49 protein-coding genes are annotated in these 56,266 nt (G+C 53.0%); 20 read left to right on the plus strand and 29 right to left on the minus strand.

Annotated elements, in window-relative coordinates:
- Positions 1-283: 283 nt before the first annotated feature.
- The 8 genes from I9W95_RS16705 to I9W95_RS16740 form a co-directional block, all read right to left on the minus strand.
- Positions 284-2,326: an NADPH-dependent 2,4-dienoyl-CoA reductase gene (locus tag I9W95_RS16705; RefSeq protein ID WP_225676956.1), complete on the minus strand. Its 2,043-nt coding sequence runs from the start codon at positions 2,324-2,326 to the stop codon at positions 284-286.
- Between the two features lie 167 nt (positions 2,327-2,493).
- Positions 2,494-3,591, minus strand: coding sequence for an iron-sulfur cluster carrier protein ApbC (gene apbC, locus I9W95_RS16710; RefSeq protein ID WP_225676958.1), 1,098 nt, complete (start codon positions 3,589-3,591; stop codon positions 2,494-2,496).
- A gap of 114 nt (positions 3,592-3,705) precedes the next feature.
- Positions 3,706-4,206, minus strand: coding sequence for a methylated-DNA--[protein]-cysteine S-methyltransferase (locus I9W95_RS16715; RefSeq protein WP_225676960.1), 501 nt, complete (start codon positions 4,204-4,206; stop codon positions 3,706-3,708).
- Positions 4,203-5,435 carry a substrate-binding periplasmic protein gene (locus I9W95_RS16720; protein ID WP_225676962.1) on the minus strand — a complete coding sequence of 411 codons (1,233 nt, stop codon included), beginning with the start codon at positions 5,433-5,435 and terminating at the stop codon, positions 4,203-4,205. The genes I9W95_RS16715 and I9W95_RS16720 overlap by 4 nt, the downstream gene beginning before the upstream one ends.
- 14 nt (positions 5,436-5,449) lie before the next feature.
- Entirely contained in the window at positions 5,450-7,048 is a 1,599-nt protein-coding gene (locus I9W95_RS16725; protein ID WP_225676964.1) for an ABC transporter ATP-binding protein, read from the minus strand.
- A gap of 14 nt (positions 7,049-7,062) precedes the next feature.
- Positions 7,063-8,433, minus strand: a complete 1,371-nt coding sequence (locus I9W95_RS16730) for an ABC transporter permease (protein ID WP_225676966.1) — start codon at positions 8,431-8,433, stop codon at positions 7,063-7,065.
- Entirely contained in the window at positions 8,433-9,407 is a 975-nt protein-coding gene (locus I9W95_RS16735) for an ABC transporter permease (RefSeq protein WP_225676968.1), read from the minus strand. Before I9W95_RS16735 ends, I9W95_RS16730 begins: the two co-directional genes overlap by 1 nt.
- Positions 9,404-11,662, minus strand: a complete 2,259-nt coding sequence (locus I9W95_RS16740; protein WP_225676970.1) for an ABC transporter substrate-binding protein — start codon at positions 11,660-11,662, stop codon at positions 9,404-9,406. Before I9W95_RS16740 ends, I9W95_RS16735 begins: the two co-directional genes overlap by 4 nt.
- A 348-nt stretch (positions 11,663-12,010) precedes the next feature.
- On the opposite strand from I9W95_RS16740, the gene rsxA reads away from it, so the two are divergent.
- From rsxA to I9W95_RS16770, 6 genes are read left to right on the plus strand one after another with little or no spacing between them, the layout of a single operon-like run.
- Positions 12,011-12,592 (plus strand): electron transport complex subunit RsxA, encoded by a 582-nt coding sequence (gene rsxA, locus I9W95_RS16745; protein WP_225676972.1) that lies wholly within the window; start codon positions 12,011-12,013, stop codon positions 12,590-12,592.
- A gap of 8 nt (positions 12,593-12,600) precedes the next feature.
- Positions 12,601-13,209 carry an electron transport complex subunit RsxB gene (rsxB, locus tag I9W95_RS16750; protein WP_225676974.1) on the plus strand — a complete coding sequence of 203 codons (609 nt, stop codon included), beginning with the start codon at positions 12,601-12,603 and terminating at the stop codon, positions 13,207-13,209.
- Positions 13,206-15,425 (plus strand): electron transport complex subunit RsxC, encoded by a 2,220-nt coding sequence (gene rsxC / locus I9W95_RS16755; protein ID WP_225676976.1) that lies wholly within the window; start codon positions 13,206-13,208, stop codon positions 15,423-15,425. Before rsxB ends, rsxC begins: the two co-directional genes overlap by 4 nt.
- Positions 15,426-15,427: 2 nt before the next feature.
- Positions 15,428-16,477 (plus strand): electron transport complex subunit RsxD, encoded by a 1,050-nt coding sequence (rsxD, locus tag I9W95_RS16760; RefSeq protein WP_225676978.1) that lies wholly within the window; start codon positions 15,428-15,430, stop codon positions 16,475-16,477.
- A gap of 9 nt (positions 16,478-16,486) precedes the next feature.
- Complete coding sequence (gene rsxG, locus I9W95_RS16765; protein ID WP_225676980.1) at positions 16,487-17,155, plus strand: electron transport complex subunit RsxG; 669 nt, start codon at positions 16,487-16,489, stop codon at positions 17,153-17,155.
- Positions 17,155-17,868, plus strand: a complete 714-nt coding sequence (locus I9W95_RS16770; protein WP_225676982.1) for an electron transport complex subunit E — start codon at positions 17,155-17,157, stop codon at positions 17,866-17,868. Before rsxG ends, I9W95_RS16770 begins: the two co-directional genes overlap by 1 nt.
- Here the strand turns inward: I9W95_RS16770 and I9W95_RS16775 are convergent.
- Complete coding sequence (locus I9W95_RS16775) at positions 17,861-18,241, minus strand: cupin domain-containing protein (protein ID WP_225676984.1); 381 nt, start codon at positions 18,239-18,241, stop codon at positions 17,861-17,863. The two genes, I9W95_RS16770 and I9W95_RS16775, sit on opposite strands and share 8 nt — an antisense overlap.
- A gap of 136 nt (positions 18,242-18,377) precedes the next feature.
- Between I9W95_RS16775 and trhO the strand changes: the two genes are divergently transcribed.
- Together trhO and I9W95_RS16785 are read left to right on the plus strand one after the other, a co-directional pair.
- Positions 18,378-19,379, plus strand: coding sequence for an oxygen-dependent tRNA uridine(34) hydroxylase TrhO (gene trhO, locus I9W95_RS16780; protein ID WP_225676986.1), 1,002 nt, complete (start codon positions 18,378-18,380; stop codon positions 19,377-19,379).
- A 205-nt stretch (positions 19,380-19,584) separates the two neighbouring features.
- Complete coding sequence (locus I9W95_RS16785; protein WP_225676988.1) at positions 19,585-20,715, plus strand: aminotransferase class V-fold PLP-dependent enzyme; 1,131 nt, start codon at positions 19,585-19,587, stop codon at positions 20,713-20,715.
- Between the two features lie 72 nt (positions 20,716-20,787).
- Here the strand turns inward: I9W95_RS16785 and I9W95_RS16790 are convergent, their stop codons facing one another.
- Positions 20,788-21,465 carry a hypothetical protein gene (locus I9W95_RS16790; protein WP_225676990.1) on the minus strand — a complete coding sequence of 226 codons (678 nt, stop codon included), beginning with the start codon at positions 21,463-21,465 and terminating at the stop codon, positions 20,788-20,790.
- Between the two features lie 463 nt (positions 21,466-21,928).
- On the opposite strand from I9W95_RS16790, the gene I9W95_RS16795 reads away from it, so the two are divergent.
- The 3 genes from I9W95_RS16795 (at position 21,929) to I9W95_RS16805 (ending at position 25,647) form a co-directional block, all read left to right on the plus strand.
- Positions 21,929-22,924, plus strand: coding sequence for a transposase (locus I9W95_RS16795; protein WP_225676992.1), 996 nt, complete (start codon positions 21,929-21,931; stop codon positions 22,922-22,924).
- 693 nt (positions 22,925-23,617) lie between these two features.
- The gene (locus tag I9W95_RS16800; RefSeq protein WP_225676994.1) at positions 23,618-24,841 is read left to right on the plus strand and encodes a hypothetical protein; all 1,224 of its coding nucleotides are present in this window, start codon (positions 23,618-23,620) and stop codon (positions 24,839-24,841) included.
- 2 nt (positions 24,842-24,843) lie between these two features.
- Complete coding sequence (locus tag I9W95_RS16805; protein WP_225676996.1) at positions 24,844-25,647, plus strand: hypothetical protein; 804 nt, start codon at positions 24,844-24,846, stop codon at positions 25,645-25,647.
- 339 nt (positions 25,648-25,986) lie between these two features.
- Here the strand turns inward: I9W95_RS16805 and I9W95_RS16810 are convergent, their stop codons facing one another.
- Positions 25,987-26,943, minus strand: a complete 957-nt coding sequence (locus I9W95_RS16810) for a glutathione S-transferase family protein (protein WP_225676998.1) — start codon at positions 26,941-26,943, stop codon at positions 25,987-25,989.
- Positions 26,944-27,003: 60 nt separating this feature from the next.
- A complete protein-coding gene (locus I9W95_RS16815; RefSeq protein WP_225677000.1) occupies positions 27,004-27,462 on the minus strand; it encodes a DoxX family protein in 459 nt (152 codons plus the stop codon).
- A 160-nt stretch (positions 27,463-27,622) separates the two neighbouring features.
- Between I9W95_RS16815 and I9W95_RS16820 the strand changes: the two genes are divergently transcribed.
- On the plus strand, positions 27,623-28,531 hold the full coding sequence (locus tag I9W95_RS16820) for a LysR family transcriptional regulator (RefSeq protein ID WP_225677002.1): 909 nt from the start codon (positions 27,623-27,625) through the stop codon (positions 28,529-28,531).
- Here the strand turns inward: I9W95_RS16820 and I9W95_RS16825 are convergent.
- From I9W95_RS16825 to I9W95_RS16875, 12 genes are all read right to left on the minus strand, one after another.
- On the minus strand, positions 28,516-30,126 hold the full coding sequence (locus tag I9W95_RS16825) for a VCBS repeat-containing protein (RefSeq protein WP_225677004.1): 1,611 nt from the start codon (positions 30,124-30,126) through the stop codon (positions 28,516-28,518). The genes I9W95_RS16820 and I9W95_RS16825 overlap by 16 nt on opposite strands.
- Positions 30,127-30,284: 158 nt before the next feature.
- Entirely contained in the window at positions 30,285-30,671 is a 387-nt protein-coding gene (locus I9W95_RS18430; RefSeq protein WP_263866250.1) for an EAL domain-containing protein, read from the minus strand.
- An 8-nt stretch (positions 30,672-30,679) separates the two neighbouring features.
- The gene (locus tag I9W95_RS18435) at positions 30,680-31,063 is read right to left on the minus strand and encodes an EAL domain-containing protein (protein ID WP_318653630.1); all 384 of its coding nucleotides are present in this window, start codon (positions 31,061-31,063) and stop codon (positions 30,680-30,682) included.
- A 45-nt stretch (positions 31,064-31,108) separates the two neighbouring features.
- Complete coding sequence (locus I9W95_RS16835) at positions 31,109-32,068, minus strand: MBL fold metallo-hydrolase (protein ID WP_225677006.1); 960 nt, start codon at positions 32,066-32,068, stop codon at positions 31,109-31,111.
- Between the two features lie 93 nt (positions 32,069-32,161).
- Positions 32,162-32,440 carry a hypothetical protein gene (locus tag I9W95_RS16840; protein WP_225677008.1) on the minus strand — a complete coding sequence of 93 codons (279 nt, stop codon included), beginning with the start codon at positions 32,438-32,440 and terminating at the stop codon, positions 32,162-32,164.
- 22 nt (positions 32,441-32,462) lie between these two features.
- Positions 32,463-33,197 carry a TSUP family transporter gene (locus I9W95_RS16845; protein ID WP_225677009.1) on the minus strand — a complete coding sequence of 245 codons (735 nt, stop codon included), beginning with the start codon at positions 33,195-33,197 and terminating at the stop codon, positions 32,463-32,465.
- A gap of 58 nt (positions 33,198-33,255) precedes the next feature.
- The gene (locus I9W95_RS16850) at positions 33,256-33,771 is read right to left on the minus strand and encodes a P-loop NTPase family protein (protein ID WP_225677010.1); all 516 of its coding nucleotides are present in this window, start codon (positions 33,769-33,771) and stop codon (positions 33,256-33,258) included.
- A gap of 286 nt (positions 33,772-34,057) precedes the next feature.
- Positions 34,058-35,635, minus strand: a complete 1,578-nt coding sequence (guaA, locus tag I9W95_RS16855) for a glutamine-hydrolyzing GMP synthase (protein WP_225677012.1) — start codon at positions 35,633-35,635, stop codon at positions 34,058-34,060.
- Between the two features lie 67 nt (positions 35,636-35,702).
- On the minus strand, positions 35,703-37,187 hold the full coding sequence (gene guaB, locus I9W95_RS16860; protein ID WP_225677014.1) for an IMP dehydrogenase: 1,485 nt from the start codon (positions 37,185-37,187) through the stop codon (positions 35,703-35,705).
- Positions 37,188-37,239: 52 nt separating this feature from the next.
- Positions 37,240-38,091 carry an alpha/beta hydrolase gene (locus I9W95_RS16865; protein ID WP_225677016.1) on the minus strand — a complete coding sequence of 284 codons (852 nt, stop codon included), beginning with the start codon at positions 38,089-38,091 and terminating at the stop codon, positions 37,240-37,242.
- A 2-nt stretch (positions 38,092-38,093) separates the two neighbouring features.
- Entirely contained in the window at positions 38,094-39,968 is a 1,875-nt protein-coding gene (locus I9W95_RS16870; RefSeq protein WP_225677018.1) for an Lnb N-terminal periplasmic domain-containing protein, read from the minus strand.
- 63 nt (positions 39,969-40,031) lie between these two features.
- A complete protein-coding gene (locus I9W95_RS16875) occupies positions 40,032-40,505 on the minus strand; it encodes a DUF3015 family protein (protein ID WP_225677020.1) in 474 nt (157 codons plus the stop codon).
- Positions 40,506-40,731: 226 nt separating this feature from the next.
- Between I9W95_RS16875 and xseA the strand changes: the two genes are divergently transcribed.
- Genes xseA through I9W95_RS18440 form a run of 4 tightly spaced genes read left to right on the plus strand, consistent with a single transcriptional unit; the run spans position 40,732 to position 44,423 of the window.
- Complete coding sequence (gene xseA, locus I9W95_RS16880; RefSeq protein ID WP_225677022.1) at positions 40,732-42,108, plus strand: exodeoxyribonuclease VII large subunit; 1,377 nt, start codon at positions 40,732-40,734, stop codon at positions 42,106-42,108.
- Positions 42,109-42,112: 4 nt separating this feature from the next.
- Complete coding sequence (locus tag I9W95_RS16885) at positions 42,113-42,988, plus strand: peptidoglycan DD-metalloendopeptidase family protein (protein WP_225677024.1); 876 nt, start codon at positions 42,113-42,115, stop codon at positions 42,986-42,988.
- Positions 42,981-43,169 carry a hypothetical protein gene (locus I9W95_RS16890; RefSeq protein ID WP_225677026.1) on the plus strand — a complete coding sequence of 63 codons (189 nt, stop codon included), beginning with the start codon at positions 42,981-42,983 and terminating at the stop codon, positions 43,167-43,169. Before I9W95_RS16885 ends, I9W95_RS16890 begins: the two co-directional genes overlap by 8 nt.
- Before the next feature lie 45 nt (positions 43,170-43,214).
- A complete protein-coding gene (locus I9W95_RS18440; RefSeq protein WP_263866251.1) occupies positions 43,215-44,423 on the plus strand; it encodes an HD-GYP domain-containing protein in 1,209 nt (402 codons plus the stop codon).
- A 3-nt stretch (positions 44,424-44,426) separates the two neighbouring features.
- On the opposite strand, the gene I9W95_RS16910 is transcribed toward I9W95_RS18440, so the two are convergent.
- Complete coding sequence (locus tag I9W95_RS16910; protein ID WP_225677028.1) at positions 44,427-44,990, minus strand: acyl-CoA thioesterase; 564 nt, start codon at positions 44,988-44,990, stop codon at positions 44,427-44,429.
- Position 44,991: 1 nt separating this feature from the next.
- Positions 44,992-45,876, minus strand: a complete 885-nt coding sequence (locus tag I9W95_RS16915) for an acyl-CoA thioesterase (protein WP_225677030.1) — start codon at positions 45,874-45,876, stop codon at positions 44,992-44,994.
- Between the two features lie 275 nt (positions 45,877-46,151).
- Between I9W95_RS16915 and trmA the strand changes: the two genes are divergently transcribed.
- Both trmA and dbpA read left to right on the plus strand, forming a co-directional pair.
- Complete coding sequence (gene trmA, locus I9W95_RS16920; RefSeq protein ID WP_225677031.1) at positions 46,152-47,279, plus strand: tRNA (uridine(54)-C5)-methyltransferase TrmA; 1,128 nt, start codon at positions 46,152-46,154, stop codon at positions 47,277-47,279.
- A complete protein-coding gene (gene dbpA, locus I9W95_RS16925) occupies positions 47,276-48,658 on the plus strand; it encodes an ATP-dependent RNA helicase DbpA (protein WP_225677033.1) in 1,383 nt (460 codons plus the stop codon). Before trmA ends, dbpA begins: the two co-directional genes overlap by 4 nt.
- Before the next feature lie 2 nt (positions 48,659-48,660).
- On the opposite strand, the gene I9W95_RS16930 is transcribed toward dbpA, so the two are convergent.
- Positions 48,661-50,535, minus strand: coding sequence for a sensor histidine kinase (locus I9W95_RS16930; RefSeq protein ID WP_225677035.1), 1,875 nt, complete (start codon positions 50,533-50,535; stop codon positions 48,661-48,663).
- The gene (locus tag I9W95_RS16935) at positions 50,532-52,751 is read right to left on the minus strand and encodes an EAL domain-containing protein (RefSeq protein ID WP_225677037.1); all 2,220 of its coding nucleotides are present in this window, start codon (positions 52,749-52,751) and stop codon (positions 50,532-50,534) included. Before I9W95_RS16935 ends, I9W95_RS16930 begins: the two co-directional genes overlap by 4 nt.
- 215 nt (positions 52,752-52,966) lie before the next feature.
- Here I9W95_RS16935 and I9W95_RS16940 point away from each other — a divergent pair, with 215 nt between their 5' ends.
- Both I9W95_RS16940 and I9W95_RS16945 read left to right on the plus strand, forming a co-directional pair.
- Positions 52,967-53,530 (plus strand): hypothetical protein, encoded by a 564-nt coding sequence (locus I9W95_RS16940; protein WP_225677039.1) that lies wholly within the window; start codon positions 52,967-52,969, stop codon positions 53,528-53,530.
- 146 nt (positions 53,531-53,676) lie between these two features.
- Positions 53,677-54,528 carry a hypothetical protein gene (locus I9W95_RS16945; RefSeq protein WP_225677041.1) on the plus strand — a complete coding sequence of 284 codons (852 nt, stop codon included), beginning with the start codon at positions 53,677-53,679 and terminating at the stop codon, positions 54,526-54,528.
- A 41-nt stretch (positions 54,529-54,569) separates the two neighbouring features.
- Here I9W95_RS16945 and I9W95_RS16950 read toward each other — a convergent pair whose 3' ends face one another.
- Positions 54,570-55,964 (minus strand): solute carrier family 23 protein, encoded by a 1,395-nt coding sequence (locus tag I9W95_RS16950; protein ID WP_225677043.1) that lies wholly within the window; start codon positions 55,962-55,964, stop codon positions 54,570-54,572.
- Between the last annotated feature and the right edge of the window lie 302 nt (positions 55,965-56,266).

Raw genomic sequence — 56,266 nt, forward strand, 5'->3', positions numbered from 1 at the left:
AGGGGAGATAGCCCGTCCGGCGAGAGGGGCGGTCCGACGTTTCGGAAGGCCCCTCTATGAGGACAAGGGGCCTGGAATATCTCACAAAAGTTCAAATACAAATTTGTGGGACAGCAGTGCCACAAGGGGCCACTTTATCACGTGCATATTGCTGTACGACAACCACTTAAGCTGCCACTAGCGACTGTAAAAACTGATTCTGAGAACCATACTAACTAAGCGATCATCAATAAAAAAAACGCCGCATAAAGCGGCGTTTTCTCGTTTACCTGAAAGATAATTCTTACAGCCTGGCTGCCAGCTCGCTGGCCAGTTTAATGGCACGCTTAGCGTCCAGTTCACCGGCAAATTCAGCGCCGCCAACCAGGTGCAGGTTAAAGCCTTTGCTCTCATCCGCCTTCAGGGTTTCGTACAGTTCGTTCACTGAAACCTGACCTGTACAGAGTACGATGTTGTCGGCTTCAATGACGCGTTGAGTGCTTTCTTCACCTTTGGTGATGGTGATGTGCAGACCCTGCTCGTCGATCTTGTCGTAAGACACACCGCTGATCTGTTCTACGCCTTTCATCTTCATCATGGCACGGTGAACCCAACCAGTGGTTTTGTTCAGACCTTTACCCTGAGAAGACTGCTTACGCTGCATCATCACCACTTTACGTGGGGATGGGTGAATTTCGGCTTTAGCCAGACCACCGCGATTGGTATTGGTAATATCAACGCCCCATTCTTTCATCCAGGCATCCACATTCAGCGTTGTGGATTCACCTTCGTGAGTCAGGTATTCGCTGATATCGAAACCGATACCACCAGCACCCAGTACGGCAACGTTTTTACCCAGTTGCAGTTCTTTATCCAGCACTTCCTGGTAAGTCAGTACCTTATCGCTGTCAACGCCTGGAATACCCGGTACACGCGGTTCAACACCGGTCGCTACCACCACCTCGTCAAAGCCACCGGCTTTCAGCTCGTCAACGTTGACACGATGACCCAGTTTCAGATCGATGTTGTGCTTTTTGATCATGGCGTTGAAGTAACGGATGGTTTCCTTAAATTCTTCTTTGCCAGGAATTTTAGAGGCGTAGTTAAACTGACCACCAATTTCATTACGGCCTTCGAACAGAGTCACGTTGTGACCACGCTCTGCAGCAACCACTGCACAAGCCAGACCCGCAGGACCTGCGCCAACAACAGCGACTTTCTTCGCAGAAGATACCTTGTTGTATACCAGTGTGGTTTCGTTACAGGCACGTGGGTTCACCAGACAGGAGGCACGCTTGTTTTCGAAGGTGTGATCCAGACACGCCTGGTTACAGGCGATACAGGTGTTAATTTCGTCGGCGCGGTCTTCTTCTACTTTCTTAACCCAATACGGATCAGCCAGCAGAGGACGAGCCATAGAGACCATGTCGGCTTTACCGGTGGACAGAATCTCTTCGGCAGTGTCCGGCATGTTAATACGGTTAGACGCTACAACCGGTACGTTAACGGCGGCTTTAACCTTGGCCGTTACGTCAGCAAAGGCTGCGCGTGGTACCGAAGTCACAATGGTAGGAACACGCGCTTCGTGCCAGCCAATACCGGTGTTAATCAGAGTAACGCCAGCTTTTTCCAGCTCTTTCGCCAGAATCAGCACTTCTTCCATGTCGGAGGCTTCTTCCACCAGGTCCAGCATCGACAGACGGAACATGATGATGAATTTTTCACCAACTGCAGCACGCATTTTACGTACAACTTCCAGCGGGAAGCGGATACGGTTTTCATAAGAACCGCCCCATTCATCTGTACGCTGATTGGTGCGTTTGTTGATCATCTGAGTGATGAAGTAACCCTCGGAGCCCATAACTTCTACACCGTCATAGCCCGCTTTCTGTGCCAGTTTGGCAGCGCGAGTGTACTGATCAATGGTTTTGTAGATGTCGCGCGTGCTCAGCTCTTTTGGCTTGAACGGGTTAATCGGTGCCTGAATTGCAGAAGGCGCTACGTTAAACGGGGTGTAACCGTAACGACCAGCGTGCAGAATCTGTAACAGAATCTTAGAGTCATTTTCGTGTACGGCATTGGTCACTTTCTTGTGAAAAGGCACCTGCCAGCTGCTGATCATTTTCGAGCCGAATGGCAGCAGATCACCGCGACGGTTCGGAGCAAAACCACCGGTTACCAGCAGACCAACACCACCACGGGCGCGCTCAGCAAAATATTCAGCCAGTTCACTGAAGTGCCACGGACGGTCTTCCAGACCGGTGTGCATAGAGCCCATCATTACGCGGTTTTTCAGGGTAGTGAAGCCCAGGTCCAGCGGCTCCAGAATGTGGGAATACTTGCTCATGGTTGCGATCTCACGGGTTGTGTCATCTGTTGTTATAAATATGCCGGGGTAAACAACGCCACCCCGGCATATTGGATAATGATCTCAGTTTACCGTTTGCCAGCATCAGGTAAATGACCAGACATTGCAAATAAGTGATCAAAGATCACAGCACCTGCTCTGATGGATCATTCGTCGCTGATCTGAATCTCAGGTAAGGCGCCGCCGGAAGCCGCCGCCAGGCGCGCCAGCTCTACTGCCAGTCGGCGAGCGGCATGACGGTACATCATGGACACCTCAGAGCAGTCATCAGCAGCCACCACGGGTGTACCTTCGTCAGCCATTTCACGGATGTATTTGGATAACGGCAGCGAACCCAGCACTGTGGTGTTGTAGGTTTCGGCCAGACGCTCGGCGCCGTCTTCACCAAAGATATGTTCAGCATGCCCGCAGTTTGAGCAGATGTGCATGCTCATATTTTCGATCATACCCAGCACCGGGATATTCACTTTACGGAACATCTCGACACCCTTCTTCGCATCCGCCAGCGCGATATCCTGTGGCGTAGTCACAATCACAGCACCGGATACCGGGAATTTCTGACTCAGAGTCAGCTGAATGTCACCGGTGCCCGGTGGCATATCAATCACCAGATAGTCCAGCTCACCCCACTGGGTTTGCGTCATAATCTGCATAAGAGCACCGGCAACCATAGGGCCACGCCACACCATCGGCGTGCTTTCCGTTACCAGATAGGCCATGGACATGCTTTTGATGCCATGCGCTTCAATCGGAACAAACCACTTATCGTCAATGGTTTCAGGACGAGTGCCATCTTCAATGCCCAGCATAATGCCCTGGCTCGGGCCGTAGATATCAGCATCCAGCAGGCCGACTTTGGCGCCGTCTTTGGCCAGCGCCAGCGCCAGGTTTACCGAAGTGGTGGATTTACCCACACCACCTTTGCCCGAGGCAACGGCAATAATGTTTTTAACGCCGGCAATCGCTTCCAGTTCACTGTGATGACGAACCGGCTCAACCGCCCAGCTGATATTCACCTCTGCGCCTTCGCAGCCATCAATATTTTCAATTGCCGTCTGCAGAAGCTGAGCCACGCCGCCCTTAAGAAATTCCGACGGGTAATCCATATGGATGCTGACAGTAACGCGGTTGCCATCCAGCGCAATATCGCGCACACAGCCTGCCGAAAGCAGGTCTTGTTCAAGGTAAGGGTCGCAGTAGCCAGACAACGCGGCTTCTACCTGAGAGCGGGAAATATCAGTCACTTGGAACTCCTTAGCCCCCGTTCATTAGCACGACACGGGACCTGTAATCCGAAAAACGATGGATGAAATCAGGCCGGAATTGTACGCCCCACACGCTGAATTTCCACTGACAGATCAGAGGGCCTTTAACCCGGCTTCGTATCGCAGCAGCCGCTCCTTTAACGCGCTTCCCCAGCGATACTGGCCAACACCGCCGCTGGCGGGAACCACTCGATGACACGGCACCAGCAGTGCCAGCGTATTACGCGCACAGGCACTGGCCACAGCCCGCGCAGCCGTTGGCTGACCCAGCATGGCCGCCAGTTCACTGTAACTGCGCACTTCCCCGGCAGGAATACTGGCAATCGTCGCCCATACCCGCCGCTGAAAGTCCGTGCCCTGCAGGTTGAGGCGGTCGATGGAGCTGGGGGCTCCCTGAAAGAATTCAACGTAAAGCTTAGCAATGGGCTCTGGCAGCGAAGATGGCTGCGCGCCCTGCTCCAGCAGGCCATTGAGCGCCTGCTCACACGACGCCTGATCATCAAACAGATCTACCGTTAACAGATTAAGATCGTTATCCCGGATCAGCAGCGCGTGGCAGATCGGCAGCCCAAGCTGCGCTACATACCTGGTCATTGAGCACCTCTTCTCTGCTCTGGTTGCACTTTTCGCAACGCTTCCTCGACATTAAGTCCGACGACAATCACACCGGCATGCCCCTCTTCCGCAGGCAGCGACCAGGCCACCTGAACCTGAAAACGACGACTGGAAGCATCATAACGAATCGGGCCCATCACCGGCTTTCCGTCTGACGATACTGCGCGCTGATAAAGCGACTCGTCCGCCTGATAATAATCAGACGTAGGTTGTGATGCAGCTACGTTCATGCCGTAACGGTCGGCAAGAAAAATCTCGCCATACAAGGCATCCGATTCATCTTCCAGCTGGCGAAATATATCCGCCAGCGGATGCCCAGTCACCTGCAGAACCAGGCGTGATTGCTGATCATCCTTAACCGCCCTGACCCACTCAGCATCAAGCCGATGAACGTCAGCTTCGCTGTAGTTACGATGACGGTGATTGGCTTTTGCCAGCACACCGCTGAGATCCAGCGTATTCAGTTGCGGCATGATTCTGTCGCGCAGCAGGGTCTCAACCTCACGCTGTTCAATGCCATTTAACGCCATTGATTGCGGCGCACAGACATCCATATGGCCATTAAAGTCGTGGAGAAAGCCCGGACGATGTTGCAAAAACTCACGTGAAAAATAGATACCCAGCGGCATATAACGCGAAAAGCGTTTATCCAGAGCGTCGCCAGCAACACCCATCACTTTCAGCGCTTCGGCTACAACCCGTTCATCCGCAAGAAAACCATCGATCCGCTTGCCCATTAAGAGCCTGATCAGCTGCTCAAGGTCATTCACCACGGCATTTACCGGAATACGGTTTTCAGCCAGCCACGACACCTGATTGCTGGAGCGGATACCACCCACAACCCATTGTGCCGGGTCTTCCGGCAAAGAACGCCCCGGAAGGCTGAACCAGTACCATTTTTCCAGTGCGAAAGGGTCCGACATTTCTGCGGTATGACGCAGTGTCGATGCCGGCATGGCAGTAAAGATACCATCGGTATGCCCCTGCTTGAGATCCTCTACTGCCCTTACCCAGGGCAATAGCGAAAACTCATAGGGTTGCTGCATTTCAGCGAACACGCAGCGCAGAATAGAAACCGATAAACCGGATAGCTCGCCATTGACCATCACCTGGTAAGGTGCTGACAGGGTTGTATCCAGCTTTAACGGTTGTCCGGCCTGAGCAGTGAACATCAGGCCGGAAAAAACAATGGCTAACAGACTACGCATACCGATCCTCCTGATCAGGCCATTGCGGGTACAGCCTCCAGCAAAGCACGGGTGTATTCGTGTTGCGGTTGTTCAATAACCTGCTGAGCCGTTCCCTGCTCCAGAATCTTACCGTTTTTCATAACCGCAATGCGGTGAGCAATATGCGGAATAATCGACAGATCATGGGTAATAAACAGATAAGACAAGCCGAGCTCCTGCTGCAAGTCTTTCAGCAAATTCAGTACCTGCAAGCGAATTGACACATCCAGCGCACTGGTCGGTTCATCGCAGATAATCAGCTCGGGTTTAACCGCAATAGCACGGGCAATGGCCAGGCGCTGACGCTGTCCGCCGGAAAATTCGTGCGGATAGCGATCAAGATGATCAGCCTCCAGACCAACTTTCTGCAGTAAGGCCCGCATTTCAGCTTCAGGGTCAGCAACCTGCACACCGAGCGACACCATGCCCTCCGATAAAATCTCGCGTACGCTCATACGTGGATTCATCGACGAAAACGGGTCCTGAAAAATGACCTGAATGCGCTTACGCAATGGCAGAAATTGTGTGCGGCTCAAGCCATCTATACGCTGACCATCGAACGATACCGAACCACCGGCCAGCGCCTCCAGACCAAGGATCGCTCGTCCGGCAGTGGATTTACCCGAACCACTTTCGCCCACCAGCGCCAGTGTTTCACCACGACCAATGCTCAGTGAAATACCATCCACCGCGCGGGTGTAATCCGCTACCCGCTGCAGAATGCCTTTGCGAATCGGGAACCACACTTTGATATCGGTTAATTCCAGCAGCGCAGCTTGCGTCGGTGACGCCAGAAAGTGACTGCGATCCGGTAATGAATGAATCAGCATACGGCTGTATTCGTGTTTCGGCGCGTGAAAGAAATCCTGTGCCGGAGCTTGCTCAACAATCTTGCCGTGGCGCATCACCGCCACACGGTCGGCCATTTCCGACACCACACCCATGTCATGAGTAATCAGCAGCACCGCCAGCTGACGCTTGTGGCGCAGTTCATTCAGCAGGGTCAGAATCTGTTTCTGGATAGTTACATCCAGCGCGGTGGTCGGCTCATCGGCAATCAGCAATTCCGGTTCACAGGCCAGCGCCATGGCGATCATTACCCGTTGCTTCTGGCCACCGGACAACTGATGCGGATACCAGCCAGCACGTTGCTGCGGGTCAGGAATTCCAACCTCCTGCAGCAGATCAACAACACGCTGCTGCGTTTGCTGAGCCGACAAAGAATGATGCAGATTCAGAACCTCAGCAATCTGTTGCCCGACAGTCTGCACCGGATTAAGGGAGCTTTGCGGCTCCTGAAACACCATTGCCATGCGCTTACCACGCACGCGGTTCATATCATTTTCAGTCAGGGCGAACAGATTGTCGCCGCCCAGCGTGACGGCGCCGGAGGAAATAGCCAGCACCTCGGGCAACAGGCGCATGAGTGCCAGCGAAGTCAGTGACTTGCCCGAGCCACTCTCCCCCACCAGCGCCAGAATTTCACCAGAGTCCAGGGTAAAACTGATGTTATCGACCAGTGTGCGTGGCTGATCGTCATGCCGGCCAGGCAACAACTGCACACTGAGGTTTTCGACGGTTAACAATGCCATAACTAACGACTCCCTCAGCGTGCCCGTGGGTCCAGTGCATCACGCACCCGATCAGAAAACAGATTCGCCGCCAGCACCAGAATAAACATCATGATGAAGGCAGCCCCTACAGACCACCAGACAACCGGATCACGGGACAGCTCGGCCCGCGCTTCGTTAATCATATTGCCCCAGCTCTTCATCGATGGATCAACCCCCACACCGATGTAAGACAAAACCGCCTCAGCCAGCACGAACACGGAAAAGTCCAGCACCAGTGAAATCAGAATAATATGCATCACATTGGGAAGAATATGGCGGAAAATAACGCGCATATGGCTGACCCCGAAGGCATGAGCAGCCTGCACATAATCCAGCTGGCTGACCTTCAGGGTTTCGGCACGCAGTAAACGACATAATCCGGTCCAGCTGGTCATGCCAAGAATGAAGCACAGCGCGAGGAATTTAAAATCGGCGCGATACGCCACCAGGTTAAAATCTTCCGGATGAGTTTCGATATAGACATCGATCAGCAGCACCGATGCGGCGATCAGCAGAATACCGGGAATGGAGCTGAGAGTGGTGTAAATATACTGCACAACATCATCGACCCAGCCTTTGAAATAGCCGGCACTGATACCCAGCACTACCGCCAACGGCAATGTCAGCAAGGTGGCCAGCGTACCAATCAATACACCGGTACGAACCGCTTTGATGCTCTGATACAGAATATCGGCGCCAACTTTATCGGTACCAAACACGTGGTACACCTTGCCCAGCTGCAGCAGCGTTACCGATGCAACCAGTAATAACGAAAAGGTGATGTAAGCACTGAGCCAGGGAACGCGTGGGTAATGACGTCCGGATAAACGGTAGTGCAGCAGACACAGAGCCAGGGCAATCAGAACACTGACAGCAATAGCAGACCCGGCGCGCGCAGCAATATCACCCGCCAGTTCAGATTCACTGCTCAGGTGTGAGCCTGCATTTTTAAGGCGTGGAAAATTACGATACACATTGCCGTCGGCATCCTGCATGTTTTCCTTGGCGAAGGAATAAATCGCAAACGGCTCGGAGTACGTGGTTTCATCCTGAGCTTTAAGATCTGCCAGAATCAAGTCGAGCACACTGCTGACTTCCTGACTGTGATGCACCTCCTGCTGCCCTTCCAGTTGCTCAAGCGGCTCACGGAAATGCAGCGAGTCAGTCAGTGCAATCAACAGATAAAAAACAATCACGACAAAAGATGCCAGCCCGGCACGGCTTTCAAACACTGCCGCCCAGCGTGCAGCTGCTACCGGGTTTTTCTTTAACTGCCAGAAAAACAGAATGATGCTGACCAGCAGCAGATACACCAGTACGTCACTCCAGAGCAGAACCGGTTTTACCATCATCAGTTCACTCATTATGACAACCTCACTCGCGGATCAACCAGGGTATAGGAAATATCGGTGAGGATAAGACCAACGATATAAAGCACCGAACCGAGGAACACCATGCTGCGTACCACAGCAAAATCCTGCGCCTGAATCGCATCCAGCGTATAACTGCCAAGACCCGGAATACCAAAGAACGATTCCATCAGCAGCGACCCCATAAACAGCGATGGAATCACCACCACCACACTGGTCAGAATCGGAATCAGACCATTGGGCAGAATATGACGGAACAGCACAGTTAATTCAGACACCCCTTTGGCCCGGGCAGTACGCACGTAATCCTTGCTGGCTTCTTCCAGAAACAGGCTGCGATACAAACGGGTGCCACCACCAATACCGGACACCACACCAATAACCACCGGCAGTATCAGAAACTTCCAGGCATCCATGCCGGGCAGGTAGCCGGAAATCGGCACCAGATGCCACATTTTGGCAAAGAAAAACTGACCGGCAAAAATATAGAACACGCCGGAAATCGACATCAGGGCAACACAGAACACCATGGCCGCGGTGTCAAACACACTGGCGCGGAACATAATGATAAACAGCGCGAAAATGATGTTGACCGAAATACCGACAATAAAGGTCGGCAGTGCCAGCGCCAGCGACGGCCACATCCGCTGCTGAATATCGGCACCAATGGCACGCCCCTCATCGGACTTACCGAAGTCGAACACGAATAAGCTGAGCGACTTTTCAAAGAAAATGGTATCCGTCAGCGCGCTCTGGCCTTCATTACTGTTAATGAATAACGGCTTATCGTAGCCACGCTGAGCTTTCCACTGCTCTACCGCTTCCTGGGTAACGTGCTTATCACCTAACTGTACACGTGCCATCTGATCCGGCGTATTAACCACAAAGAACAGCGCAAAAGTCAGCAGGTTAACGCCTAGTAAAATCGGAAACGCGTACGCCAGACGCCGTAAAATATAAGCGATCATCCCTGTACTCCCTGATCAGTGATTACGCGACGCTGCTGGCGACGACGGAAGGCAATAACGCCCGGTACAGCGAGCACCAGCAGTAACAGGGCAACCAGCAGCAGCGGCCACAATACCGGCTGATTCCACTGATTCTGTGCCTGCGCGCGGGCCTGCTCGTCGACATCCAGGTATTTCAGAATGCTCTTACTGATACCGTGTGCACGGGCATTCTGCACCCAGTGGTTATTCAGCACATAAGAATGCGGATGCCAGGCGGATGCCCATGGCATATCGCGCTGCACGATTTCCAGCATCCGGCGGATAATTTCCATGCGCTCTGGCGAATTCTCCATCAGCTTCATGGATTCAAACAGACGGTTGTACTCTGCATTGTTGTAATTCGTCGAGTTCACGCCACTGCCGCCACTGACCACCTGTCCATTAGGCCCGTACAGCAGAAACAGAAAATTCTCAGCATCCGGATAATCGGCCAGCCAGCCCCACTGGAACATCTGCGCGTTACCGGTCGACATCTTGTCTTTAAAGCGGTTGTAGTCGGTACCGCGAATATTCAGCTGAATACCAAGCTTTTTGAATTGCTTGATCATCCAGTTCTGAATCGCGCTACCACCGCCACCGGTGGTGGTATCCAGATTCAGCACCAGAGGTTCACCGCTTTCGGCATTACGCCCTTGCGGATAGCCAGCTTCAATCAGCAATTTTTTCGCGTCGTCCAGTGACCGGCGTACGGCTTTGTCCTGCTGCCATTCAAAAACAGACGGGTTAATCCCCTCTTCTCCGGACTGATAACCAAAAATACCCGGTGGAACCGGCCCCATGGCTACTTCACCCCGGCCGTTGTAGAAAATATTAATCGCTTCCTGCTGATCGTAGGCAATGGCAATGGCCTGACGCAGCTTGCGTTTCTTCTCTCGCTCTTCCTCTGTACCGGTATCACCCAGCACCGGATCAAGCATATTGAAGCCAAAGTAATAGGTGCCGAGCACTACTTCTTTTTCCAGTGTCACGCCTTTTTCACGCATTTCGTCGCTCAGACCAATACCGTCTGAACTGATTTTCACCGCCTGATCAAAGCTGTCGCTGGAAATACCCGAGCGGTCGTAATAGCCCTGCAAAAACTTGGTCCACAGCGGAATGGCTTCTTTTTCGAGGCGATACACGGCTTTATCCAGCAGAGGCAGACGCTGACCAGCAGCCTGCAACAGCCCGGCTTCACGATCGCCATCGGCGCCATCCTGCGGATAAAAGTCGTTACGGTAATTCGGGTTACGCTCAAGAATGATCACTTCATTAGGATCATTACGCGTCATCATAAACGGGCCGCTACCAATCGGATGCCAGTCGAGCACGATATTGCGATCAGCAAAGCCTGGCTGATGATAAAACTCGTCGGCCTCCCACGGCATGGGTGCGAAAAAGTGGAATGCCAGCCAGTAGGAAAACTGCGGGTACTTGCCTTTCAGACGAATACTGAAATGGTGATCGTCCTGTACCTCCAGCCCGGCAAACGGCAAGGCACGTAAATCCAGCCATTCACCCGCCTGCAGATTTTTACGTTGTTCGGTCACGGCTGCTGAAAATTCAGACATGCCAACGATGTATTCACTCAGCAAACCACGCACTGGCGATAACAGCGTCGGGTCGGCCAGACGTTTAATCTGATAAACATAATCGGCAGCCACCAGTTCACGACTGCCTGTTTCACTGAAATCATCAAAGCTCTGATAAGCAGCGCTGTCGGTTGCGTTATCAAAACGGTAGCGGTACTCGCCCTGCTCATTAACAGCAAACGCAGGATGAGGCTGATACTGAATACCCGGCTGCAGCTCAAACTGATAAACGCTGAACGCCACATCGGCGTCGCTATCAGACACTTCACGGCCATCGGCGGCGAGATAGCGAATTTCCGGCATTTTTGTCAGGGTATTCGGAATTAATTCATACGGCCGGCGCAGATAGTGATAGGCCAGCGGTGGATCATAAATCTGATCAATAAAACGCCCTTCATCAGAGCTGTAGGAACGTGCAGGGTCGAGGTGTTTTGGCCGCTCAGAGAATGACGAATAAATAATATTCTGTCCCTGCTCAGACTCAGGATGCGGATTATTCCAGGCTTCACCGCATCCGCTCAGCAGCGCACTGGCACCGCTTAACAGAATAACCGGCAACGCTGCATAGCGAATAACCGCTTCCGTACGCTGTGTCAGTTGCCCCAATGATTGCCGGAAAATTGTTGTTGTTTTTTTAACCACTGCGCAGTCCATTTTTAGTTTTCAGTGCCTTGTGTGGCCACTGTGACCTCTGAGTTTGCCAATATTTCCCCACCAGTCAAAGAGATAGACGTAAGTTTCGGTAAAACATTCAAATAGTCGCATCCAGTTATATTCTTGACCGGAATCATCGCCGAATTTCCCCGAACCGCTATTCTTAACCGCCAATAACGCGCCTGATACCACTGACTGATGTAACAATGACTATGCTTATTCCAAACGGTGATTAAAACATTATCAAACCTTCTTGTGAGAAATAACCGGGATTTGGGATAATGCGCGGCCAAATTTCTTATGTAGACCCTGAGTGGCTGTGCTGCGGAGCCATAGATGACTGACTACCTGCTTATTCTGGTAAGCACCATTCTGGTAAACAACTTTGTACTGGTTCAGTTTCTCGGACTGTGCCCGTTTATGGGTGTGTCCAACAAACTGGAGACCGCCATCGGCATGGGGGCAGCAACGACCTTCGTGCTGACTCTGGCGTCGGTGTGCAGTTACCTGGTGTACAACCTTATTCTGATCCCGCTGGATCTCACCTACCTGAAAACCATCAGCTTTATCATGGTGATTGCGGTTGTGGTGGGCTTTACCGAAATGGCCATCCGCAAGACCAGCCCGCTGTTGTACCGCGTTCTGGGTATCTTCCTGCCGCTGATTACCACCAACTGCGCGGTGCTGGGTGTTGCCCTGCTAAACATCAAGCGTGATAACAGCCTGGCCGAGTCCGCGCTGTACGGATTTGGAGCCGCCGTGGGCTTCTCGCTGGTGATGGTGCTGTTTGCCGCAATCCGCGAACGCATTGCCGTGGCCGATGTGCCTAAACCGTTTCAGGGTTCTGCCATTGCCATGCTGACCGCCGGCCTGATGTCGCTGGCGTTCCTCGGTTTCACTGGTCTGGTGAGTATCTAGGAGTCGATATGTCAGCTGCACTCTGGACCATTGTAATTGCCATCTCCGTACTGGCCATCCTCGCCACGCTGTTCGGCGCCCTGCTCGGCTTTGCTGCGGTGCGCTTCAAGGTGGAAGGTAACCCGATTGTTGACCAGATCAACAACCTGCTGCCACAGACCCAGTGCGGTCAGTGTGGCTTCCCCGGCTGTAAGCCATACGCTGAAGCCATCGCTGGCGGCGAGAAAATCAACAAATGCCCGCCGGGCGGGGAAGGCACGATTCAGTCGCTGGCCGACCTGCTTGGCGTAGAGCCTGAACCACTGGATGCCGAACACGGTGCCGAAAAAGACGTACCCCATGTGGCCGTTATTCGGGAAGACGAGTGCATCGGCTGCACCAAGTGCATTCAGGCCTGCCCGGTCGACGCCATCCTCGGCGCGGCCAAGCAGATGCATACCGTTATTGCCGACGAATGCACCGGTTGTGACCTGTGTGTTGAACCATGCCCGGTTGATTGCATCGACATGGTTCCCGTCGCTAAAGACAAAAACACCTGGTACTGGCAGGCACCAACCTCAGGTGTAGAACTGATCGCCACCGACCGTCATCAACCTATGGCCGGAGACGCTGCATGACCAACATGATTCGCCTTCATACCTTTAATGGCGGCATTCATCCGGCAGAAAACAAAGACCAGTCGACCAGCCGCCCGATTGCGTCGGCCGGTATTCCGTCTGAACTGGTTCTGCCCCTGCACCAGCACATTGGTGCCGCTGCACAGCCAGTCGTGGCTGTCGGTGACAAAGTATTAAAAGGCCAGCTGATTGCCGAAGCCGAAGGTTTTGTCAGTGTGCCACTGCACGCGCCAACCTCTGGCACCATTGCCGCCATCGAGCCGCGTGCGGTACCACACGCCTCCGGTCTGGAAGAACTGTGCATCGTGATCCGCAGCGACGGTGCTGACGAATGGATTACGCATCAGGGCCTGTGTCAGACCCTGAATGTCGAGCATCTGCAGGACATCACCCCGCGCCAGCTGGTAGAGCACATCCGCAGCTGCGGTATCGCCGGCATGGGTGGTGCGGGTTTCCCCACCTCGGTAAAGCTGAACATTGGCAAGCAGGACATTCACACCCTGATTCTCAACGGCGCTGAGTGCGAACCCTATATCACCGCCGACGACATGCTGATGCGTGAACGCGCCATCGAAGTGGTCAAAGGTGCTCAGATTCTGCTGCACATTGTCGGTGCCAAACGCTGCCTGATTGGCGTTGAAGACAACAAACCCCAGGCCATCGATGCCCTGAATGCCGCACTGGTGGAAGTGAATGAACAGCATCACATTGATGTGGTCGCCATTCCGACCAAATACCCGTCCGGTGGCGAGAAACAGCTGATCAAAATTCTGACAGGCGAAGAAGTACCATCCGGCGGTATTCCAGCCTCGATTGGCATTGTCTGCCAGAACGTCGGCACCAGCGCCGCTATTTACCGCGCGGTTGAGCTGGGTGAACCACTGATTTCCCGCGTCATCACCGTTACCGGCGATTCCGTCGCCCGTGCTGGCAACTACGACGCCATGATCGGTACGCCAGTCAGCTACCTGCTGCAACTGGCCGGTTACCAGCAGCAGAAGCGTGAACGTGTAATTATGGGCGGACCTATGATGGGCTTCGCTCTGCCGCAACTGGAATTGCCGGTTATTAAAACCAGCAACTGCCTGCTGGCACCGACGGAAAAAGAACTGCCGCTGAACGATGTCGCTATGGCCTGCATCCGTTGTGGTATGTGTTCAGAAGCCTGTCCGGCAGAACTGCTGCCACAGCAGCTGTACTGGTTCAGTAAGAGCCAGGAGTTCGACAAAGCCGAACAGCACAACATCTTCGATTGCATCGAGTGCGGCGCCTGTTCCTATGTGTGCCCAAGCCATATTCCTCTGGTGCAGTACTACCGCTACGCCAAAGGCGCCATCCGCGACGAACGTGCAGCTCAGGCCAAAGCCGAAAAAGCACGCCTGCGTTTTGAAGAGCGTCAGGCACGTAAAGATCGCGAAGAAGCCGAAAAAGAAGCACGTCGTAAAGCCCGTGCCGAAGCGGCTGAAAAAGCACAGCAAGAGAAAAAAGCCGCTGCTGCCAGCGGTGACGTTGCTACGGCTGCACCTGCTGCCAGCGAAGAACTGGAAAAGCTGCAGAAGAAACTGGATGCCGCCCAGACAGCCAAAGCCAAAACCCAGGATAAACTCGACGCCGCCAAAGCCGATGAAAGCATGGCCGATAAAATTCCTGCGTTTGAAGCAGCACTGGTAAAAACCCAGGACAAAATCAAAGAGCTGGCGAAAGAAATTGCCGCCGCGAAAAAAGCTGCGAAAGCCGCTCAGGCTGCGGAACCTGCCGCCACGGCAACCGACAAAGGCGACCCGAACAGCCCGGAACGTCTGAAGCGTAAATGGGAAACCGCACAGGGGCGTCTGGATACTGCACTGAAGCGTCTGGAGCAAGCCAAAGCCGAAGGTCTGGATACCGTCGATGCCCTGCAGGCTGGCATTGATAAGCAGCAGGAGCGCGTCGACGAAGCCAAAGCCGCCTATGAAGCCGCACTCAGCGGTGATGCCCCGGCAGCACCAGCACCGAGCGCAGAAGAACTCGACGCCCTGCGCAAGAAGATTCTGGCGCAGGAAGATCGCGTACAGAAAATGCAGGAGCGCCACGACATGGCCAAAGCCGATGGGCTGGACACCGCCGACGCTCTGGCCATGGGTGTACAGAAGCAGCTGGATAAACTGCAGCAGCTGCAACAGGAATTAACCGCTGCCGAAGCACTGGCAGCAAATGCAAATAACGGGGCTTCCTGAACATGGGTCTGCTGACTTTATCTTCTCCTCACACACACGGTCCGAACAGCACCAGCAAAGTGATGGCCATCGTTGCACTGGCCACCGTGCCGGGCCTGATTGCCATGACCGCTCTGTTTGGCTGGGGAACGCTGATCAATGTGGTGTTAGCCTGCGCTGTGGCACTGGCCAGCGAAGCCGCTATTCTGCTGCTGCGTAAGCGTCCGGTAAGCTTTTTCCTGAAAGACAACTCTGCCCTGCTCACCGGCGTGCTGCTGGGCCTGGCACTGCCACCCTTTGCGCCATTCTGGGTAACCGCAGTCGCCACCTCGTTTGCCATCGTATTTTCCAAGCAGCTGTACGGCGGCATGGGCAACAACCCGTTTAACCCGGCCATGGTTGGTTATGCTCTGGTGCTGGTGTCTTTCCCGGTACAGATGACCACCGCCTGGGCGCTGTCGACGCAAATGACTGGCGCACCAGCCATGGGCTTCGCCGATACCCTGAGCGTAATTTTCGCTGGCAACGCCCATCTGGCGGATGCCTTCAGCGGCGCAACACCACTGGATGCCTACAAGCACCTGATTGCCAAATCCACGTCTGATGACGTGCTGGCTCAAGCCACCTTCAACGGCTGGCTGAACGGCGGCTGGGAATGGGTGAACATCGCCTTCCTCGTTGGTGGCGTATTGCTGATTCTGCGCCGCATCATTACCTGGCATATCCCGGTTGCCATGCTCAGCGCCCTGACCCTGTGCTCGCTGATGTTCGGCTGGGATGAAGACATGTACACCCCGTTGTCGCTGCACCTGCTGAGTGGCGCCACCATGCTCGGTGCGTTCTTTATCGCCACCGACCCGGTAACCGCATCCACCACCCCGCTGGGTAAACTGATCTACGGTGCCGGCATTGGCATTCTGCTGTTTGTTATCCGTACCTGGGGCGCGTACCCGGATGCGGTCGCCTTCGCCGTGCTGCTGATGAACTTTGCCGCGCCGTTTATCGACGCCTACACCCAGCCGCGTACCTATGGCCACAGCAAAGCGCGTCGTGGCCTGCCAGAGAAGAAGTAAGGAGCCGGCATGAACGAATTACTGCTTTCCATTCGTCGCAACGCCGTTGGCTTAGCGTTGTTTGCACTGGTAACCGCCGGTGCCATTGCCGTGGCTCAGGTCACCACCGCCGAGCGCATTGAACACAATATCCGCATGGCCCAGGCGCGTGCGTTAAACGAACTGGTTCCGGCCGGTAGTTACGACAACGATATTCTGCAGGACACCCTCGCGGTGGTTGGCAGTAGCTTGAATCAGCAGCTGCTGGGCCCGCTGGCAGAAAAAGATAAAATTTACCTGGCCCGCACTGAAGGCAAGGTAAACACCGTTATTCTGCCCGTGGTAGCGCCGGATGGTTACACCACCGTAATCAAACTGCTGGTAGGCATTCATGCAGACGGCACCCTGGCCGGTGTGCGCGTTACCGAACACCGTGAAACCCCCGGACTGGGCGATAAAATCGACCTGAAAAAATCCGACTGGGTGCTGTCGTTTGCCGGTAAAAGCCTGAACAATCCGGGCGAAGATGGCTGGGCAGTGAAAAAAGATGGCGGTCAGTTCGACCAGTTTACCGGTGCGACCATCACCCCTCGGGCGGTGGTAAAAGCGGTAAAACTGGCGCAGAAATTCTTCGCTCAGCATAAAGACCAACTGCTCAGTGCGCCGCAGCCGGCCCCTGTTGCAGCAGGAGATAAATAATGGCGACTAAATCCCTTCGCGACATCAGCCTTGATGGCCTGTGGAACAACAACCCGGCACTGGTACAGTTGCTGGGCCTGTGTCCGCTGCTGGCGGTTACCGGCTCGGTGGTTAACGCATTAGGTCTGGGTCTGGCCACCATGATGGTACTGGTCGGTTCTAACTTTTCGGTGTCGCTGATTCGTAATCACGTACCCGATGCCGTGCGTCTGCCAGCCTTCGTTATGATTATTGCCTCGTTCGTAACCGTGGCCGAGCTGGTCATGCAGGCCTTTACCTACGAACTGTACGAAGTGCTGGGTATTTTTATTCCGCTGATCGTAACCAACTGCGTCATCCTTGGCCGTGCAGACTCTTTTGCCTGTAAAAATCCGATCATTCCATCCGTGGTCGACGGCTTTATGATGGCACTGGGTTTTACCGTGATTCTGGTTCTGCTGGGCGCCATGCGTGAAGTGCTGGGTCAGGGTGTGATTTTCTCTAACATGCAGCTGCTGTTCGGCGCGGACGCGGCGCACTGGAAAATCGAACTGGTAAAAGACTACCCGGATTTCCTGTTTGCCATTCTGCCACCGGGCGCGTTTATGGCGATGGGTATTCTGATTGCCCTGAAAAACGTTATCGACGACAAACTGAAGCAACGCGCTCAGGCGCAGCAGGCTCCGGTAGAAGTTGGCAGCCGCCGCGTACGCGTAACCGGCAAAATCAGCTGATCCCGGCTTCCAGATCTTCGTACGCCTCGACCACAAAGCGAGGCGTACAGATCGCCGGAAACTCCAGCATATCCTCGCCGCTATTGGTAATACGCTGACGCACACCCGCCGGAATCACCACCACATCCCCCGCTTTCAGCTCAATATTTTCGTCACCGATATTCGCCGTACCCTGACCGCTGACAATGAGATAGCGCTCGGTAATACCCTGTAACCGATGCCAGCGCGTGGTTTCGCCCACCTGAACTTTTGCTCTGGCAATGGAAACCGCAGCATCCTGCTCTGTATTCAGCAGTTCATTGATAAAACAGCCCTCATCAAAGAAGTATTCCCTGTCTTCACAGTGGCGATTCACCAGTACCGATGTCGTCATAAAAACCTCACAAAATCCATGGCCTTACCCGACTGAATTAGTCAGATAAGATGGGTATACTTGCCGCCCGCCGAACTGCGGCGACGTTTTAACTCAGATGCACCGGATTTACGCTCCGGCCAGCAAGGAAAACATTATGACCGAACAAACCAACGCACAGCCAACCGTGGTGTGCGCCATGTACAAATTTGTCACCCTCGACAACTACCAGGACCTGCAGCAGCCACTGGCCGACGAAATGAAACGTCTGGGCGTGCGCGGCACCCTGCTGCTGGCCGCAGAAGGCATTAACGGCACCGTTGCCGCCACCCGTGAAGGCATCGACGGCCTGCTCGATTACCTGAAACAGGACCCGCGTCTGGCCGACATCAGCTACAAAGAGTCATACGACGAGAAAAACCCGTTTTACCGCACCAAGGTTAAACTGAAAAAAGAAATCGTCACCATGGGTGTGGAAGGCATCGACCCGAAACGCGTGGTCGGTACCTATGTAAAACCGGCCGACTGGAACGCGCTGATTTCCGACCCGGATGTGGTTCTGGTGGATACACGCAACGATTACGAAGTGAATATTGGTACCTTTAAGGGCGCACTCGACCCGAAAACCAAAACCTTCCGCGAGTTTCCACAGTACGTAAAAGAGAATCTGGACCCGGCGAAAAACAAAAAAGTCGCCATGTTCTGTACCGGTGGTATCCGCTGCGAAAAATCCACCGCCTACCTGAAAGAACAGGGTTTTGATGAGGTGTACCACCTGGAAGGCGGCATTCTGAAATATCTGGAAGACGTGCCGGCCGAAGAATCCATGTGGGAAGGCGAATGCTTTGTGTTCGATAACCGCGTAGCGGTAAACCACAGCCTGGAAAAAGGTATTTACGACCAGTGCCACGCCTGTCGCCGCCCGATTACTGAAGACGACAAACAACACGCGCACTACGAACAAGGCGTCAGCTGCCACCAGTGTTTTGACGAATATTCAGACGAACACCGCGAACGCTTCCGTGCCCGCGAAAAACAAATGCAACTGGCCCGTGAGCGCGGCGAAACTCATATCGGTGACGACCTGACCACAGTGATTGAAAAACGCCGAAAAGAAAAGCAGGCGTTTAAAGACGCACAGCGTAAGCGGAAAGAATAAGTCGGACGTCAGACGCTTGAGGCTTGAGGCTTGAGGCTTGAGGCTTGAGGCTTGAGGCTTGAGGCTTGAGGCTTGAGGCTTGAGGCTTGAGGCGTCGGACGTCGGACGTCGGACGTCGGACGTCGGACGCTTGTGGCTTTATTTCTGCCGCGACATCCTGTCTAATCAGTCAACTTCAGTCATTTATTAAAGCAAGGAGCCTTCCATGGCGGGATTATTACCGGATGTTGATCCGGACGGTCTGCTCGAATATTCAGTGGTATTTACCGATCGCTCCTTGAATCATATGTCGGCCCGCTTCCAGCAAGTGATGCGCGATATTTCCAGCACACTGAAAGACGTTTACCACGCAGATCATGTGGTCGTGGTTCCCGGCGGTGGCACCTACGGTATGGAAGCCATCGCCCGTCAGTTTGCGCATCAGCAGAAATGCCTGGTGATTCGTAACGGCTGGTTCAGCTATCGCTGGAGTCAGATCTTTGCTGCCGGCAGTATTCCAGCCAGCGAAACCGTGCTGAAAGCGCGTCGCATCAGTGATGACGAACAGGCACCCTTCGCTCCGGCACCCATCGACGAAGTGGTCAGCACCATTCTCAGCGAAAAACCCGATATGGTGTTTGCCCCCCACGTTGAAACCGCATCCGGCATGATACTGCCCGACGACTACCTGAAAGCCGTGGCCGATGCTGTGCACCAGGTTGGTGGTTTGTTTGTACTCGACTGCGTGGCCTCCGGCACCTTATGGGTGGATATGAAAGCCACCGGCGTTGACGTGCTACTCAGTGCTCCACAGAAAGGCTGGAGCGCCTCGCCTTGTGCTGCACTGGTCATGCTTAATGAAGCTGCCTATGAGCGCATGCAAAGCCGCGAAAGCAGCAGCTTCGCCTGCAACCTCAAGCAGTGGTCAAACATCATGAAAGCCTACGAAAATGGCGGCCATGCCTACCACGCCACCATGCCAACCGATGCTTTAGCAAAATTCCGCGACACCATGCTGGAAACCCGTGATTACGGTTTTGCCAAAGTGCGCGACGAACAGATCGCTCTTGGTCAGGCGGTACGCACCATGCTGGAAGGCCGCGGTATTCGCAGCGTCGCCGCTGATGGCTTTAAAGCCCCCGGCGTGGTGGTCAGCTACACCAGCGACCCGGATATTCAGAACGGCAGCAAATTCGCCCGCCTCGGCCTGCAAGCCGCCGCCGGTGTACCACTGATGTGCGACGAACCGGACAGCTACAAAAGCTTCCGCGTGGGTTTATTCGGACTGGATAAACTGCACGATGTGGAGGGTGCTGTTAGCCGCTTAGCGGCGGTGCTGGATAAGCTTGAGGGATAAGCTGGCAGAATAAATACGCGTCGGACATCCGACGCGTAAGGCTGGTGAAATTAAGATTCCACTACTGCAGACTTATGCAGAAAGCAGCTTGATCAGAGTTACCAGCTCCTCGACCGGCACCATAACCCCGTTAATGTACACCCGACCTTCCACTTTTACCGGCTCTTCCCAGAACGGAATATATTTAGCGGTATTAATGGTAATACGCAGGTTATCGAACTCAAGCATAGTGCCCTGCAGCGCACCGCCCGAATAAATAACCGGCTGATCATCCACCGAATCCAGATTCAGCGAAATCTTCTGCGTCAGTGTACGGTAGGCGAATGAGCCAGATACTGGTCCGCTGACATTAATGGCTTCCGTGTTATCACTGGCCGGAATCAGCGGATAATCGTCGAAATAGAAATTCACCGAAGCACCGATTGGTGCCAGCGTTATATTGCTCAGGCTGACGTCCAGGCCGTCCGCCAGCGTCATGCGATAAACCTCACCCGACGACAGACCGCTTAAATTACCCAGACTGGAGTTAAAGCCCTGACCCAAGGCAACACCGGACAGCTGCGGCACTGCTTGCAGTAATTGCGCAACCAGTTGCAGAGCTTCCTGATTGACCTCATTAGCATCAGGACTCTGAGAGCTGAACGCCGAACTGAATAAATCTGTGCCGGACAAACTGAAGGCAGCACTGGCTGGCGCAGCATTGAATACCAGAGCACTACTGAGAGCAATACAACTCATTAACTTCTTCATCGATATATTCCTTTATTATTGTTTTTCTCATTTTCAGATAACAAGAAGGAATCAGATGCGATTCCAGCAAGCAACTTTAGATGAAGAATTTATTAACACTAGCCAGCACTAACAATATGGCCCGAATAGAACCCTGCGCTATCAGTTTGTTATCCATTCAGTACACACAACAGTCCGATATAAAAAAAAAGTGCGATTAACTTATTTATAAATAATGTCCAAAGAAACCTGATACGAACAACACCACCTAAGACATAAGCATGAAATAAGACCAACTCTTATTTGCTAAGCAAAGTATTTCGGCCAACAGAGACAATTGCAGCGCCGGCATATCTGCTATTCCGGACAACTTCAGAGCATGTAAGTTTCTCCCTGAGACACCCACGCTAACACATTCTTCCGATTGATCAACATCTAACCACTGACTAGGCTAAAAACTGCAGTCAGCATACGGAATATGATTATGCCCAAGCCACGGAAGCAACAGGTGTCCATTGAAGATACGCCCTACTATCACTGCGTTTCACGCTGTGTTCGCCGAGCATTTCTTTGTGGAACCGACTCTGTTACCGGTGAGAGTTATGAGCATCGTCGAGGCTGGCTTGAGAATAAACTCTTAGAACTCCCTCAAATGTTTGCTATTCAGATTGCTGCATATGCCATCATGAGCAATCACTACCATGTTGTTCTTTATGTTGATTCTGATTCCAGTAAGTCCTGGACTGATGAAGAAGTCATTGAGCGCTGGCACTCGCTGTTTAAAGGAAACCTGCTGTCTCAGCGCTTTATGCGCGGCGATGAAATGAATAAAGCCGATCTGGCAAGACTCCAGATATACATTACCGAATGGCGTACTCGGCTCACTGATATCAGCTGGTTTATGCGGGTTCTGAACGAGTCCATTGCTCGTGAGGCCAATCTGGAAGATGATTGCACCGGCAGATTCTGGGAAGGTCGCTTCAAATCACAAGCTCTGCTTGATGAAGCAGCACTCGCTGCCTGTATGGCCTATGTTGATCTCAATCCTGTTCGAGCCTGTATGGCAAAAACTCCGGAAGACTCTGACCATACATCGATTAAGTGCCGAGTAGAAAAAGCAAAAACAGCTCACACCCCTAATCACTTACATCAACAACCTAAAGAGCTACTGTCCTTTGCCGGAAATCCCCGTCAGGCTATGCCTAAAGGCATCGCAATGAAGTTGACCGATTATCTGGAACTGGTGGATGCAACCGGGCGAATTATACGCGAAGACAAACGCGGCTTTATTTCTGACAGTTCTGAGAAAATTCTGGAACGACTTGGATTAGATAAAGATCGCTGGCTAAGCATGACGCAGAACTTCGAGAATACCTTCAGCACCTTTGCTGGCAACGAACAAAAACTACGCTCGACCTGCGAGAGGCTACAGTACCAGCGCCCACCAGGGCTGAATCGTTGCCGAACAGCCTTCGGCTAGAGCACCTTCCCTCATAATTCCATAACAATCAGGCACATCTGAGGGCTTGCTGCGCCTGAAATTCCGCCCCTAACAGCATAACTCATAGCATTGGCTTAGCCACACTATGCAGCCATGCTGCCCAAGGAACATGGATATATCAACACGTAGCATCCAACAACCAAAACTGGATTTTCTTAGAGTGGCTGTCCTTTTTATTGCTCCGTACCAGCGCCCACCAGGGCTGAATCGTTGCCGAACAGCCTTCGGCTAGAGCACCTTCCCTCATAATTCCATAACAATCAGGCACATCTGAGGGCTTGCTGCGCCTGAAATTCCGCCCCTAACAGCATAACTCATAGCATTGGCTTAGCCACACTATGCAGCCATGCTGCCCAAGGAACATGGATATATCAACACGTAGCATCCAACAACCAAAACTGGATTTTCTTAGAGTGGCTGTCCTTTTTATTGCCGGTTATCGAACTCAAGCATAGTGCCCTACAGCGCACCGCCCGAATAAATAACCGGCTGATCTGTAGTGGTCAAACTGTCGAGTAGATAGTATTAGCCAGATAACGTCATAAATAACAGACTCACTCAAATACCCAGACCAGCATCACAATCCCTAACATAACTGTCATGGCCAAACTTAACCTCTACGAGACGCTGTGGTATGGTCCGCCATAACCAGACAACATCAAGGGAAACGATATGGAAGTCTGCATCAAAGGCAATGAAGCCATTTTTCAGGGGCAGCCATGGAAGCAAATCAGCCCGCCCGATCAAGGGATGAAAGTGTTCGTGCCAAAGAGCGAACACTCAAACTACAACCGCCTGAAAAACAAAGCCAAGACGGACTTCCACGCAGGCTACCTGCTATCCCAACTCAACAGTCTGAATAACCGCCATGGATTACTCCGCAGTAGCGTTAGTCGATTCAAGCCAACAGAACATAAGCTTGAAATAGATGGTGGCTATATCTGCTACAGCATGGCCAACGGTTGTGTGTTTGTGCAAGACTATGATCTTGCCCGAAATAAATCCGAAAACAAAACTGCACTCTACTCTGTATCGCACAATAAAGATCGTAGATCGGAGTGGTCGACAATGGAAACCAAGCGAGTTTGGTCAGAGCACATTGCCGTGAATGGTGGTTTTGAAGATCTAAATACCGCAGTCAACACCATGCCCCCCTTCATTGAAAGGGGATACAAACCAGATACAACCCAATCATCTATAGAAAGCTCTGGTTTTACGATCTTCTATAACAATTGTGGCGGTGGTTTAGACTCCAGCTTTAGAGAAGTGTTTGACGCATCTATCGTTAACCCCAAGGGCGGATCGGAAAACGCTAAGAAGCTTGCTCAGATAATCCGCATTGAAGCGAGAGCTGGTAAAGAGCTTAACTGGACCCTGCATGAAAAAGGCCATGCGCTCTTCAAACGTGCACTTCAGATTGCCTTGAAAGAGCTTTCGCCGAAAGAGATCGAAAACCTCGGTAAGCAGAAAGTATTCTATGCTAACCCAACGATGAACCTCTCTGTCATCGACCACTACCGCAAGAAAGCAGGCATGCAACTGGCTCCACAGCGACCATTGATGAACGAGATGAACTTGTCACAAACTTGGGGGACAGGAAACGCCATCAGTGAAATTCATGTTTCAGCACGGCAGATGAAGGAGCAAGGCGAAAACGGCCTACGCAACCTGACACCAGGCCAACTTACCGCCACTGGTTTTAAACGCACTATGATGGCAGCCGTAGGGGCTAGTCCTTACCTGATACCGGAAGCAGCACTATCTGTTCAAGCTGTTTCGTTTGCTACTGGCTGGGCCGCACTGGTTATGTCTAATTTCGGAGCCAACTCAAAAGTAATCGAAAATGGTGGTGATATGATCGACCACACAATCAACCAGCTTCGTCAACGAGCCTAATAATGTCATACCCTTTACTTGGCAGTGTTCGGTTCCCAAAATTAAAAGACGCGAAGCAACGTTCTTTTAAGCTATCGGGTATCGAAGTCTCAGCAGCGCTAAACCCAACAGCCACGAAATGGGGGGTTCAACGTGAGCACTCCCCAAGTTTCAATTTATACGATCATGAAAAGTTCATTACTGATAAAGAATCTGTAGGTTACGAGACCTGCTATTCCAGTATATGGGATATAAAAGGTATCTTTGGACTGGGGATAAAATCTTACATACAGTTCAGACTCTTAGTCGCCAAGTGTAAAGATGGACAAAACCTCTTTCTACCCGGTAAATTGTTAGACGTCGTTAAGTCCGAAACCTCCAGGCAATTCAATGATGAAAGGTATTACTTAGATGTAACGGCTCTACAGAATGTTGAAACCTGGGTAATCAATGATATTGAGTTTACTTATCATATGAATGAGGTGGAGCATTCTACTCACAGTAATTTCATTGAATACATATGGTCCGTTCCCATCACTGAAAATCACTATCTTCAGTTTTTATTCGGTTTCCCGAAAAACGGAAAAACTGCTTCTCACGAAGCAGCAATCAGAAGCTACTGCACCTCTATCATGAAAACAGTCCAGATCGACTCTCCAGAGTGGGTTGGGAGAGAGAGAACTACTACTGCATCATTATCGAAAGATACACATCAAGTCGACGACATAGAGCCTCTGATCTGGAAGCGAGAAGCAGATACAGGTTCATACCTGGATTTCAGAAGAGAAGCGGCCGAGAAGGCGAAACAAACCGAAGAGCAGCAATAGCGCATGGGTTCTACCCCTTCGTGCTTTTCACACAACAGCTTGTTAGTGTGCGTGCGCACTTATCCTGGGCGACTCTTTCGAGAAACCCCACGTAACACATTGACCTGCCTGAGAAATCTTCCATAACTCAAAAATCCCTGCCAGAAATACGTGCACATCTGTCAATTCCAGCTTGCAGCACGTTATTGACTGATTTGAAGTTTACGTTACTACCCTCTGGCTAATCCGGCAAGTGTGAATATACGACCAAAACGAAACAGGGCCGGCGCGATTCATTCGCTGCCGGCCCTGTAATAGATAGGTTTTGTGGAATATGCGTCAGTTACTGCAGAGCCTCGATCAGCCCTCTGGTCCCAGCGGCACAATACCAGACGGATTCAGGCTTTTAATCGAGTAGTAACCTGCTTTGATATGGTCCTGACGCACGGTGGCGGCGATGCCTGGCAGTGCGTGAATGCGCAGCATATAGCCATGTAACGCTTTCATGTCTTTCAGCATATTGCGGTTGCACTTAAACAGGCCGTGGTAGGCGCTATCAAAGCGAATGAGAGTAACGAAGGTGCGGATATCGGTTTCGGTCAGGGTGTCTCCGAACAGATAGCGGCGGCCGTCGCTCAGACGCTGTTCCAGTTCATCCTGGGTGGCGAACACTTTGTGGTAGGCCTCTTCGTAAGCCTGCTGGGTCGTGGCAAAGCCGGCCTGATATACGCCGTTATTCAGGTCGGTGTAGATGTGTTCGTTCAGCGAATCAATTTCTGCTGCCAGCTCTGCCGGATACAGGTTCAGTGTATTGCCGGTTAGGTGGTCAAAGGCGCTGTTGAGCATACGCACGATGTCGGCAGATTCGTTATTCACCAGCCGGTCGGTTTTCTTGTCCCACAGTACCGGTACGGTAGCCCGGCCATTCACCTGCGGGTCGGCGTGGCTATACAGCTCGTGCATATAGCGTTTGTTGTGCAGGGCATCAGCGCTGGCGCCGGGGAAGCTGTGTTCGTCTTCGGCAAACTGCCAGCCCTGTTCGCTCAGTACCGGATTCACAATGCTCACGCTGATCATGTCTTCCAGCCCTTTCAGCGCCCGTACCATCAGCGTGCGTGATGCCCAGGGGCAGATGTAAGCCACATACAGGTGGTACCGGCCCGGTTCGGCTTTAAAGCCGCCCTCGCCCGTTGGCCCGGCGCTGCCGTCGGCGGTAATCCAGTTGCGAAAGGTGGATGTCTGGCGCACAAAACGGCCGTCTTCGTCTTTGTTCTGAACCGGCTGCCAGTCCTGTGTCCATTGACCATTTACCAACATGATTGTGTCCTCCGGTGAATAGCGAAGCCTGCCGTAGCAGCAGGCCAGAGAATGGCTGTATCAGCTCAGTTTGTTGCTGATAACGGCGTCTGCGGAGTAGCGACCTGCGCCGGAGAAGGCCAGTGAAATGGCAACCACCATCAGTACCAGTGCGTACTCGTAACCGTTATTGGCCATAAACAGACCGTTACCGATGTGCACGCTGACCATTGCTACCAGCATGGTGAAGGCAGTTACCGCTGCCGCCGGACGGGTGAGCAGACCAATGGCCAGTGCCAGACCGCCGAAGAATTCTGCACTGCCGGCCAGTAATGCCATCAGGTAGCCCGGCTCCAGACCAATGCTGGCCATCCACTGTCCGGTGCCTTCCAGACCGTAACCGCCAAACCAGGCGAACAGTTTCTGTGCGCCGTGGGCAGCCAGTACCAGACCTACCGGTACACGCAGAATCAGAGCAGCCAGGCTGGCGCTGGCAGAGCTGTCGGATGCGAAAAGTTTTGTGATCAGTGCGTTGTTCATAGCGTATCTCCAGGATTATTTGTTTTGGCGGTGGCTGCGGCGTTGTGCCTGTGCCTCACTGCTTAACAACCACTTTAGCCATCAACGTATCCTTGATAAATATCGCCTTTATTGTTTAATTAACAACAATATATTGATAGTTAGCTATCGGAGAATCAGGATGGATCGCATCAGCGCTATGCAGGCGTTCGTGAATGTGGCGCACGAAGGCTCGTTCGCCCGCGCAGCCGAGCGGCTTCAGCTGTCGCCGCAACTGGTGAGCAAGTATGTATCGCAACTGGAAGACCATCTTGGCGTACGGCTACTGAACCGCACCACACGTAAGGTCAGCCTGACTGAAGCGGGCCAGAGCTATTTTCAGCGGGCCAGCCAGCTACTGATTGATCTGGACGATATGGAAAATGAACTGGGCAGCCTGCAACGTTCGGCACGCGGTACGTTGCGCATTTCTGCGCCGGTGTCGTTTGGCATTCAGCACGCCGCTGCGCTGATTACCGATTTTCAGAAAGCCTACCCCGATGTGCAGGTGGACCTGAACCTGAACGACCGCAAGGTGGATATTATTGAGGAAGGCTTCGATGTGGCGTTGCGTATTGGCCAGCTGAAAACCTCGTCTCTGATTGCCCGCCGGGTGGCGCCGGTACAGCTGGTGATCTGCGCATCGCCGCAGTATCTGGCGGAATACGGCGAGCCCACCAGCGTTGAACAACTGCAGGATCATCGTTACCTGAAGTACAGCTATCAGGAGAGCGACATCGTGCTGCACACCGCCGATGGGCAGCAGGTGCAGCCACAACTGAACGCCAGCCTGTGTGCAAATAACGGTGGTCTGCTGGCGGATGCCGCGATTCAGGGGGCAGGCTTTGTGATTCAGCCGACCTTTATTGTCGGTAAGGCGATTCAGCAAGGGCTGCTGAAACCGCTGCTGCCCGACTACCAGTTAGCGCCACTGGCGCTGTACGCGGTTTACGCCCACCGGCAGTTGCTGTCGAACAAAGTACGCTGTTTTATCGACTTTATTGACGGCTACTATGGTGAACCACCCTACTGGGATCAGGCCGACGCCTGAATCCAGCGGTAGTCCAGTAACGCATTCTGGCTGCTCTGCCAGCGCTCACGACTGTTACGCAGGGCTTCGACCATGGTTTTCAGGCGATCGTATTGCTGCTGTTCCTCGCTCTGTACCATACCCTGTTCACTGGCATAGTCGGACAGCACATTGGCGACCTGCACGGCAGCATAGGATACCGACACACTGACACCGTGGTAGCCCGTTACGCTGTCGTTGCTGATGCTGAAGCCTTCCATGCTGTGTGCAACCCACGAGCGCATTTCCAGGCGGCTGCTGTCAGACACCCGATCGCTGGTCTGAGTGGTTTGCCATTGCGCAGTCACATTCAGCTGCGACCACTGGGCCGAGGCCATCATGCTGGATTCAGGTTGCTGGCGACGAATACGAATGGTTTCCAGGCCGTTCAGGTTGGGCACAAAGCCCAGGCCTACGCGGGTTTCCTCCTCGCGCTGATTGAGCAAGGCATCATCGAACTGGAAAAAATTGAGGGGTGACTCCACCGTCAGCGGTTGCGCCTGCACGGCTTCACCTGAACTGTCTGTAACCAGCGCAGGTCCCTGCTGCAACTGCGTGACTATCTGCTGTGCCTGCGGAACAAAGTTACGCAGATGAACTTCCTGCAATAGCAGACTCTGACCGGATTCGGCCAGCGCCACCCCGTTCTGTCTGATCTTGCCCTGATAGCTGCCATCGGCGGCGTACAGGTCGTAATCGGCGGCAACACTGTTCAGCCATAGCGCGCCAACGCCAGCCTCGCTCAGTGACTGCTGCAGCACAGAGCCATCGTCGGCAAAGGTCATCACCGCCAGCGAGGCGTACAGACTGTCATTTTCATCCAGCCAGCCGTTGCCGTCTTCATCCAGCTGACTCAGCTCAGCAAAACCCTGGCCGCTCTGTGGGCCGAACATCTCGCTGCCGTCGTCTATCTGGCCATTACCATTACGATCAAACACCAGATAGCCGGTACCCGATGCAGCCATCGCAACCTGATCTTTATGGCCGTCGGCATTCAGATCAAACTCGAAGGTCTGATCACTCAGCTCCACCACGCCGCCATTAAGGTTAATCATCAGCGGGTCGATCAGGTTGATATTGCCCTGAAACAGGTTGCTCTGCTCAATTTCCGTGTTGCGCTGCATATCCAGCGCCAGCATAAAATCGATGCTACGCCCGTCTGCCGTTGTCACCTGCCCCACAGCTTCAAAACTCAGCGCCTCACTCTGCTCCAGCTGCAGCACGCTGGTGACCAGCACCTCAGTCGATGCCACGGCACTGCTGCCTTCAGCCGGAATACCGCGTACGGCACGCACCACCACATTCTGATCAATTACGCCGGAGGTCAGGCTCTGTGCCAGATAGCGGGACTCAATGTCGGTGTCACCACCGTCGGCATCGCGTACGTTCGCTACCGATGTCAGCGACTGAGCTTCATGGCGCAGGTAACGCTGGCTGAGCGTTATCTGAGCTGCGGAGGTATTGCCGTTACCATTGCCGTTTTCCAACACCTCGACGGTCGTCGATGTCAGTGCGGCCTGACTCTGGTCTGATCGCTGGACGCTGCTGAGCTGCACATTGGACTGTTCAATTTTCATAACCTGCTCCCTGGCAGAAAGGCTCTGTCAGGGTATCGGCCAAAAATGAACCATCGTTAAGTATAAATAGTAATAGCGCTATTAGTAACGAGAGGAAAGCGTGATTAAAAATCAGCCAGCAGGCCGATATTAAGACGAAAAGTGCAGGAAGACAGAGATCAGACTTCGGGAAATGCCAGCACCGGCTGAGCCTCCGGGCGCGCCAGATAGAAGCCCTGAAACAGGCTGACGCCTAAGTCCTGCAAGCACTGCATTTCGGCGGCGGTTTCCACCCCCTCGGCAATGATGCTGGTACCCAGCTCATTGGCAATAGCCATGGTGCCGCGCACAATGGCCTGCTTGCGTGGATTGCTGTCGATATCGCGGATCAGCGCCATATCCAGCTTAACGTAATCGGTCGCCAGATCGCTCAGCAGGTTAAGCCCGGAATAGCCGGCACCGAAATCATCAATCGCGGTTTTAAACCCCATCTGACGATAGTGATTAATGATGTTCTTCACATGGGCGATGTCGGTCATTTTTTCCGACTCGGTGAACTCAAACATGATGTTGCTTATGGGAAAGCCATAGGCTTCCGCCGCTTCCAGCGTCTGCGAATACAGAGTTCCGGGCGGTAAACAGCGTTTGGAAGAAAGTTAATGCTCAGCAGCGAGTTGATATTCAGCTGCGCCGCCTGCTGAATAGCCTTGGTACGACAAGCCTGATCAAACTGATACAGGTTGCCGTCATTAACAAAGCCAAACACCCAGCCAGCCCCCTGACCTTGCGGCCCGCGTACCAGCGCTTCGTGGGCGAATACGGTTCGCCCGCTGGCATCGAAGATTGGCTGAAACACCATGTGAAAGTCGAAATCGAGCGGCGTATTGCCACGACAGGCATCGCACAGGTTATCGGAGCCGACTTTGTGCTCACGATCCGCCCCTGATGTGTGTGCCACTGGCCGCACCTTTGCTGACTGCTTCAATCAGAAAGCGTAGACCACTCAGCCCTGGCTCTCCATCCGCGCCAGCCATACTTCCAGCCCCTGGGCGTTCAGACCGGCGTCCAGCTTTAAAAAGTCTCGTGCTGCTGTCGCATCAGCATCCGGATTCTGCGCCTGCCAGGCCGCAACCAGCCATTCCAGCACAGCGGCACTTAACCGCTGCTGGCGGCCTTCGGGCTGATCTTTCTCGGCCAGTGCGATATCAACATGAGCCTGTAACGAATCCAGCAGTTGTTTAACATTACTCTCACTCGGACGAATGCGGCCGTAGTGAGTGAGGTAAATCCACTGCGGTTCAAACGCCAGAATGCGCTCAATACTGGTTTTCATGGCCTGCGGATCAAAATGCACCGGCGTGGTGGTCACGAACAGGAAATTGCCCGCCTCGCTGTCGAGCTGGCGATACGACAGGCCGAAGGTATCACCGGTAAACACACCGCCACTCAATTCATCATAAATACACACGTGATGCAGTGCGTGCCCCGGGGTATCAATAAAGCTCAGACGGCGGCCATTAAAATCGAGCTCAAAGCCATCATCGGCTTCAGTAATACGGGTGGCATCCACCGCAATCAGCTCACCGTACAACGCCTGATACTGCTCCTCGCCGTACACGGCTACCGTACCCGCCTGCAACTTCGCCGGTTCAGCCATATGCCGTACGCCACGTGGATGCACAATCAGCTGAGCATTCGGACACAGCTGCATTAACGCACCAGCACCGGCGGCATGATCGAGGTGAATATGAGTGAGAATGATGTAATCCAGATGCTCCGGCGTCAGCCCCAGCTGCTCGATTCTGGCCAGAATATGCGGCACCGTGTGGTTGGTGCCGGTTTCGACCAGCGCCAGCCGGTCGCCCTGACTCAGCAGATAGACGCATGCCAGCCCCTGATCGACATAGTCGGCGTCGATTTGCCAGATGCCCTGCGCTTCATCAGAAAACGGAATAACAGACATAGCTTGCTCCTGTGTTTGGCTACAGCCTAACGATTACAGCCGCTACTGCCAATACGACTAATTTTCAGCCACAGAAATAACAGCAGCTGATGATTAATCGGGATCAAAACCATCACGATCATTAACCGAGACTGAACGCAGAATTCGCACCAGTAACCGGTACGGGAAGCTGATAATTAAATCGATGGTTTCATCCAGATCGAAGCTACGATCTGCATCGCGCCGTTTCGGCAGCACCAACAGGGAAGCCAGGTAAAAACCGATCACACCGAGCAGTACGTAACCATCAAACCCAGCCATCAGCAGGTTACATAAAAGATAAGCACTGATGCAGAACAGCAACAGCGCGGCAACGGTTCTGAATTCATCCATAAGTATTTATCCTGTTTTGTTTCTAGCCGCGTAGCAACAGGCTGATACTCATGGCAATACATACGGCCACTGTCAGGTAGCGTATAAAATTAACCCCCTGTTTTACCGCCGCAGCCGCCCCTAAACGCGCACCAACCAGCTGGCCGACAGCCATGGCCAATCCTAATTGCCAGATAATCTGCCCCGATAAAATAAACACCAGCAACGACACAATATTGGTGGTGAAATTCATCAGTTTGGCGTGGGCAGTAGCAGAGACAAGATTCATGCCGCGCAATTTGCTGTAGCTTACGCTGTAAAAGGTACCGGTGCCGGGGCCGAAGAAGCCATCATAAAAACCAATGCCCGATACCAGCGTTGCATTAAAACCCTTCTCCGGCATTCTGGCGGTCGTTGCCTCACGGCCGAAACTGCGACTCAGCAATAAATACAGTGCAATCATCATCAGGCCATAAGGCATGATCAGCACCAGTAAATCACTGCCGAATTGCTGAATAGCCAGCGCCCCCAGCCCGGCACCGATGCCAGCCGCCGCAATGCCCTGCCATTGCCGTCGTGGTTCAACCAGCCCCTGGCGCACAAAAAAACGGGTGGCGGAAAAACTGCCAAAACAAGCCTGTAATTTATTAGTGGCCACGGCCTGCACCGGTGGTACACCAGCAAACAACAGCGCCGGTATCGTCAGCAAACCACCACCACCGGCGACTGCATCAATAAATCCAGCCGCCATCGCGACCATGGCGAGCAGCATTAACATATCCGGTCCGGTTTCCAACGAATTCTCCACAAACGGTGTTTAACGGTTAGCAGCGTGACTAAAGCTTAATCTGAGCAACAAACTGATTCAGTTCAGACAGCGTGCGGATAACGTGCAGATTTTTGCTATCGCCCAGCGCAGTCAGTTTCTGGCTGAAGTCACTGTTCCAGAAACGCGGCGACAGGCGCAGCATCTTATAGCTTTGTAAGCTGCCTTTAACAATGGAACTTCCCGGCGGCCAGCCTTCCGGGGTGATGAATAATCCTTTCAGCAGTCTTTTCGTCACAAGCCAGTAGCTAAGCCAATATGGCAGATCGATATAAACCAGCGTATCTGCTGCCTGCAAACGCTGCTGAAAAGATGCCAAAGGACCAAGGCCATCAATCAGCCAAGCCTCTGACTGCAGGATGTTCTCGTGCTGAGCATCAAATGCTGCCCGCTCGACCAGGCTGCCATCGGCGTTATAGACCATGGAATCCAGCGGATAAAACGGAACCCCTGCGGATTCAGCCAGCGTTTTACTGAGAGTCGACTTCCCGCTACCGGGCTTGCCGAACACGGCGATCTTTTTCATGTTACCTCCTGTGATAATGGATTACCCGGAAGGCAGAAACAAAAAACCCACCTCTCCGGGTGGGTCTGCAGATTCAGAACAGCATCAGACATCCCACCAATAAATCGGGATGCAGATAATGCTGACGCTGGTCTGAGCTGATTTCGTTTTCATGGCAACAGAATCCATGATGGGCTTTGCGATGTCAAACGTCAGTCACTGATCTGACGGAAAAATCGTTCACTCGCGGGACTATATAACAGGCATAAAAAAGCCACCCGCAGGTGGCCTTTTTATTCGGGCAGGATTACTCCCACTCGATGGTCGCTGGCGGCTTGGACGATACGTCGTAGGCCACGCGGGAGATGTGCTCAATTTCGTTAATGATACGGTTTGAGACTTTTTCCAGCAGTTCGTATGGCAGGTGCGCCCAACGAGCCGTCATAAAGTCGATGGTTTCTACTGCACGCAGAGAAACAACCCACTCGTAGCGACGCTGGTCACCGACTACGCCCACAGATTTCTGCGGAATAAATACCACAAAGGCCTGCGAGGTTTTGTGGTACCAGTCGAAGTTGTGCAGTTCTTCAATGAAGATAGCATCCGCTTCACGCAGTACGTCGGCGTATTCTTTTTTCACTTCGCCAAGGATACGCACGCCCAGACCCGGACCCGGGAATGGATGACGATAAACCATGTCGTAAGGCAGGCCCAGTTCCAGACCGATTTTACGCACTTCGTCTTTAAACAGTTCACGCAGTGGTTCAACCAGATCCATTTTCATGTCTTCTGGCAAACCGCCCACATTGTGGTGCGATTTAATAACGTGTGCTTTACCGGTTTTGGACGCTGCCGATTCGATCACGTCAGGGTAAATAGTGCCCTGCGCCAGGAACGGAACGTCTTTCAGTTTGCTGGCTTCGTCATCGAACACTTCGATAAAGGTGTTACCAATGATCTTACGCTTCTGCTCAGGGTCAGATACGCCCGCCAGCTTGCCAAGGAACAGCTCTTCAGCGTCGGCACGAATCACTTTAACGCCCATGTTCTTAGCGAACATGTCCATCACCATATCGCCTTCGTTCTTACGCAGCAGACCATTATCTACGAACACACAGGTCAGCTGATCGCCGATGGCTTTATGCAGCAGCGCTGCCACAACCGAAGAATCCACACCGCCGGACAGACCCAGCAGAACTTTGCTGCTGCCAACCTGAGCGCGTACTTTTTCAATCTGGTCTTCAATAATTTTGGCTGGCGTCCACAGCGCTTCACAGCCGCAGATATCCAGTACAAAGTGCTCCAGCAGACGCTTACCCTGCAGGGTGTGCGTTACTTCCGGGTGGAACTGTACGCCGAAGAAGTTTTTCTCGGCATTGTACATACCAGCAATCGGGCAGCTTGGCGTAGACGCCATCAGACCGAAGCCTTCCGGCATACGGGTTACTTTGTCACCGTGGCTCATCCACACGTCGAGCAGAGACTTACCTTCGTCGCTGACGTGGTCTTTGATGTCTTTCAGCAGTGCGTTGTCTGCTTCAACCTGAATCTGCGCGTAGCCGAATTCACGGATGGTCGAGCCTTCAACCTTGCCGCCCAGCTGCTCGGCCATAGTCTGCATGCCGTAGCAGATACCCAGTACTGGCAGACCCATGTTGAACACGATTTCCGGTGCGCGTGGTGAACCTTCTTCAGTTACTGACTCAGGGCCACCGGCCAGAATGATACCGCTTGGGTTGTACTCACGGATTTCCGCTTCGTCCATGTCCCATGCACGGATTTCAGAGAAAACACCGATTTCACGAACACGACGCGCAATCAGCTGAGTGTACTGCGAACCGAAGTCCAGAATCAGAATGCGTTGAGCATGAATGTCTTGAGACATAAATAATTCCCAGAAAACAAAAGCGGGGATGCATTGCATCCCCTGATCAAATCAATACCCGCGAGAATTAACCCAGACGGTAGTTAGGCGCTTCTTTGGTGATCTGCACGTCGTGTACGTGAGACTCTTTCATACCAGCGGCGGTAATACGTACAAACTCAGGCTTGGTGCGCATTTCGTCGATGGTGCCACAACCGGTGTAGCCCATGGACGCACGTACACCACCCATCAGCTGGTGAACGATGTTCATCAGCGGGCCTTTCACGGCAATACGGCCTTCAATACCTTCCGGTACCAGCTTATCAACGCCGGCATTCTTGTCCTGGAAGTAACGGTCAGAAGAACCCTGGCTCTGCCCCATTGCACCCAGAGAACCCATGCCACGGTATGCTTTGTAGGCACGGCCCTGGAACAGTTCAACTTCACCCGGTGATTCATCGGTACCGGCCAGCATAGAACCTACCATGATGACGCTTGCGCCTGCCGCGATAGCTTTGGCGATGTCGCCCGAGAAACGGATACCGCCGTCGGCGATCACCGGTACATCGTAGGCTTTCATCGCTTCGGCAACGTTAGCAACAGCAGAAATCTGCGGCACACCAACGCCGGCAACGATACGGGTAGTACAAATAGAACCCGGACCAATACCCACTTTAACGCCGTCGGCACCCGCTTCAGCCAGAGCAATTGCGGCCGCAGCCGTCGCGATGTTGCCACCAATTACCTGAACCTGCGGGAAGTTCTGCTTAACCCAACGTACACGGTCGATAACGCCGGTACCGCCTGGGTTAGAGGTGTGACCGTGGGCTGTATCCACCACAATCACGTCAACACCGGCTTTAACCAGTGCTTCAACACGTTCTTCAGTACCTGCACCGGTACCTACTGCAGCGCCTACGCGCAGACGACCCTGGTCATCTTTTGCTGCATTCGGGTAGGTACGGGCTTTGTCGATATCCAGTACAGTCATCAGACCGGCCAGTTTACCTTCGCCGTTAACCACCAGAATTTTTTCAATGCGGTGTTCCTGCAGCAGGTCCTGTACGGTCTGCTTGTCGGTACCTTCCGGCACAGTGACCAGTTTTTCTTTTGGCGTCATGACGGATGCAACGGTGCGCGCCATGTCTTTTTCAAAGCGTACGTCACGGTTGGTGACGATACCCACCAGCTCATCGCCATCCACAACCGGCATACCGGAAATGTTGTGCTGAGCAGTCAGAGCCAGCAGCTCTTCAATGGTGGTTGTACTCGGAACAGTGATAGGATCTTTAACCACACCACTCTCGAACTTCTTCACCTTGCGGACTTCGGCAGCCTGCTCTTCGATGGTGAGGTTCTTGTGAATAATGCCCAGACCGCCTTCCTGTGCAATCGCAATCGCCAGACGAGCTTCTGTTACGGTGTCCATCGCTGCCGAAATGAGCGGGATGTTCAGCTCAATGCCACGGGTAAGACGGGTTTTCAGGGATACCTGATTAGGGAGAACTTCGGAGTAACCGGGAACCAGCAGCACATCATCAAAGGTGAGTGCATCCTGAGCGATTCGCAACATAGAGTGCCTTCCAGAACGAGGGGTGGAAAAGGCGGTGCATTATAGCGAAAGGTCAATCCCCGGTAAACGCCGGGCATACGCCTGTTTGCAGGAAATCGAGCGTCGCCGTTTTCAGCCCCGCAAAGCGAAAGGTTTCAATATGCCGGCCACGACTCTCAAGCCAGCAAGTGGTCTGATCTGAACGCTGACTCAGCACCCGGTATAACGCCTGCCCATGAGCGCGCGGGATCACCTTGTCGGTGGCGCTGTGAATCACCATAACCGGTGCCTGGATCTGGCTGACATAATCGATCGGGTCCCAGTGGCCCGGTACCAGCAACGTCAGCGGCATGACCAGCCAACCCAGCAATGAATGGCTGAGCGCATCGCGGGCAATTGCCGGAAAACCGGTGAATGGCGCATCAACCACGACACCAGCCAGCGCATACTGGTCAGCGTACATACCGGCAAAATCCAGCGCCAAAGCGGCCCCCATGCTCTGCCCCAGCAACCAGAACGGCGCCTGCGGCTGTTCAGCCCTGATCCAATCTGCAGCGGCGCGTACATCCTGCAATACCGATGGCATCAGTGCATGCCCGGCAGATGCACCAAAGCCGCGGTAGTCCAGCGCCAGCACATTAAAGCCAGCTTCGACCAGCCAGTACACGCTGCGAGTGTGGCTGCTGATGTTTTCGGCATTGCCGTGCAGAAACAGAATAGTACCGCGTGGCTGCTGCGCCGGAATCCACCAGGCATGTAACGAGGTGCCATCTGCCGCGGTCAGGTCGACATCTTTATAGACAAAACCATGGTCAGCGGGCGTTTCGATCCACACCGCACGCGGATAAAAGAACAACCCGGTGGTGGACGCACAGCCACTTAACAGCAATGCCAGCGTGGTGATAGTCAGCAGGTTGCGCAGCATGCTCAGAAGTACCGGTTCCAGGTAAGGCTGAACTGGTTGGACGCAGCACTCACATCATTATTTTCAGCTACCTGACGTCCGGCTTCGAAACGCAACTGATCATTGCTGCTGATCCTCAGTCCCAGAACTGCCTCAAGAGAACGCTGTTCGGTGTCATCACCGGCATTCAGTGCCTGCCAGTTTCCTTCCAGCTGAAACTGCAGCTGCTCGCCCTGCCACAACCAGCCAAGACGTGGACCAGCGCTCAGCTGATAGCCCTGCTCGAACTGATTATCTGCCAGCATGCGAACCTCCCCCAAGCCGTAAACACGGCCGACGTCTGTCAGCCAGGCCTTGCCGAAAGCCACTTTCAGGTAGCCGTAAAGCTCTGCCTCGCGCCACGGGTAACGCTCAGCACCGAACGACACCGCCCAGGCAACCGGATGCTGAAAGGCTGTCTGATGACTGAGCGACAGCACATCGATAATCCGTGCATTCTGCAAACGCAGCGCGCCATCCCCACCCCAGCGGCGCAGATCAAACTGTCCCATCTGAATCTGCGAGCCGTCGACAAATCCAGCAGGCAGATCGATCACATCATGGTAAGCCATGCGTAAACGCACATCGGTATAGGTATTGGTTTCAGCGCCACTGATGCGCCCGGCTCGTATCCCCAGACGCTGGGTCAGATGCCCTTCGTCATCACGCCATTGAGGGGTCGGCGCATTGTCAAAACCTGCACTGACCGGAATCCGGGAACGCGCCGAAAGTACAGCCAGCGTTCGCTGACGCAACTCCGGGTTGCCCTGCTTCTTTTTAATCGACAGATAGCGTGCATAGGCGGCTGCCAACTCCAGTGCCTGCGCTCGCTCTGTCTGTGACAGCGGCTTTAACAGCCCATCAATATCATCGCGTTCGTCGATCAGTCGACGGGAAATCCCGAGCACTTCAGCGCTGACCTGACGACTGCGGGTTTCAAGCTCTGTCGCAGCCGATGCACGGAACGTCACCTCATCAACCAGGTCGCCCTGCCACAGCGCCCGGATGGTATCGACCGGAACGGCTTTGTAGACGAAATCGTCGGCGAGATTAACCCGCTCAGATGCTGCATCGAGCATGGCAATAATCCGGTACGAGCAATTCTCGTCAAAAAAGAAATAGTCGAAATAGGTGTCCTGTAACTCCCACACATGGCGCACAAACTGATCGACCTCTTCTGAGGTTAAGGTCAGCCGGTACTCCCACACATCGCGATACTCCATGTGCTGGTATTCGTTGGTTTTTACGTAATACGGCATTACCGACGCCACGCCGGGATAGCCCCCCGCCAGGCCTTTGTAACTGAATACCAGTTCGTTATCGGTGGGATCGGCGTTAGCGGCAAAATTAACGGCATACGCTAACAGTTTGCTTCTGCGCTCATCGCTACGATCCAGACGAATCAGCGTATGACCGTACATAGAGGAAGGCGAATTGATATGTGACGCCGGAAAAATCAGTGTAATAGCATCGGCATCCAGCTCATCGCGCCATTGCTCGAAGGCTGGACAAGGCTGATCAATAAAGCCGTTATTCTCCAGCTTCGTTTTCAGCCATTGGTAACGGGCTGGAAAACGACACTGGGCAGATTCGTCAGGCTGCAGGCCCGACTGCGCAAAAGCGGCGATATCTGCCAGCAGCTCAGCATATGGGTTTTCTTTTCCGTCAGAACTCAGAAAAAAGCGTTCGCTGTCGTTCTGACTGATGGTACGAAAGGTAAGGGGATGGTAGCGAACGTGCAGCAACTGATGCCATTGCTGAGATTCTGCTAACGCCTGCAGACGGCTATCGTCTTGCGCAAACACAGGAAAAACAATCAGCGCGAAAAAAAAGGCGCCGCAAATCCTGAACAGCTTCATTAAAACTCCCTGTGTACAAACCAAAAAAAAGCGCGCCTCAGCGCGCTTTTATCCAGACTGATATCAGCCCAGGTATTTCTGCAGAGAAGCATCAGATGCCATTGCATCAGTCATTGCTTCATAAGCAGTTGCAGAGGTTGCTTCAGCAGAGAACATGCTGTCGAAGTTAGACTGCAGAGCGTGATTGAAAGCAGTAGAGTCCTGCGCTTCAACGCCGATTACTTCTGCCAGTGCGGCCAGAGTCTCGCCTTCACCTTTAGCAACATCCAGTGCCAGCTGATCCATGTTGTCGTCGATGAACTGCTGAGCCAGTTTCAGTGGGCCGTTAGCACCTTCACAACCCAGAGTACCGGAAGTCATACCAAAAGTCTGGTTACCGGAAGTACCGTTGGTGGTTGCCGCCAGTACATGCTCATGCCATTCGTTCGCATCAGGGAACACAACTGCGGAACCCAGACCACAACCCGCGTAAGGGTTAGCAGCGAAAGCCAGAGTAGAAGAAGATACCAGAATTGCGCCTGCGATCAGTTTTTTCATGGCTTGTTTCCTTATTCAGCCTTAAAAATTCGTTTCAGCATTAGCTGACAGGAAAAACACTAGTCTTTTGAAACCAGACTGTCTATCCCCCTTTTTGTGAACATTATGTATCTGTCACAGTTCCCGGGAAAATATTCATAAAGAGGTTGGACGACAAACTACGCCGTCTTATCACTAACGGCGAAACAGATCCTTTCAGTCTGACACTGGCGAAGCCCTGCCACACATGGCACCCTATAGGCTGATTTTCTTACTCGGTTTTCGTGTGAACAACCCGGCTATTTTTTCCGTTTCTCAGTTAAACCAGCGTGCCAAACAATTGCTGGAAGTATCGTTTGCGAGTGTTCGGGTCGAAGGTGAAATCTCAGGCCTGTCGCGCCCTGCGTCCGGCCATTGGTATTTCACCCTGAAAGATGCCAGCGCTCAGGTGCGCTGTGCCATGTTCCGGTCGCGTGCCGCTGCGGTGCGTTTTTTACCTAAAGAAGGCGATCGTGTTGAACTGCGCGCCAAAGTCAGCCTGTATGAAAACCGCGGCGACTATCAGCTGATTGTTGATGCCATGAAGCCTGCGGGTGAAGGCGCCCTGCTGCTGGCGTTCCAGCAACTTAAAGAGCGACTGAATCAGGCCGGCCTGTTTGACGAACGCAACAAAAAACCAATTCCCAGAATTCGCCGTGTCGGCATTGTCACATCGCCGACCGGGGCCGCAGTGCATGACATCATCACGGTACTCAAACGCCGCAACCCGGCCATTGAAGTCGATCTATACCCAACTGCAGTACAGGGCCGAGAAGCGACCGCACAGATTGTCGCTGCCATTGAACGCGCTAATCGTGATCAGCGCGTCGATGCCTTAATTGTCGGTCGCGGCGGCGGTTCGCTGGAGGATCTGTGGTGCTTTAACGAAGAGCCGGTGGCCTGGGCCATCTTCCATTCTGCCCTGCCCGTCATCAGCGCTGTGGGCCACGAGGTCGATTTCACCATTGCCGATTTTGTTGCCGATATGCGCGCTCCGACGCCATCAGCAGCGGCTGAGCTGGTCAGTCAGGACCAGTCTGTTTTGCGCAATACACTGGCGCAGTATGAACAGCGGCTGTTGTACGCCCTGCGCCGCGGCCATCAGCAGCGCCAGATGCGTTTGCACGCCCTGACCCAGCGGGTGCGCGGCCCGGAGCGTCAGGTGCAGTATCTGGCGCAGCATCTGGATCAGCTGGAGATGCGTATGCGCGCTGGCTGGAGTTCAGCAACGCGTCAGCAGCATCAGCGTCTGGCACAACTGCAACAAGCACTCAGCCACCAGCATCCGCAGAAAAGACTGGCAGATCAGGGGAAAGCGCTGGAACTGATTCGTCATCAGCTGGTCTCTGCTATCAATAACCGACTTCATACCGATCAGATCAGTCTTGCCGGACAGGCTAAACTACTCAACAGCCTGAGTCCGCTGAATGTTCTCGGACGTGGATATTCCATCACCCAGAAAGACGATGGCTCGGTGGTGCACTCCACAGAGGATGTTCATACTGACGAAGAGCTGGTCACGCGCGTCAACAATGGCTGGATCCGCTCGACCGTAACGCGTTGCGGCAACGACAAGGAAGCCTGATTTTATGATTGAATTACTGCAGAACGTTCTTAACTTTGCTCTGTCTTTTTTCGCCGCCGGGACCCTGCATACCGCGTCTCCGGCCCCTGCCGACAGCGCTCTGCCGATTCCGCACCCGGTACCCGGTGGCATCGCGCTGGTTGAGGCCGGCTATGGTCTGCAGCCACCTCGGGTTACGTTTAATGGCTCCCCGGTGTTTACCGTGCGGCCTTCCACCGACAGCCAGTGGATTGCTGTGGTTGGCATCCCTCTGTCTCAGGCACCGGGCAGTGCGACGGTAAAAAACGGCAATCGTGAATATACCTTTGAGATTCAGAGCAAGGCTTACCCGGAACAACATCTGACAGTGCAAAAGAAACACGTCAATCCAAGCGCAGAACAACTGCAACGCATTCGCCGCGAAAGCGCCGCCATGAATGCCATCTACACCAGTTTCACGGAAGGACACGGCTGGAGCCCTATGGCCTGGCCAGTGAACGGCCCACTTTCCAGCGAATTCGGCTTGCGCCGCTTCTTTAATGGCGAAGAGCGCCGTCCTCACAGTGGTCTGGATATCGCAGTGCCGACCGGCACACCGATACTGGCACCTGCAGATGGTACCGTGGTCCTTACCGGCGACTACTTCTTCAACGGCAAGACCGTATTTGTCGATCACGGCCAGGGACTGATCTCTATGTTCTGTCATCTTGACAGTATTGAAGTCAGCAAAGGCGAACAGGTCACCGCCGGTGACCGCCTCGCCCGCAGCGGCTCCACCGGTCGTGCCACCGGCCCTCACCTGCACTGGACTGTCAGCCTCAACAATGCCCGCATTAACCCACTACTGATACTGTCACCAGCCATTTCCCCGGCATTTTCAGGAGTACCCGACAATGGCTAAACACCCCGGAACATCAGGTCTGATGCCGGTTAAAGGCAGTGGCTGTGGCATTCGTCCCGACCCGGATGCGATGACCGACGACATTGGCTTCGACTTTTCAGCAGCAGCCAGCCTTAACAAAGCGCCAACAGAAAAGACAACAGAAGTAACTGAATCGGACGACAAGGCTCAACCAAAGTAGAAATTCAGATCTGTACTGGAAAGGACTCCCAGATGTATTTCTACCATGATCAAGAAAATATCCGTCAACGAACTGAAACCGGGCATGTATGTCTCGGACCTGAACTGCGACTGGATTCCCCACCACACCTACAACAAAGAAGGTCGTATCGGCGACCTTGCGACCATCAGTGAGATCAGGAAGCGTGGTATCACAGAGGTGTACATCGATACCGAGCGCGGGCTCGATACCGAGGACGCCCTGACTGCGGTTGAAGTAGACCGGCAAAACGAAGAATCCCTGCTGCGGGCAGCAGAGCAGAAACCCGACCAGCAGGCCTCCGTCAGCGTGCAGGAAGAGCTTCGCAAAGCTCAGAAACTCCACACAGAAGCAAGAGGCCTGGTCAGTAACGTCCTGAAAGACGTAAAGCTCGGCCGTGCGCTGGATGTTGACGCCTTCGACCAGCTGGCCGATGGCATGGTCGATTCAGTACTGCGTAACCATAACGCACTGGCAGCATTGGGAAGAATTCGCGAGAAAGACAATTACCTGCTGGAGCACTCCATCAATCTGGCGGTATTAATGGGGATTTTTGCCCGCAGCCTGAAAATAGACCGGCAAACCATGCATCAGGCCGTGCTCGGAGCCATGCTGCACGACATTGGCAAAGTCATGATTCCGGACACTGTGCTGCACAAACCCGGCAAGTTGAATGACGATGAGTTTCAGGTCATGCGCCAGCATGTTGTGTTCAGCCGCGAACTGCTGAAGCAAACCCCCGGCATCAGTGACCTGACCATACTCGTTGCTGCACAACATCACGAGCGTATTGATGGTTCCGGTTATCCGGATGGCCTGCACGACTGCGATATCTGCCGCGAAGGCAAAATGTGCGCAATTGCCGACGTTTACGACGCCATCACCGCCGACCGCGTCTACCACAAGGGAATGTCACCGACTGCGGCACTGAAAAAATTACTGGAATGGAGCGGAAGCCATCTCGATGAGGTGCTGGTGCATCGTTTTATCCGCTCGATGGGCATCTACCCTGTCGGAACACTGGTGCAACTGAAAAGCGAACGTCTGGCGGTTGTCATCGAGGCCTCAGAAAGCCATCAGCGCACACCGATTGTAAAAACCGTTTATCACGCCCGACTGAAACAGTTTATCCGTCCGGAAGTCATCGACCTGTCGCGCCCGACAGCGCAGGATGAAATTGTACGCGCGGTCGACCCGGCTCTGTGGAAGATACGGGTCGCCGACTTTCTGCTGTGAGCGTCAGCTCCCCGGGCGAAATTCTTCCGCCTGGCGCTTTGCCGTAAGCAATTCAATCTTGGCCAGTACTTCGGCCGGAGGTGGTGGCGGCTCAGGAATAGAGTCCGGGCGGCGATGAAACTCAGCAATGGCCTCCAGCATTCTGCCCAGCGAGCGAACACGACCACCGCGCAAAATCGCAATGCGAGCCAGCGTTTTAGCGTGCAGACGCCCATCCACCACGAAGCGATGCTCCATATAGAAGTATTTGCGGTCCCAGTGCAGCACCCGACTTTCCAGCTCCACTTCCGCCAGTGGTTTAATTTCCCGCACAAAAGTAATGGTCTGACTGGCAAGTACCGAGCGCCAGCCTTTATGCGTAAATAACTTGCCGGCGCCAATGGCCAGAAAAAACTCTGTACGAGCCAGATCCAGCCACACCGGATAACGGGAATTGGTCAGATGCAGATTCAGGTCGCAATCCCATGGCATCACGCGGAAACGGGTAACAAAGCGGCTTTCTACCGTCAGGCCTTTACTCCATGGACGAGAAAGGAACATCTTCAGTGTACGAAACAGATGTGTCACTTCAGTCACCCTTGCCTTCGTCGCTGACCACCTGGCGAATCAGACCTTCCTGAGCCACCGATGCCACCAGCACGCCCTGCTGATTGAATATCTGACCGCGACACAAACCGCGCCCACCGCTGCCGTTCGGACTGTCAATGGCATACAGCAACCACTCGTCCATGCGGAATGGACGATGGAACCATACGGAATGGTCGAGACTGGCTACCTGCATGCCTTTCTGACCAACAGATACCGCATGTGGGTGCAACGCCGTCGGGATCAGATTGAAATCGGTGGCATAGGCCAGCATGGTGCTGTGAACGTGTGGATCATCAGGCATCGGCGCGTCGGCTCGCATCCACACATGCTTCAGCGGCTCTTTTTTCTGTGGCGCAAAAATATTGACCGGATCAATTACCCGCATCTCAATCGGCTTGTCGGCGGTGTAAATGTCGCGCACCCTCTCCGGGAAAAAGTCGCGGAATTTGCGCGCCAGATCGACCTGCGACGGAATACCTTCGGGCCCCGCAACAGACGGCATATCCGCCATATGCTCGAAGCCCTCTTCCGGATGCTGAAAAGAGCACATCATGGTCAGAATCGCTTTTCCATTCTGGCTTGCTGTTACCTGACGGGTAGCAAAAGTACGTCCATCGCGCACCACATCCACTTCGAACTCAACGCTGTCCTGTACCGTGCCTGGACGCAAAAAATACGCATGCAGTGAATGCGGGTTCCAGTCGCCGTGATTCAGTGTCTGAATGGCGGCTGATAAGCTCTGCCCCAGCACCTGACCGCCGAACAGGTTACGAAAACCCAGATCCTGGCTGCGGCCACGGAAACGGTTAACTCCGATGGATTCCAGTTTAAGGAGCTCCATCAGCTCCTGCAGTACGTCACTCATAAGGCTTCACTTTGTTGTCTGACTGTGCGGACGGGGCTCATATAAGGGCAACCGACCATCGTGTAACTGAGATTATCTTCAGCATAGACAAAGACATTGGCCGACCTGACGGAACATGAACACGCCAATGCAATAGATCGTTCCATTTTAATGGACACTTTTACCCTTGTCCCGGGGCAATCATGCCACCGCGTCCGTCAAAATCCGGTGGCTGATGCACTCCGGCCGCCAATCCGTATAATAGCCGCCCTTTAAAATCAGTAATGGTCGTCAGCATGCAACAGCGCGAAATCTATCAGCATCAGGTGTCTCCACAGTCGTATCAGACCCTGCTGGACGAGAAGGCCGAGCGTCTGCGCCAGCAATTTGCCGACTACCAGCCTCCCGCACTTCAGGTGCACCCAAGCAAACCTCAGAACTTCCGTCTGCGTGCCGAATTCCGTTTATGGCACGAGGCCGACCGGTGTTTTTTCGCCATGTTCGAGCCCGGCGACAAGAGCAAAGTGTACGAGGTGCAGGATTTTCCGATTGCTTCTGTGCTGATCAACAACCTGATGCAGCGTCTGCTGAACAGTATTCAGGACAATGAACTGCTGCGCCGTAAGCTGTTTCAGGTGGAGTTTCTGACCACCATGAGCGGCGACGCACTGATTACGCTGATTTACCACAAACGCCTTGAAGAAGAATGGCAACAGGAAGCCATTAAACTGCAGGCGGAACTCGGTTTTCCGATTGTTGGCCGCTCCAAGAAACAAAAGCTGATTCTGGAACGCGATTGGGTCAACGAAACACTGAACGTCGATGGCAACCAGTATCACTACCGCCAGATTGAAGGTGGCTTTACGCAACCCAACGGCGACATGAATCAGCAGATGCTGAGCTGGGCCCGCGCAGCAGCTGATCAGATCACTGCCCGAACCGGAGACAGTGACCTGCTCGAACTTTACTGTGGCAATGGCAATTTCTCAGTGGCGATGGCTGAAAAATTCCGCCGTGTGCTGGCCACCGAAATCTCCAAGACCTCGGTGAATGCCGCGCAGATCAATATTGCCGACAACCAGTTAGATAATCTGATTATTGCCCGCCTTTCCAGCGAAGAGTTTGTCCAGGCATTGCGTGGCGAGCGTACTTTTACCCGCTTGCAGGACGTTGACCTCACTACCTACGATTTCCGCACCGTGCTGGTCGATCCACCACGTGCAGGTCTGGATGACGAATCCGTTCGCCAGGTACAGGCTTACGACAACATCATCTATATTTCCTGTAATCCGGACACACTGCACGCTAACCTCGCAGTACTGACCGAAACTCACGATATCGAACAGTTCGCGCTGTTCGATCAGTTCCCATACACCCATCACATCGAAACGGGTGTGGTACTGAGCCGGAAAACCAGCGTATGAGCAATAATCTGTTCAGCAACCTGAAAGGGATGCACAAAGACCAACTGAGCAATCTGGAACGTCTGGGTTATAAGCAAATGACCGAGATTCAGGCGCAGTCACTGCCACTGGCTCTGGCGGGCCGTGACGTACGTGCCCAGGCCAAAACCGGCAGCGGTAAAACAGCCGCCTTCGGTATTCCGTTACTGAATAAACTGAATCCGCGCTTCTTCGGCGTACAGGCGCTGGTGCTTTGCCCTACCCGCGAGCTCAGTACTCAGGTGGCAGAAGAGCTGCGTAAACTGGCGCGCTACCAGCCCAATATCAAAATTGTGGTACTTACCGGCGGCGTGTCTATTGGCCCGCAGATCGGCTCACTGGAACATGGCGCTCACGTCGTTGTCGGTACACCGGGTCGTATCTGCGACCATCTGCGTAAAGAAACCCTGGTCATCGACCAGTTGGAAACTCTGGTGCTGGATGAAGCCGACCGGATGCTGGATATGGGCTTCACCGACGATATTCATCGTATCGCCACCTACACGCCGAACACCCGTCAGACCCTGCTGTTCTCTGCTACTTATCCCGATGACATCGAAAAGCTGAGCCACGAGCTGCAGAACAACCCGCAAACCGTCAGTGTTGAAAGCCTGCATACAACCAACAGCATTGATCAGCGTTTTTACCTGTGCGGCCGTGGCGAAAAAGAAGCAACACTGGCCAAAGCACTGGCGACCTTCCCGGTGCGCCAGAGCGTCATCTTCTGCAACACCAAACAAGTCGTGATGGATGTCACCGCCGCGTTGCGTGAACAGGGTTACATCGCTCATGGCCTGCACGGTGACCTCGACCAAAAGGAACGTGATCAGATTTACGTGCAGTTCCGTCAGGGCTCTTCCAACTGTCTGGTCGCTACAGATGTTGCCGCTCGCGGCCTGGATGTCGACGACCTGCCGTTGGTCGTGAACTTCGACTTACCACGCGACAGCGACGTGTACACGCACCGTATTGGCCGCACCGGCCGTGCTGGTAAAGACGGCATTGCCATCAGCCTGACCACGGAAAGCGAAGCTTATAAACGTGAAGCCATCGAAGAAAAACAGCAGAAAGATATTCCGCTGATTGATGCAGCAGAGCTGGCGGATGTAACCACTCCACCTTTGCGCCCGGAAACGGTCAGTCTATGTATTGGCTCCGGCCGTAAAAATAAACTTCGTCCGGGTGACATTCTTGGCGCGCTGACGTCAGCAGGCGGTATTGATGGGAAGTCCGTCGGAAAAATCGACGTACTGGATTTCGTTGCTTACGTAGCCGTCGCTCGCCCTGTTGCCACACAAGCACTGCAGCATCTGCAGAAATCCAGAATTAAAGGCAAAGCGATTAAAGTACGTAAAGTCTGAATTTAAACCTGAATTCTGGCAGGAAACAGAATAACAAAGCGTAAACCGCCTGTTTCTCTGTTTTCTGCCTTAACAGACCCATGCATTACACCGGTCACCCACTGATGCACAAGGTGCAGCCCAAGGCCACTGGAGCCACTTCCTCTTGCTGAGGTAACAAACGGGTCGAATAAACGCGCCAGCGCCTCCTCCTCTACCCCTTTGCCATTATCCTGAAATACCAGGCGTATTTTATTGCCCTCAGCCGCTTCGGCGAGAATCTCTACACTTTTACTTTCCTGCAGAAAAAATGCGTGATTGATCGAATTAATCAGCAGGTTCTGAACAATCTGTGACAACACGCCCGGATAGCCAATCAGTTCATCACGTACGGTAATATCCCGACTGATGCTGATAGCAGAGTTCTTAATCAAAGGCTGCATTGACAGCACAACGTCTTCAACGACCTGTGCCAGCTGAAAGGAAATCAGTTCTTCACCCGAACGATCTACAGCAAGGCGTTTAAAGCTATCGACAACATCCTTCGCTTTTTTCAGATTACGATTCAGTAAGTTCAGTGAAACTGCAGCTGATTCTGTGTAGTCATCCAGTGCCTGACGGGTCAGTCCCTGACCGATATTGCGATTCAACGTTCTGAGATCACCTTCAAGTCCTGAGGTTACAATCAGCGCACCTCCGACCGGCGTGTTCAATTCGTGCGCCACCCCCGCCACCATCATCCCCAGTGCAGATAACTTGCGGCTTTCTACCAGCTCATCCTGCATCAGTTTCAGACTGTTAATATTTTCATCCAGTTTTTTATTAGTTTGTCGTAAAGCCCGTTTTTCATCCTGAAGTTTACGGGTAAGTGAATTCTGCAACACCAGATTGCGCTGATCGTAGAACGCTGCAGCGAAACCGATCAGCGCAATCAGCAGAGCCGACAAGCCTCCCCAGAAGTAAGCGGATTGTTCGATTCCCAAAAACGCCTCATTGGGAGTGCGCACAACAAAATAAAGTGCGCGATTACCTGCATCATCAACATTCACTTTCTGTGACGACAAAATCCCTTGCGCAGTATCAAGTCCGTTAATAACGTTGCGCTCATTCAGTTGTCGCCAGGCAGTTTCATCCAGAGCAGCAAAGGTATGACCCTTGTTACCGGTGTCGCGCCCCCATTCATAGACTCGCTGCGGATGCATCAGGAAATATCCGTCTTCATCCACAAGCATCAGCTGAATCTCATCTGTCTCCAGCTTCCGCAACGATGCAAATAAATCCCGCAGATCGTAGTTAACAATAAACAAGCCAGGTCGTAAGCCGCTGGCGTCGCCAGTTCTGACTGAAGCCCGCAACGTTGGCTGATAAGGCGTGACAATGGCTCCACGCTCGACGTTCAGGTCTATTCTGGAAACATAAAGCTGATCTTCCGGTGCCGAAATACCGTCGATGAAATAGTATCGTTGTGCCTTGTTCTGCAGCTCTGTTTCCGGCACCAGAACAGGCTGCCTGCCGCCAATACCGTGATCCATGCGCAGGCGCTCCTGACCAGAATCATCCAGCCAGCGCAGCTGCAGAATATTCCCCCAGGCCAGTACCAGCTCCCTGAGGCTGTTTTCAGGCTCGTCGTCACTGCGCTTACCCGATGCAACGAAAGCACGAATATGGCTGTCGTTCAGTACAATGTTCAGAATGCGTTGCACATCGCCGATTTCACGACTGAACTGGCTCGCCAGCGTTACCAGTAATGCTTCCTGATCTTCAACAAGCTGACGTTTTCCCTGGGCAATCATCTCTCGCTGCACCAGCCATCCACCGAAAACACTGACAGCGAGTACGAAGGCAACGATCAGAAATAAACGCTGACGCAGACGATTTACAACAGGATCCTGACTCATTTAGCCGCCACCTCCTGGTCCTTAAGCCATTCGATGGCAATCTGAAGCGGCATAGGGCGTGCGTAAAAGTAGCCCTGACCGATATGACAGCCAGCATCCAGCAACATACGGCGCTGGGCATCCGTTTCGACGCCTTCAGCGACAACCGAGTAACCGAAACTTCGTCCCAGCCGGGCGACCATTTCCACCACATGACGGTCACTGTCGGATGTTTCCAGCCCCTGCACAAAAGAGCGATCTATTTTCAGTGTGGTCGCCGCCAGACGGGCAACGTGCGCCAGCGATGAATATCCTGTTCCGAAATCATCGATACTCACGCTGACCCCCTTGCTGATTAAACGCCGCAACGAGGCTTCGTGGGTTTCATAGTCGCGCATGGCACTGGATTCCGTAATTTCGATATCCAGCAGCTGCGCATCCACCTTTCTGTCGCTCATGGCAGAGAAGACGTTGTCGACGTAGTCTGGACTTTCGAGATCCGCTACCGCGGCATTAAATGCAACCGGTAACGCATAACCCGACGCCTTGAGTACATTGATCGCGTCCAGAGTTTTAAGCATGACCTGGCGGTCCAGCTCAGATATCAGCCCGGAAGCTTCTGCCAGCGGTATAAACATATCAGGGGGAATATAACTGCCATCGGCCTGCTGCCAGCGAACCAATGCCTCGAAGCCGACAACACTGGCATCATGCAGGCGAACCTTTGGTTGCAGATGAATAGTAAATTCGTCATTAACAATGGCACGCTGCACTTCCTGCAGCATGAGATAGCTGGAGGTTACCAGGCTGCGATAATTATCCTGGTATTGCATAAACGGCGCGCCTTTACCCAGCGCATCAGACAGCACTGATTCTGCCAGATACAGCACTTCCTGAGCACCCGCTTCTTCAAGGTACTTTAATTCGGTCAGGGCATAGGTCAGGCGCAAGTGATGCAGCGCACCACGCAGCTGAATCATGATCATACGCCGACTGATCAGTTGCTCCAGATCGGCCTTTAGGTGTGCGTCACATATGACTGCAAAGCTGCCGGGAGCGCGTGTACTCAGGACCAGCGTTTCAGGTAAACGCTCAGACATCTCTTCAACAAGACTGATCAGAAGGTTGTCGCAGTACTGTTCGCCAAAGGCGATCATCATGGTCTGAAAGTCGTCAATCGAAAACAACAGTAATAAAGCATTGCTGCGTTCAGAACGAGACATATTCCCAAGTTCGCGCAACAGTCCATTACGGTTGAGAATACCCAGTTTCTCATCATAGTACGCAAGGGAAGAAACCCGGTTAATCAGAGCAACATTGGCAAACCCTGAACGGACATTTTCACTGAAGACCTTAAGCAGATTAATGTGGAATTCCGACAAACGAATCGCACTATCAACGATAACGATATAACCCGACCCGTCAATTTCATGAGTCGCAAAAAACAGTACGGTAAAATCCGCCCCGAAATAATGCGCGCCATCGCCTATTGCGGTATCAATGCCCTTCTGAAAACGTACCAGTTCGGAATCTCGGATATGGTCTATATGTTTATCGGCATACACGCCGGTACTTGCAAGCACAGCAGCGTCAATTGGTGTTCTTGCAGGTAACAGCACTCCGCATACAATGCCACCGCGAGTAAGCCCGATAATGTCAGAGATACTCTTCAGTACGCCATGGGAAAATTCTGTAAGACTGTGCTTACTGTAAAGACTGCGTGAGGCATCGAGAATAAGCTGGAGTCCGGTTCTTGCTCTGCGCAGTTCATTCATGAAGTTCCAGGTACGCAGATTACTGTTGACGACTCCGATTAATTTTTCCTGGGAAATGTCGGACTTGCTCCAGTATTCATCAATATCGTACTGGGCCATAACCTCTGCCTGCGGTGCCATACCCGGCTCACCAGTCAGCAACACAATGCGCATACAATTATCGCCGAGAACATCGCGAACCGATTTCACCAGACGCAGACCAGCATCGTCGGCTTCCATCACAACGTCGAGCAGAATCAGAGCAATATTATCTGTGGTACTGAGCGTTTCCACCGCTTCCTGAGCAGACGATGCGGTCAGTACCGTGACCGGCCGACCGTCATGCTGACAGTCTTTTAATGCGTGACAAATAGTCGCCTGAAAAGTGGGGTCATCTTCAACACTCAGAATTATCCAGTCTTCTGCAGCAAGGACCGGTTCATCTGGTGGTGAATCTGCATATTCAAATAGTTCGCTGTCCATGATTCTGTCTCTGTGTCACTACGTCCTGATTCAAAGGTTCAGAAGCATTACCCTGGATCTGTCACATCAACGTCGCAGCTATTAACCTTAGCGGCTAACTGTCGTGTTATCCAATCAGGGGACGTAAGTGACAGAACATTATTAAAAGTCATATCATCATCGAATAGCTGCGCGATGCAATTATTCCATCACGGCATAAGCCATAAGGATGAATATTGACTTCAGATATTTATCACGACGATCAGGGCGCCCCACTGAGTCAGTCAGAAAGTATAAAACGCCGGCTGGAACGCGACGCCGCACGACTGTTTATGCGCGCGTACGAACAACGCTTTCACAAGAGCATGCGTCACATCTGGCACAACCAGCCTGCGAAGCCGGATATATCCTGTTATCTGGACGGCGAGCCTCTGGATCTGGAAATCGCTCACCTGTATGCCAGTGACCAGGAAGCCCGCATCGCCTCCTCCTCTCATCATGAAGCGCACAGTGACTATCAGGGAGACGAACATCTGTGGGCGTTTCTGACTGAGCTGAGCTCGATGGACAGCGGTGCAAGACTTCACGCCGCTCTTTGCCGGATTCTGGAAAGCAAAGCACGTAAACACTACCGTTCTGAACGGTGCTGGCTGATCATCCGCAACGCAAGCCCATTATGGTCCTGCAAGGATTTCCGTCAGGTTATTCCCCATCTGACGATTCCCGAAAACCCCTTTGAGCAGATCTGGCTGGTACCGGACTTTCCGGGCGAAGAACCGATTCTGCGAATATTTCCCTGATAGCGGCAACCCCAGCCGCAAAGCAAGTTGATGCCGATCAATACCTTTCACTTTGTGTTTGCCATGATGAAATAAAGACCACACAGGAGAAATGGTTATGAGGTTACAGACTGCACTGACATCAGCTATCGCCAGCACCGTACTGATTGGCTGCGGAGGCTCGTCCGGCTCTTCTGGCGACTCTGTATAACGGCACATGGTTGTCGCCCTCTTGCCGCTATGGTGAATACTTTCCGGATACCGACAGCAGCACCTACGAACGGGATGTTCTCACCATCAATGACGGCAGCTTTGTCTTTGAGGAAAACACCTACAGTGATGCCAGCTGCACACTGCTCATCAGCAGCGACCGCCAGGAGCTGAGTTTAACCCTGGGTGAGACCTTTACCGGTGCCGATACCGGGCTGACACTTCAGCAACTTGCGGTCAGCAATGGCACAACAGAAACCCATTACTCGGGCTATGCAACAGCTAATGGTAACCACCTGATTGCGACCAGCAATGATGCCAACACCTATCCGGATCATATTACGCTGGATGAGTACTACGTAAAGCAGGACGGTGACTTCACTCCAGACGGTGCAACCATCACAGTATTGGGGCATTCGGGCATGAACCTCAGTGACGGCATCGTCTACCCACTGGAAGACACACACGACGTTGCGACCATCGGCTGGAGCCCGACCGGAACCTACGACGCCGGCGTTAGCTGGGGTGACGGTGTATGGTTACGTGCTAACTATGAATCAACGGAATATTCGTACGTGGCGGATATGGGCGCGAATTCCCTGGCGCAAGTTACTTCGCTACCGACAGCATGGCCGACAAAAGATGATTTCAATACAGAAGCTGATGAGTCGTCTGCCGCACCGGCACTGGTGAAGGGACATGTGTATGTTGTCAGAATGCTCGACGGTAACTATGCCAAAATTCGCATTCTGAACACCCCGGATGCCGATAGTGACTGGAATGTATTAATAGAATACGAACTGATGTGAGTATAAAAAAGCCCGGCATCGCCGGGCTTTTTTATCGATATTTACTTCACTGACTCATCCTGCGGGTCAGCAAACATAAATTCATCTTCTGTTTTGTGCTTACCCATCAGGCGCGGACGCTCGATCAGGAAGTACAACACCACACCAATCACCACGGCATATACAGTCGATTTCGGATCTGGCATGGCCAGCGTTACCGCAACAATACCAGCAACACCACGTTCGGTCGGATTTTTAAGCTGCTCCATACCCACCATGATGCAGATATAGGCCGTCAGAATCAGCGTCAGTGACAGTGCAATTGGCAGTACCGGCTTAAAGATACTGACCAGTGGCAGAATGAATACAGCGATCATACCCATGATCCAGAAGGTGCCACCGCCGCTGTAAATAGAGTCCATGGCTTTACGGCCCATGGCATAACGCTCTGCTACGGTCGCGTGAGCCGCCGTCCACAGTGGTCCAGCCAGGCCCGGCCACGGTGCAAAGAAGGCATGAATAGCGTTACGGATTGCAGTGACGGTATGAACCCGGTCAACGTTGGTTTCAATCAGCTCATCCTTACGAACCTGATCAACACGCTCGCACAGGGTAAAGCCAACGATAATATCGCCAAACGCGATAACATAAGCGATTAATGCCGTAGGAATTGCCAGCAGAAATACGTCCCAGCCCGGGAAGCCCAGATTAAATACCAGATACTCAGCCATCAGTCCGAAGTCTGGTTGCGTAATACCCCACTGAATGTCTGGCAGCGGATACTCGCCAACAATCCAGCCAACGATCATGGCAATGATCATACCCGGCACCATACCGAAGTTTGCGATTTTGCGAGCAATAGCAGACTGCTCGATCACGTTTTTAAACGACAGAGAAAACAGAACATAAGCAGAAATGATGGCACCAACGATCAGAGAAATCGGGGTGTTATCAACGCGGCCACCGGTTTTCAGCTCACCCATCATGGCAGCAATACCCGCACCGATGATAATGCCGGCTTTCAGCGAGTTCGGAATGACTTTAACCAGCTTGGCACCCCAACCGGTCAGGCCGAGAATCAGGAAAATAATCGTCACTTCAATCTGCAGAGCAAACATTGCCTTGATGGCATCAGGCCCCGGTTCGTAACCACTGAGGAACAGAATAACCACAGGAATCGCGGGTGTGATCCAGCCGGGAACCAGAGGAACGCCCAGCAGCGCTGGTAATAAATAACCAATACCAGCAATAAAGGTAAACGCCAGCGCCGCTTCGTAGGGCATACCGAGGTATTTTTCCAGCAATGGAATCATCGCCAGGCTCACCACAAACATAACCATCGCCTGCATGGCCTCTGGCCATTCCCAACGATAATGGATAAACGGCAGACGAATTTTGAAAGGACCCGCTGGCCAGTATGGCTGCTCAGCGCCGTCAGGGCGGACGTTAAACTGCATAAAATTTTCCTTATATTCTTTATGTTTTCTAGGCGGGGCGCACAATAATCGGCGCTGAAAACAGAAGCGATAGCCGGGCGGCCAACTTTAGTCGCAGTTTAAAACTAAGGTCTTACGTATTTATCGCATTGTGGTTAATACCTGAGCAAAAGCACGTATAACCCTGCAACTCATGGAATCAGTGTGGTGCGATACGGGCAATAAAAGCACCCCGGGGTCACTGCTGTCCCACAGTTTGGAGTGACTGGATGTCACTCCAAACTGCAGCATTCCTCAGCTGCTGTTTTTCAATCTGAAACGCC

The organism is Thalassolituus marinus (assembly GCF_020320395.1).
GTDB classification, from domain to species: domain Bacteria; phylum Pseudomonadota; class Gammaproteobacteria; order Pseudomonadales; family Oceanobacteraceae; genus Venatoribacter; species Venatoribacter marinus.

Excerpts from the sequence above, each read along its gene's own strand:
- I9W95_RS16775 (WP_225676984.1), bottom strand. The coding sequence starts at position 18,241 with ATGACGACATCGGTACTGGTGAATCGCCACTGTGAAGACAGGGAATAC.
- I9W95_RS16825 (WP_225677004.1), bottom strand. The coding sequence starts at position 30,126 with ATGAAAATTGAACAGTCCAATGTGCAGCTCAGCAGCGTCCAGCGATCA.
- I9W95_RS16885 (WP_225677024.1), top strand. The coding sequence starts at position 42,113 with ATGATTGAATTACTGCAGAACGTTCTTAACTTTGCTCTGTCTTTTTTC.
- I9W95_RS16800 (WP_225676994.1), top strand. The coding sequence starts at position 23,618 with ATGGAAGTCTGCATCAAAGGCAATGAAGCCATTTTTCAGGGGCAGCCA.
- I9W95_RS16870 (WP_225677018.1), bottom strand. The coding sequence starts at position 39,968 with ATGAAGCTGTTCAGGATTTGCGGCGCCTTTTTTTTCGCGCTGATTGTT.
- I9W95_RS16845 (WP_225677009.1), bottom strand. The coding sequence starts at position 33,197 with ATGTTAATGCTGCTCGCCATGGTCGCGATGGCGGCTGGATTTATTGAT.
- dbpA (WP_225677033.1), top strand. The coding sequence starts at position 47,276 with ATGAGCAATAATCTGTTCAGCAACCTGAAAGGGATGCACAAAGACCAA.
- I9W95_RS16850 (WP_225677010.1), bottom strand. The coding sequence starts at position 33,771 with ATGAAAAAGATCGCCGTGTTCGGCAAGCCCGGTAGCGGGAAGTCGACT.
- I9W95_RS16735 (WP_225676968.1), bottom strand. The coding sequence starts at position 9,407 with ATGATCGCTTATATTTTACGGCGTCTGGCGTACGCGTTTCCGATTTTA.
- I9W95_RS16770 (WP_225676982.1), top strand. The coding sequence starts at position 17,155 with ATGGCGACTAAATCCCTTCGCGACATCAGCCTTGATGGCCTGTGGAAC.
- I9W95_RS16790 (WP_225676990.1), bottom strand. The coding sequence starts at position 21,465 with ATGAAGAAGTTAATGAGTTGTATTGCTCTCAGTAGTGCTCTGGTATTC.
- I9W95_RS16950 (WP_225677043.1), bottom strand. The coding sequence starts at position 55,964 with ATGCAGTTTAACGTCCGCCCTGACGGCGCTGAGCAGCCATACTGGCCA.
- I9W95_RS16865 (WP_225677016.1), bottom strand. The coding sequence starts at position 38,091 with ATGCTGCGCAACCTGCTGACTATCACCACGCTGGCATTGCTGTTAAGT.
- I9W95_RS16725 (WP_225676964.1), bottom strand. The coding sequence starts at position 7,048 with ATGGCATTGTTAACCGTCGAAAACCTCAGTGTGCAGTTGTTGCCTGGC.
- rsxC (WP_225676976.1), top strand. The coding sequence starts at position 13,206 with ATGACCAACATGATTCGCCTTCATACCTTTAATGGCGGCATTCATCCG.
- I9W95_RS16815 (WP_225677000.1), bottom strand. The coding sequence starts at position 27,462 with ATGAACAACGCACTGATCACAAAACTTTTCGCATCCGACAGCTCTGCC.
- I9W95_RS16785 (WP_225676988.1), top strand. The coding sequence starts at position 19,585 with ATGGCGGGATTATTACCGGATGTTGATCCGGACGGTCTGCTCGAATAT.
- I9W95_RS18440 (WP_263866251.1), top strand. The coding sequence starts at position 43,215 with ATGATCAAGAAAATATCCGTCAACGAACTGAAACCGGGCATGTATGTC.
- guaB (WP_225677014.1), bottom strand. The coding sequence starts at position 37,187 with ATGTTGCGAATCGCTCAGGATGCACTCACCTTTGATGATGTGCTGCTG.
- I9W95_RS16720 (WP_225676962.1), bottom strand. The coding sequence starts at position 5,435 with ATGCGTAGTCTGTTAGCCATTGTTTTTTCCGGCCTGATGTTCACTGCT.
- trhO (WP_225676986.1), top strand. The coding sequence starts at position 18,378 with ATGACCGAACAAACCAACGCACAGCCAACCGTGGTGTGCGCCATGTAC.
- I9W95_RS16840 (WP_225677008.1), bottom strand. The coding sequence starts at position 32,440 with ATGGATGAATTCAGAACCGTTGCCGCGCTGTTGCTGTTCTGCATCAGT.
- I9W95_RS16875 (WP_225677020.1), bottom strand. The coding sequence starts at position 40,505 with ATGAAAAAACTGATCGCAGGCGCAATTCTGGTATCTTCTTCTACTCTG.
- trmA (WP_225677031.1), top strand. The coding sequence starts at position 46,152 with ATGCAACAGCGCGAAATCTATCAGCATCAGGTGTCTCCACAGTCGTAT.
- I9W95_RS16820 (WP_225677002.1), top strand. The coding sequence starts at position 27,623 with ATGGATCGCATCAGCGCTATGCAGGCGTTCGTGAATGTGGCGCACGAA.
- I9W95_RS16935 (WP_225677037.1), bottom strand. The coding sequence starts at position 52,751 with ATGGACAGCGAACTATTTGAATATGCAGATTCACCACCAGATGAACCG.
- I9W95_RS16890 (WP_225677026.1), top strand. The coding sequence starts at position 42,981 with ATGGCTAAACACCCCGGAACATCAGGTCTGATGCCGGTTAAAGGCAGT.
- I9W95_RS16805 (WP_225676996.1), top strand. The coding sequence starts at position 24,844 with ATGTCATACCCTTTACTTGGCAGTGTTCGGTTCCCAAAATTAAAAGAC.
- I9W95_RS16705 (WP_225676956.1), bottom strand. The coding sequence starts at position 2,326 with ATGAGCAAGTATTCCCACATTCTGGAGCCGCTGGACCTGGGCTTCACT.
- I9W95_RS18430 (WP_263866250.1), bottom strand. The coding sequence starts at position 30,671 with ATGTTTGAGTTCACCGAGTCGGAAAAAATGACCGACATCGCCCATGTG.
- xseA (WP_225677022.1), top strand. The coding sequence starts at position 40,732 with ATGGCACCCTATAGGCTGATTTTCTTACTCGGTTTTCGTGTGAACAAC.
- I9W95_RS16915 (WP_225677030.1), bottom strand. The coding sequence starts at position 45,876 with ATGAGTGACGTACTGCAGGAGCTGATGGAGCTCCTTAAACTGGAATCC.
- I9W95_RS16835 (WP_225677006.1), bottom strand. The coding sequence starts at position 32,068 with ATGTCTGTTATTCCGTTTTCTGATGAAGCGCAGGGCATCTGGCAAATC.
- guaA (WP_225677012.1), bottom strand. The coding sequence starts at position 35,635 with ATGTCTCAAGACATTCATGCTCAACGCATTCTGATTCTGGACTTCGGT.
- rsxB (WP_225676974.1), top strand. The coding sequence starts at position 12,601 with ATGTCAGCTGCACTCTGGACCATTGTAATTGCCATCTCCGTACTGGCC.
- rsxD (WP_225676978.1), top strand. The coding sequence starts at position 15,428 with ATGGGTCTGCTGACTTTATCTTCTCCTCACACACACGGTCCGAACAGC.
- I9W95_RS16930 (WP_225677035.1), bottom strand. The coding sequence starts at position 50,535 with ATGAGTCAGGATCCTGTTGTAAATCGTCTGCGTCAGCGTTTATTTCTG.
- I9W95_RS16795 (WP_225676992.1), top strand. The coding sequence starts at position 21,929 with ATGCCCAAGCCACGGAAGCAACAGGTGTCCATTGAAGATACGCCCTAC.
- I9W95_RS16730 (WP_225676966.1), bottom strand. The coding sequence starts at position 8,433 with ATGAGTGAACTGATGATGGTAAAACCGGTTCTGCTCTGGAGTGACGTA.
- I9W95_RS16810 (WP_225676998.1), bottom strand. The coding sequence starts at position 26,943 with ATGTTGGTAAATGGTCAATGGACACAGGACTGGCAGCCGGTTCAGAAC.
- I9W95_RS16715 (WP_225676960.1), bottom strand. The coding sequence starts at position 4,206 with ATGACCAGGTATGTAGCGCAGCTTGGGCTGCCGATCTGCCACGCGCTG.
- rsxA (WP_225676972.1), top strand. The coding sequence starts at position 12,011 with ATGACTGACTACCTGCTTATTCTGGTAAGCACCATTCTGGTAAACAAC.
- rsxG (WP_225676980.1), top strand. The coding sequence starts at position 16,487 with ATGAACGAATTACTGCTTTCCATTCGTCGCAACGCCGTTGGCTTAGCG.